38 protein-coding genes are annotated in these 45,029 nt (G+C 43.7%); 17 read left to right on the top strand and 21 right to left on the bottom strand.

The features are described 5' to 3' along the window. The 4 genes from B6N13_RS21900 to B6N13_RS21885 all read left to right on the top strand — a co-directional run. Positions 1–491: group II intron maturase-specific domain-containing protein (locus B6N13_RS21900; protein ID WP_282434095.1), on the top strand; the 491-nt coding region annotated here is incomplete at its 5' end. 206 nt (positions 492–697) lie between these two features. Beyond that, on the top strand, positions 698–991 hold the full coding sequence (locus B6N13_RS21895; protein WP_169460619.1) for a DUF6172 family protein: 294 nt from the start codon (positions 698–700) through the stop codon (positions 989–991). A gap of 177 nt (positions 992–1,168) precedes the next feature. After that, positions 1,169–2,119, top strand: a complete 951-nt coding sequence (gene thiL, locus B6N13_RS21890) for a thiamine-phosphate kinase (protein WP_169460618.1) — start codon at positions 1,169–1,171, stop codon at positions 2,117–2,119. A 65-nt stretch (positions 2,120–2,184) separates the two neighbouring features. Beyond that, a complete protein-coding gene (locus tag B6N13_RS21885) occupies positions 2,185–2,667 on the top strand; it encodes a phosphatidylglycerophosphatase A (protein ID WP_012071707.1) in 483 nt (160 codons plus the stop codon). A 79-nt stretch (positions 2,668–2,746) separates the two neighbouring features. On the opposite strand, the gene B6N13_RS21880 is transcribed toward B6N13_RS21885, so the two are convergent. The 4 genes from B6N13_RS21880 to B6N13_RS21865 form a co-directional block, all read right to left on the bottom strand. Further along, a complete protein-coding gene (locus tag B6N13_RS21880; protein WP_169460617.1) occupies positions 2,747–3,661 on the bottom strand; it encodes a LysR substrate-binding domain-containing protein in 915 nt (304 codons plus the stop codon). Positions 3,662–3,858: 197 nt separating this feature from the next. Continuing rightward, on the bottom strand, positions 3,859–5,355 hold the full coding sequence (locus B6N13_RS21875; protein ID WP_169460616.1) for a CoA-acylating methylmalonate-semialdehyde dehydrogenase: 1,497 nt from the start codon (positions 5,353–5,355) through the stop codon (positions 3,859–3,861). An 81-nt stretch (positions 5,356–5,436) separates the two neighbouring features. Further along, a complete protein-coding gene (locus B6N13_RS21870) occupies positions 5,437–6,597 on the bottom strand; it encodes an iron-containing alcohol dehydrogenase (protein ID WP_012071704.1) in 1,161 nt (386 codons plus the stop codon). Positions 6,598–6,677: 80 nt separating this feature from the next. Continuing rightward, positions 6,678–8,258 carry a BCCT family transporter gene (locus B6N13_RS21865; protein WP_169460615.1) on the bottom strand — a complete coding sequence of 527 codons (1,581 nt, stop codon included), beginning with the start codon at positions 8,256–8,258 and terminating at the stop codon, positions 6,678–6,680. A gap of 513 nt (positions 8,259–8,771) precedes the next feature. Between B6N13_RS21865 and B6N13_RS21860 the strand changes: the two genes are divergently transcribed. Then, on the top strand, positions 8,772–11,285 hold the full coding sequence (locus B6N13_RS21860) for a CoA transferase (protein WP_169460614.1): 2,514 nt from the start codon (positions 8,772–8,774) through the stop codon (positions 11,283–11,285). Positions 11,286–11,368: 83 nt separating this feature from the next. Here B6N13_RS21860 and B6N13_RS21855 read toward each other — a convergent pair whose 3' ends face one another. Together B6N13_RS21855 and B6N13_RS21850 are read right to left on the bottom strand one after the other, a co-directional pair. Next, positions 11,369–12,175 (bottom strand): amino acid ABC transporter permease, encoded by an 807-nt coding sequence (locus tag B6N13_RS21855; RefSeq protein ID WP_169460613.1) that lies wholly within the window; start codon positions 12,173–12,175, stop codon positions 11,369–11,371. 110 nt (positions 12,176–12,285) lie between these two features. Further along, a complete protein-coding gene (locus B6N13_RS21850) occupies positions 12,286–13,074 on the bottom strand; it encodes a transporter substrate-binding domain-containing protein (protein WP_169460612.1) in 789 nt (262 codons plus the stop codon). Positions 13,075–13,254: 180 nt separating this feature from the next. Here B6N13_RS21850 and B6N13_RS21845 point away from each other — a divergent pair, with 180 nt between their 5' ends. The 6 genes from B6N13_RS21845 to greA all read left to right on the top strand — a co-directional run bounded on the left by B6N13_RS21845 (position 13,255) and on the right by greA (position 20,317). Then, on the top strand, positions 13,255–14,082 hold the full coding sequence (locus B6N13_RS21845) for a hypothetical protein (protein ID WP_169460611.1): 828 nt from the start codon (positions 13,255–13,257) through the stop codon (positions 14,080–14,082). 32 nt (positions 14,083–14,114) lie between these two features. Further along, complete coding sequence (locus B6N13_RS21840; RefSeq protein ID WP_169460610.1) at positions 14,115–14,618, top strand: GNAT family N-acetyltransferase; 504 nt, start codon at positions 14,115–14,117, stop codon at positions 14,616–14,618. A gap of 39 nt (positions 14,619–14,657) precedes the next feature. Continuing rightward, positions 14,658–15,209 (top strand): DJ-1 family glyoxalase III, encoded by a 552-nt coding sequence (locus B6N13_RS21835; RefSeq protein WP_169460609.1) that lies wholly within the window; start codon positions 14,658–14,660, stop codon positions 15,207–15,209. A 262-nt stretch (positions 15,210–15,471) separates the two neighbouring features. Then, the gene (gene carA / locus B6N13_RS21830) at positions 15,472–16,602 is read left to right on the top strand and encodes a glutamine-hydrolyzing carbamoyl-phosphate synthase small subunit (RefSeq protein ID WP_048814146.1); all 1,131 of its coding nucleotides are present in this window, start codon (positions 15,472–15,474) and stop codon (positions 16,600–16,602) included. A gap of 23 nt (positions 16,603–16,625) precedes the next feature. Continuing rightward, the gene (gene carB, locus B6N13_RS21825; RefSeq protein ID WP_012071695.1) at positions 16,626–19,841 is read left to right on the top strand and encodes a carbamoyl-phosphate synthase large subunit; all 3,216 of its coding nucleotides are present in this window, start codon (positions 16,626–16,628) and stop codon (positions 19,839–19,841) included. Then, positions 19,841–20,317: a transcription elongation factor GreA gene (gene greA / locus B6N13_RS21820; protein WP_169460608.1), complete on the top strand. Its 477-nt coding sequence runs from the start codon at positions 19,841–19,843 to the stop codon at positions 20,315–20,317. The genes carB and greA overlap by 1 nt, the downstream gene beginning before the upstream one ends. Before the next feature lie 115 nt (positions 20,318–20,432). Here the strand turns inward: greA and feaR are convergent, their stop codons facing one another. The 3 genes from feaR to B6N13_RS21805 form a co-directional block, all read right to left on the bottom strand. Next, complete coding sequence (feaR, locus tag B6N13_RS21815; RefSeq protein ID WP_012071693.1) at positions 20,433–21,332, bottom strand: transcriptional regulator FeaR; 900 nt, start codon at positions 21,330–21,332, stop codon at positions 20,433–20,435. Between the two features lie 163 nt (positions 21,333–21,495). Next, positions 21,496–22,977 carry an NAD-dependent phenylacetaldehyde dehydrogenase gene (locus B6N13_RS21810; protein ID WP_169460607.1) on the bottom strand — a complete coding sequence of 494 codons (1,482 nt, stop codon included), beginning with the start codon at positions 22,975–22,977 and terminating at the stop codon, positions 21,496–21,498. Between the two features lie 14 nt (positions 22,978–22,991). Next, positions 22,992–24,596: a GMC family oxidoreductase N-terminal domain-containing protein gene (locus tag B6N13_RS21805; protein ID WP_169460606.1), complete on the bottom strand. Its 1,605-nt coding sequence runs from the start codon at positions 24,594–24,596 to the stop codon at positions 22,992–22,994. A 475-nt stretch (positions 24,597–25,071) separates the two neighbouring features. On the opposite strand from B6N13_RS21805, the gene B6N13_RS21800 reads away from it, so the two are divergent. Next, entirely contained in the window at positions 25,072–26,964 is a 1,893-nt protein-coding gene (locus B6N13_RS21800) for a methyl-accepting chemotaxis protein (RefSeq protein ID WP_169460605.1), read from the top strand. Between the two features lie 228 nt (positions 26,965–27,192). After that, the gene (locus tag B6N13_RS21795; protein WP_169460604.1) at positions 27,193–28,206 is read left to right on the top strand and encodes a lipoate--protein ligase A; all 1,014 of its coding nucleotides are present in this window, start codon (positions 27,193–27,195) and stop codon (positions 28,204–28,206) included. A gap of 105 nt (positions 28,207–28,311) precedes the next feature. On the opposite strand, the gene B6N13_RS21790 is transcribed toward B6N13_RS21795, so the two are convergent. Beyond that, the gene (locus B6N13_RS21790) at positions 28,312–28,575 is read right to left on the bottom strand and encodes a hypothetical protein (RefSeq protein WP_012071688.1); all 264 of its coding nucleotides are present in this window, start codon (positions 28,573–28,575) and stop codon (positions 28,312–28,314) included. A 99-nt stretch (positions 28,576–28,674) separates the two neighbouring features. Here B6N13_RS21790 and B6N13_RS21785 point away from each other — a divergent pair, with 99 nt between their 5' ends. Next, positions 28,675–29,469 (top strand): helix-turn-helix transcriptional regulator, encoded by a 795-nt coding sequence (locus B6N13_RS21785; protein ID WP_157036013.1) that lies wholly within the window; start codon positions 28,675–28,677, stop codon positions 29,467–29,469. 12 nt (positions 29,470–29,481) lie between these two features. On the opposite strand, the gene B6N13_RS21780 is transcribed toward B6N13_RS21785, so the two are convergent. Next, positions 29,482–30,117: a DUF1349 domain-containing protein gene (locus tag B6N13_RS21780; protein WP_169460603.1), complete on the bottom strand. Its 636-nt coding sequence runs from the start codon at positions 30,115–30,117 to the stop codon at positions 29,482–29,484. Positions 30,118–30,352: 235 nt separating this feature from the next. Here B6N13_RS21780 and B6N13_RS21775 point away from each other — a divergent pair, with 235 nt between their 5' ends. Next, positions 30,353–30,523 carry a hypothetical protein gene (locus B6N13_RS21775; protein ID WP_169460602.1) on the top strand — a complete coding sequence of 57 codons (171 nt, stop codon included), beginning with the start codon at positions 30,353–30,355 and terminating at the stop codon, positions 30,521–30,523. A gap of 143 nt (positions 30,524–30,666) precedes the next feature. On the opposite strand, the gene pgi is transcribed toward B6N13_RS21775, so the two are convergent. The 8 genes from pgi to dksA form a co-directional block, all read right to left on the bottom strand. Beyond that, on the bottom strand, positions 30,667–32,313 hold the full coding sequence (gene pgi / locus B6N13_RS21770) for a glucose-6-phosphate isomerase (RefSeq protein WP_169460601.1): 1,647 nt from the start codon (positions 32,311–32,313) through the stop codon (positions 30,667–30,669). A 23-nt stretch (positions 32,314–32,336) separates the two neighbouring features. Next, positions 32,337–33,185, bottom strand: a complete 849-nt coding sequence (gene panC / locus B6N13_RS21765; protein WP_012071678.1) for a pantoate--beta-alanine ligase — start codon at positions 33,183–33,185, stop codon at positions 32,337–32,339. After that, a complete protein-coding gene (panB, locus tag B6N13_RS21760) occupies positions 33,182–34,009 on the bottom strand; it encodes a 3-methyl-2-oxobutanoate hydroxymethyltransferase (RefSeq protein ID WP_169460600.1) in 828 nt (275 codons plus the stop codon). The genes panC and panB overlap by 4 nt, the downstream gene beginning before the upstream one ends. 3 nt (positions 34,010–34,012) lie before the next feature. Then, entirely contained in the window at positions 34,013–34,495 is a 483-nt protein-coding gene (gene folK, locus B6N13_RS21755; protein WP_211172976.1) for a 2-amino-4-hydroxy-6-hydroxymethyldihydropteridine diphosphokinase, read from the bottom strand. A 14-nt stretch (positions 34,496–34,509) separates the two neighbouring features. Beyond that, entirely contained in the window at positions 34,510–35,964 is a 1,455-nt protein-coding gene (gene pcnB, locus B6N13_RS21750; protein ID WP_012071675.1) for a polynucleotide adenylyltransferase PcnB, read from the bottom strand. Between the two features lie 560 nt (positions 35,965–36,524). After that, positions 36,525–37,928 (bottom strand): sigma-54 dependent transcriptional regulator, encoded by a 1,404-nt coding sequence (locus tag B6N13_RS21745; protein ID WP_012071674.1) that lies wholly within the window; start codon positions 37,926–37,928, stop codon positions 36,525–36,527. A 125-nt stretch (positions 37,929–38,053) separates the two neighbouring features. Further along, positions 38,054–38,953 carry a tRNA glutamyl-Q(34) synthetase GluQRS gene (gene gluQRS / locus B6N13_RS21740; protein WP_169460598.1) on the bottom strand — a complete coding sequence of 300 codons (900 nt, stop codon included), beginning with the start codon at positions 38,951–38,953 and terminating at the stop codon, positions 38,054–38,056. A 32-nt stretch (positions 38,954–38,985) separates the two neighbouring features. Next, positions 38,986–39,426: an RNA polymerase-binding protein DksA gene (gene dksA, locus B6N13_RS21735; protein WP_198135032.1), complete on the bottom strand. Its 441-nt coding sequence runs from the start codon at positions 39,424–39,426 to the stop codon at positions 38,986–38,988. A gap of 162 nt (positions 39,427–39,588) precedes the next feature. On the opposite strand from dksA, the gene B6N13_RS21730 reads away from it, so the two are divergent. Further along, positions 39,589–40,755 (top strand): aminotransferase class I/II-fold pyridoxal phosphate-dependent enzyme, encoded by a 1,167-nt coding sequence (locus tag B6N13_RS21730; RefSeq protein WP_169460597.1) that lies wholly within the window; start codon positions 39,589–39,591, stop codon positions 40,753–40,755. A gap of 59 nt (positions 40,756–40,814) precedes the next feature. On the opposite strand, the gene lptG is transcribed toward B6N13_RS21730, so the two are convergent. Further along, positions 40,815–41,876, bottom strand: coding sequence for an LPS export ABC transporter permease LptG (gene lptG / locus B6N13_RS21725; RefSeq protein ID WP_169460596.1), 1,062 nt, complete (start codon positions 41,874–41,876; stop codon positions 40,815–40,817). A 5-nt stretch (positions 41,877–41,881) separates the two neighbouring features. Further along, positions 41,882–42,991, bottom strand: a complete 1,110-nt coding sequence (gene lptF, locus B6N13_RS21720) for an LPS export ABC transporter permease LptF (RefSeq protein WP_048814142.1) — start codon at positions 42,989–42,991, stop codon at positions 41,882–41,884. A gap of 262 nt (positions 42,992–43,253) precedes the next feature. Between lptF and B6N13_RS21715 the strand changes: the two genes are divergently transcribed. Continuing rightward, a complete protein-coding gene (locus tag B6N13_RS21715; protein ID WP_169460595.1) occupies positions 43,254–44,714 on the top strand; it encodes a leucyl aminopeptidase in 1,461 nt (486 codons plus the stop codon). The last annotated feature ends 315 nt before the right edge of the window (positions 44,715–45,029 follow it).

Genomic DNA, 45,029 nt, shown 5'->3' with positions numbered 1-45,029 from the left:
ACCTTACGCMCAGTCGTGAGGGAGTGAAGTTTTTAGGCGTGGAGATCGGAAGTCGATATACCCGAATCCAAACCAAGAAACTGGACTTGTTCAAACAACGGCTTAAGCAGATGACGAAACGAAACGGCGGTAAACCGTTGAGTGATGTGATCAAACAGCTGAATCCGCTATTAAGAGGGTTCAGACAGTACTTCAGGATTGCCAATGCGAGTGGTGAATTCAAGAAAATCGCCCAATGGTTAAGGAGACGGCTTCGCAGTGCTCAACTAAAATTATGGAAGAAACCTAAACGGCTGCATCGAAGGCTCAAGCAACTGGGCTACAAGCCGCCGTTTAAGTACATCTCGATGACCAGTTGGAGAAATGCAGCGAGTCCATTAGCCAGCCACGCGATGCCAAACAAATGGTTCGATGAGCAAGGTTTGGTGAATCTTGAAGAAGTGAGAACGGGGTATGTGTTCAGTGTTTATACTGAATGGAAGTTTGCATGAGCCGTATACGAGGTCCGTACGTACGGTTCTGTGAGAGGGATGAGGCGGCAACGCCTCACCCTACTCGATATGTCTTCTGGTAGCCTTGGCTAGAGTATAAAAATAATGATTTGTTTATTTATATTGATAGCCGCTTTATTGGGAACCCGTTATCATGCGCGGTATTAAGGTGGCTATGTAAGCTCACCAATATTTCTAGGATCATAATGAAAAAGAACTTTGTTTTATCTCACCCCAAAAAACCATACCAGCGCCTGATTGAAGAAGCGAAAAACGAAGTAAAGCAGTACATCAAGGCTGAGCGTAATAAAGCCTTGCCTGAAGGTGCGGATTTCTGGGGGTTTAACTGCAAGTTTGGTCAAACGGCAGATAAAGCAAGAACGATCCATGAAGGCGATATCAACATGAATATTAGCTCGGCGCAAAGCCAGCACTGGAAAACCTTCTATCTAGAAGTGATCCCTACACCGAAAACACGCGCGAAACGCTTAGAAGATTAAGCCGAACTATTTGGCCAAATCTAATGTCAAAGGGCAGGTTGTATTAGGCAATCTGCCCTTTTTGCTTCTGACATCCAGTCAGCAATGCGGTATCCTCTTTGCTATTTAGTAGGCTGACCTTTATTTACTGGGCGAATGCCTTTGGTTGATCTTTAATCGAGACTAAAAGGATCTTTTTTGAAAGAATTCGAGTTGATACAAAACATCTTTCAAGCGTCTGTGATGGCAAGTACACAAGGACGTGGCGATCTTTTGTTGGGCATTGGTGATGATTGTGCTCAGGTGCAAGTTCCGCAAGGTCAGAGCTTGGTGTTTTCCATGGATACCTTGGTCGAAGGGCGACATTTTCCTTTCGATGCCGATCCTGTAGATATCGGTTATCGCGCGGTGGCAAGCTGTGTGAGCGATTTAGCGGCAATGGGCGCAAAACCAGCGTTTTTTACCTTGGGACTGACGATTCCAGAATCCGATCCGCAATGGTTAGCGGGTCTAGCGCAAGGTATGGCTGAACTGGCTGAACCAATTGGTTTGGCGTTAGTCGGTGGTGATACCACCAAAGGGCCGTTAACCATTACATTGCAAGTGCATGGTTATGTTGAGCCTGATATGGCCGTTAAGCGCAGCGGGGCAAAGCTCGGTGATGATATTTATGTCACAGGGTTGCTTGGCGACGCCGCTGCCGCTGTGCCAATTGTCACGGGTGAGTTACAAGTATCGAGTGAGCGTTTTGATTACTTCTATGATCGTTATTGGCGACCACAACCAAGGTTGATTGTCGGCATGGCGCTGAAACGAGTGGTTCATGCCATGATGGATATTTCTGATGGTCTTGCCCAAGATATCCAACATATACTGAAAGCGTCTGGCGTTGGGGCAAATATCAACGCCAGTCGTATGCCAATTTCTGCTGAGTTATTGCGATGGCAACCTGAATCTGCCGTGGCTCTGGCCTTAACCGGTGGCGATGATTACGAGTTGTGTTTTACTGCCCCGAAAGACCAAGCCGCCGAAATTGCCTTGATCACGCAAACCCTAAGCTTGCCTTGTACCAAGGTAGGTGAGATTGTCGCGGAAGGCTTTGTTATTCAGGGCTATGATGGTGAAATAACGGGTTGGCAACATTTTTAGGGGCGATTGCTGCGCTCATAAAGAATTTTTAGTTTTTAATTTAATGAATAATAGGTGATGGCTTCATGGCAAACTCTGCCCCTGCGTCAGTATGGCGTAATCCGATACATTTTTTGGCGTTTGGTCTTGGCTCTGGTGCCGCGCCAAAAGCGCCGGGAACTTTTGGAACATTGGCTGCTGTGCCTTTGTTTATTTGGTTCCTGCAAGATTTAAGCGCGATGGCGTATCTTGCTGTGCTGGTGGTGACGTCATTGGTCGGGATTTATCTTTGTGGTAAAACCTCAAAAGATATGGGAGTGCACGATCATGCTGGTATCGTCTGGGACGAATTTGTTGGTTTCTGGATCACCATGTGGCTAGCACCAGCTGGTTGGTTTTATATCGTGCTGGGCTTCGTATTGTTTCGCCTGTTTGATATTTTGAAGCCTTGGCCGATTTCTTGGGTTGATAAAAATGTTCACGGTGGCTTTGGCATCATGCTGGATGATATTTTGGCCGGTGTGATGTCGTTTATTGTGCTGCAAGCCTTGGTCGAATTTGTGTTTTAAAGGATTTTTTGATCTTTGATCATCTAGGCTATGACAAACAGTGAACTGGGCGAATTTTGTCATAGCCAATTGGGTTTTGTTATTGAGTTGAGATGGCTAAGGACCGCTGTTGTTGCGCCATTTCTATAATCCATTGTTTGAATGTTTCTGCATTTGGATGCAAAAATTGCTGCGCTTTATGGGTTAAGAAAAAGGCTTCTGATGTTTCTACTTTTTGTTCAAAGGGGGCTATGAGGCTACCTTCTTTCAACATTTCTGATACCAAAGAGGTTCGGCCAATTGCAAAGCCTTGTCCCAGTTTTGCCATTTCTAATGCGGAAATTAAGGTATCGAATTGGATGCCTAAACCATTGTCGGTATGTTCGGTTCCAGTTTGATTTAACCAATATCCCCAGCCTTCTTCATACCCTAAGACATGCAGCAGTCTATGCTCTGACAGAATGTCTGTGTGTGGTTGTTCTGCACAACTTTGTATTAAGCTGGGGCTGCAAACAGGAAAAAGCTCATCCCACGTTAGTCGTACCGCATCTACATCAGACCATGTGCCACGACCATAACGAATGTTTAAGTCAGTTTCGCGCTCTTTTTCTGCTCCTTCCCAAATATTGCTAGTAAAGCAAATGCGAATATCTGGGTGTTGCTCATAAAATAACGGCAGTTTTGGTGCTAGCCAAGTAGTAAAAAAGACTAAGCTGACTCTGATGGTTACTTGTTTGCTTTGCCCTTGACCAAATAGTTCTTCTGTCACGGCTGTTAAGCGGTTGATGGATTCGTGAATAGCAGGAACATAAGCTAACCCCGCGTCGGTTAGTGCCAAGCCTCGTGGTAAGCGTTTAAAAAGTAATGCGCCTAATTGAGATTCTAGGCTTTTAACTTGTTGGCTAATGGCCGCTTGGGTGAGGTTGAGCTCATTGGCCGCTTGAGTGAAGTTTAAGTGACGAGCCGACGCTTCAAAAGAGCGAAGCCAGTTGAGTGGGGGGAGTCTTTTTTTCATGTTTGTTATCTCAACATAAGAGCCAACACTGACTATCTCTCTATCAAAATAAAGACGAAATATTTTGAACAGAGCATATAGATTTGTTGGTGATACCGCTTATTGTATTTATTGAGTATCAAAATAACGGTTTTCTATAAAAATGCCATACATAAAAAGAGGATAAGCAAGTTATCCTCTTTTTGATCTCTTTAATGCTACTTCATAGTTGGCATAGAAAACTCAACGCCTTCTCGAACGCCTGCAGAAGGCCAGCGTTGAGTTACTGTTTTACGTTTGGTGTAAAAACGAACCGCATCAGGACCATAAGCGTGTAGGTCACCGAAAAGTGAACGCTTCCAGCCGCCGAAACTGTGGTAAGCCACTGGAACAGGAAGAGGAACGTTAATGCCGACCATGCCCACTTGGATGTTATCAGAGAAGTAACGCGCTGCTTCGCCATCACGAGTGAAGATACAAGTACCGTTACCGTACTCGTGAGCATCAATCAGATCCATGGCTTCTTGCATTGTTTTCACTCGAACGATTTGCAGAACAGGTCCAAAAATCTCTTCTTGGTAGCTAACCATATCAGAGCGAACATTGTCGATTAGCGTTGCGCCAACAAAGAAGCCATTTTCATGTCCTTTGATTTTTACGTTACGTCCATCAACGACAATTTTTGCACCTTGTTGTTCTGCGCTATTAATGTAGCCAATAACTTTTTCTTGATGTGCTTTAGTGATAACAGGGCCAAAGTCATTGTTCGCGTCAGAGTAAGGACCCACATTTAGCGATTGCATAGCGGCTTGCATCTTCTCGGCAAGTGCATCACCAGCGGCATCGCCAACGGTCACGGCTACAGAAAGTGCCATACAGCGTTCGCCAGAGGAACCAAATGCCGCGCCAACTAATTGATTGACTGCATTATCCATATCCGCATCAGGCATTACGATTGCGTGGTTTTTTGCTCCGCCTAGGGCTTGGCAACGCTTACCATTGGCGTTCGCAGTGGTGTAAATGTATTCCGCAATTGGCGTGGAACCTACAAAGCTAACAGCTTTAATTCGGTCATCATTCAATAGTGTATCAACGGCTTCTTTGTCACCGTTTACTACATTCATTACGCCGTCTGGAAGTCCTGCTTCTTTTAATAGTTGCGCAATGAACAAAGTAGAGCTTGGGTCACGCTCAGAAGGTTTAAGAATAAAGCAGTTGCCACATACCAAGGCCATTGGGAACATCCATAGAGGCACCATAGCAGGGAAGTTAAATGGCGTGATGCCTGCAACAACACCTAGAGGCTGGAATTCACTCCAAGAGTCGATATTCGGACCAACATTTTTACTGTGCTCGCCTTTTAGCAGTTCTGGCGCACCACATGCGTATTCTACGTTTTCAATACCACGTTGTAGTTCACCCGCAGCATCATGACTAATTTTACCGTGTTCTTCACCAATCATTTTGCAGATGGTGTCAGCGTGTTTTTCTAACAGCGTTTTGAAGTTAAACATGATGCGAGCACGTTTAATCGCTGGAGTATTACGCCATGCTGGATAGGCTGCTTGGGCAACGGCAATAGCTTCTTCAACGGTTTTTTTAGACGCCAAATCAACTTGTTTACTTACTTCGCCAGTAGATGGATTGAAGATGTCTTGCTGACGTGTACCTTCAATAATGATTTCACCATTAATTAACTGTCCAACTGTGCTCATTTTTATTTTCCTATGATTAATGTTTTAAATACTAATGTTCTTTAAATGGGTAGAACTGACTTTTGATTTATGAATGGCGTATCAGTCCCATAGCTTTTTATAGAGTTCAATCACTTCACTGGCACTTGGAACTCGTGGGTTGTTATTCGGCGAACCGGACGCTAAGGCTTGTTCTGCCATTGTGTTTAGAAGTCCCATGTAGTGATCTTTTTTGATACCGAATTCTTCAGGAGTCGGTACTTTTAATTCTTCATTAAGCGCTTTTAATTCTGCAATTAGCTTGGTGTTGGCGCTGTCGTCACTGTCTTGTTCAGATGCAATTCCCATTGCTCGGGCACAATCTGCATAACGTTTAGGTGCCGCTGGAATAGAGTATTCGGTGACGGTTGGTAGCAACATGGCGTTAGATAAACCATGTGGAACATGGAAAGCAGCACCGATCGGTCGGCTCATGCCATGCACTAAGGCTACAGACGCGTTGGAAAAAGCGATACCTGCCAAGGTTGAACCCAACATCATGGACTCACGAGCCGCTTCATCTGCGCCGTTGTGATAGACACGACGAAGATTTGGAGCGATAAGGCGCATAGCTCCTAATGCTTGCGTGTCACTATAAAGGCTAGCTTTTTTACTCACGTAGGCTTCCATTGCGTGAGTTAACGCATCGATTCCAGTATCTGCTGTAGTTCGAGCTGGTAGAGATAAGGTTAGGTTGAAATCAACCAAAGCCGCAATTGGCATAAAGCCAACGCCCATACAGAGCATTTTTTCGTCTGTGGTTTCATCGGTAATAATGGTGACTTTTGTGACCTCTGAACCGGTTCCCGCTGTGGTTGGAATAGCAATGATCGGCAAACCAGATTCGGTAACAACGCGAGGAAATTTGTAATCACGCATTTCGCCGCCAAATTTGCCCAAAATACTAATGGCTTTGGCGCTGTCTATAGGACTACCGCCACCTAAAGCGATAATGCTGTCGTAATTACCTTGTTGTATTTTCTCAACTCCTGCTTGAATCGATGCGACAGTAGGTTCAGGTAGGGTGTCGTCAAAGATATCGGCCTGGATGCCTTTTTCAGCAAGAACGGCCTGAATTTTGTCTGCATAACCCAGTTTCACCATCATTTTGTCAGTAATGATGAGTGGGCTGCGGCAGTCCAGACTCTCAAGGATCGAAGGTGTAGCATGACTGGCATCTTTGCCGACTTGCAGCATACGTGGAAGAATAATCTGAGTAGACATGTAGTCTCCTAGTGTTAAGTGTGTTAACAAAATTGATTGAGTCTGTTATTGGTTTAAAATCGCTATTCTTGAGTTGTCAATTAGGCTCTTTCAGTTGAAGGTTTGAGTTTTTTGAATGGCTTGTCTTGGAATTCTTCCCTTAGGGATTTAATCAGGCCATACGTGGCCATGATAACGATGAAAGAGAAAGGAAAAGCGGCGACAATGGAGGCTGTTTGTAGGGCCTTTAATCCGCCTGCATAAAGAAGCACGGCGGCAACCATTCCAATGGCAACGCCCCAAAATACTCGGAATTTTGCTGGTGGATGCTCATCACCAAAAGACACAATGGTACAAATTACTAGGGTTGCTGAATCTGCTGAGGTTACAAAGTAAGTCACCAACATCAAAGTACATAGACTCGAAATGATAATAGTAACAATGTCACCAGCATTCATACTTTCAATGGTTGTGAACAACGCCATAGTGGTGTCGGCATTGACGGCTTCTGTGATACCACCTGGACCAAACAATTCCACGAACATTGCAGTGTTACCGAAGATGGAAATCCAGAATGCAGCCAACAATGTTGGAGCGATTAGCACACCGCAGACGAATTCGCGAATGGTACGGCCTTTAGAGATTCGTGCGATGAAGATGCCGCAGAAAGGAGCCCAAGCAATCCACCAACCCCAGTAGAAAATAGTCCACCAGCTTTGCCATTGACGTTCAGGATCTGGATCAACCCAAAAGCCTAATCCAACTACGTTGGTAATATAATCGCCAAGGTTAGTCACAAAGGCGCCAAGCACATAAACCGTTGGACCAAAAACAATGAAGAGCAAAAGGATCACGATGGTTAAGTGCATATTCCATTCACTTAAAATCTTGATACCTTTATTTAGGCCAGTTAAAACGGATCCTGTTGCAATCACAGACAAGATGGCGATGAGGATGATTTGGTTAGTTGTTGAAATCTCGAAACCAAATAAATAAGACAGCCCCGCGTTCATCTGTTGGGCGCCCAATCCTAAAGACGTCGCAATACCAAATACGGTACCGAATACTGCGAGTAAATCTGCAGCGTGACCGATTGGTCCATAGATGCGGTCGCCAAAAATGGGATGCAAGCTAGATCGGATAGAAAGCGGGAGTCCTTTTCTATAAGAAAAATAAGCCAAGGCTAAACCAATTACGGCAAATAATGCCCAGCCATGAAGACCCCAATGGAAGATGGCCACCCGCATTGCAACTTGCGCGGCGGCAACTGTGCCCGCTTGAGCGTCAGTAATAAATGGGTTGCCTTGGAGGTAATAAATAGGCTCAGCGATACTCCAAAAAAGAATACCAATACCAATGCCTGCACTAAACAGCATGGAGAACCAAGCATAGTTACTGAATTCTGGCCGATCAGAGTCTTTTCCTAAGCGAATATCGCCGTATTTACTCAAGCTCATCCAGACAGCAAAAAAGAGAAAGAAGCTCATCAAGCCAATGTAGTACCAATCTAAATTTGACGAGATGAAGTTATTAGCTGAGCTATAGAGTGTGTTTGCAGAGGTTGGATCCAAAACGGTAAACAACACGAATGCCATCACTAGAAGGGCGGAGCCGACAGCTAGAATAGGGTGAGTGCCGGAAAACAATCCTTTTTTTGGGAGAACATAAGATTTGTCATTCATCGTGTAGACCTCATCGTAGCGTTATTGCTCTTGGATCCCATTAAATTCATTTCTGCTTGAATGGGAGGATCTAAACGAGTGATGAAACTATGAGTCTTTATATTATTCATATTGCCATTCTCACTATTATTTTTATTTTATTGTTAAGACATTTTCAGCCAGTCTTACTTATTTTTTTCTCGGAAAAACATTGTTATGAATCTTTCCAAAAGAGAGAAGCAATAAAAAATCTATCTAAGACCCTAAAAAATTTATGACTCTTGGGTTTTTATCTTCTTAGCAATAAAAAAAACAACCTCTCAGGGTGTTTTTATTTTGCTGGTTCGTTATTTGATTCGCTCCTAATATTCAGCTTTCGACAAATCATTAATTTGGAAGCTTTTAAAAATTACCAATTATGTTGTCTAAATATTTAAAACAGCCGGGGCTCCGGTATAAAAGTAAATAACACCAGACTACAAAAGTTTTTTAAATAAAGTGGCTTTTGAGCAGGTGCATTAGGGTGAAGCAGATATGAATAAACAGAATCAATTACCGTTAGTAGGTGTTCGTGTTGCTGATTTTGGACAGCAAATTGCAGGTCCTGCTGTTGCTATGGTGCTGGCCGATTTAGGGGCAACGGTTGTACATATAGATCCGCCTGGTGGACCAAGTTGGAAGCATCCTGCTAACGCTATATTGAATCGCAATAAAGCGTCTCTTTGTATCGATCTCAAGACTCAAGCCGGTTTAGATCAAGCTTTAGAATTAATTGAAAATGTAGATATTGTTATTGAAAGCTTTCGTCCCGGTGTAATGAAGAGGTTGGGAATTGATTTCGTAGCGCTGCGTGAGTCGCGCCCTGAGTTAATCACATTATCTATGCCTGGTTTTGCGAGTAATGATGAACTTCGCCGTGATTGGAAAGCCACTGAAGCCATAGTTGCTGCAACGTCTGGTACTTTTACCGATATGGGTTTTAACCGTGTGCTAATGGGATTAAATCCAAGCTTTTCTCCTTTACCATTGGGTTCATCTTATGCCATTTCTCTAGCGGCAAGTTCCATTGCACTTGCCTTGTTTGAAAGAGAAAAAACGGGGCGTGGTGACAATATTGAAGTACCTATTGCTGCGGCGCTCATGGAAGGTCTTTCTTATAACTCTTATGTTGTTGATCAGCTGCCTGAACGCTACAAAACCATGCGTGAGCTAGAGATAGAACATCGTAAATCCAACAACATTAAAATGGATGTGAGTTACGCGCAGCTACAAGAATACCTAGATCCATTTTACCGAACTTATGTCTGTGCAGATGGACGTCAGTTTTATTGTGTTTGCCCTTCCCATCGCAATCATGCCGAAAGAGCACTGAAAGTATTGGGGATTTATGACGAACTAGTGGCAGAAGGCTTGCCAGAAGTGAAAGATTTGCACGTTCCAATTAGTGAATGGGACGGCGAAACATCGATTGGTGTGTATCCACTACCGAAAAAATGGGCAGATCTTATTTCTGAGAAGATGAAAAAAGCCTTCTTGCAAAAAACCTCCGATGAATGGGGTGTCATTTTTGGCGAAGGACAAATTCCTGGTGCGCCTCATCGCTCTACAGAAGAGTGGGTCAACAGTGAGCATTGCAATGCTTCGGGTTTGATTGTTGAAGTGGAAGGAACTGAATTTGGTACCATGAAACAGCCTGGACCAATTGTTTGGTTTGAAAATGAATCGGAAGCCATGCTAAAACCAAAACCTCAAGAGCATGTTAGCTTTGAGCAGGCTTTGGCTCGATTACAAAGCGTAGCAAAAATTGAAAAAATCTCTCGTCCTACAGGCCAAGATATTCAGCCAGCAAGCGGTAAAGGTTGGTTGGATGGAGTGAAAATTCTAGATTTAACCAACGTTATTGCAGGGCCTCATTCTACGGCGTTTATGTCTCGCTTTGGTGCTGAAATCACGAAATTAGACCCGGTCACACCTTTGTACGACCCTTTGATTGGTATTCTGTTTACTTTCCAAACCGGTGTCGGCAAGCAAAGTGCGCTGGTCAATATTATGACCAAAGAAGGTCGTGAAGTGTTTGAACGCCTGGTGAGAAGTGTGGATATCGTGGTTATTAACGCGCCAGATCGCCAAATGAAACCTTTGGGCTTGGATCAAGACAGTTTGAGTGCAATCAATCCAGATGTGCTTTTCTGTCGCCTTGATTGTTTTGGTGGTCCTCGTACCGGTAGCAAAACGAACTACATTGGTTATGACGATATTATTCAGGCAAACAGCGGAATCATGAGTCGTTTTGGGAAACCAGAAACACCAGAAGAACACGCACATTTGGGTACGCTAGACGTGAACTGCGGTTTTGCTGCGGCGCTAGGTATGGTGATTGCTCTGTATCAGAAACGCAAAACCGGTAAAGTGTGCAGAGTGAGAACGTCTCTGTCTGCGGTAACCAATATTGCGCAAATCCCCTTTGCTTTCGATTATGAAGGAAGAGCGCCATTTAACGAGGCATCTGGACGAGAAGCGATGGGTAATCATGCCTTGTCACACTTTTATCGTACCAATAGCGGCTGGGTGTTTTTAGATTCGCATTCAGGTGAGTTGGCTAAATTGGATGCTATTAAAGGATTGAATGGTATTCAGCAGAGCCAAGATATGGGGCAATTCTTGCGTGATCAACTGGTGAAAGAATCTTCCGCATATTGGTTAAAAGAATTTGCCGCCGCCGATATTGCTTGTGCTGAACCTTTCTCCATTGAATATTTGCGTGAGCATAATAGCCGAGTTGCGGATCAGAAAGTGGGCACTGATTTGGGCAGTTATGCTTTTTCAATTTTCCCTGATCATCCAAGTGGTCATTGCATTACTCAGGTTGATCCATACTCGATTCGTCCGCGAGAAGCCAAGATTCGAGCCGTTACGCCAACGGAGAAATTTGGTCATTCGACAATCAAGGTATTGCAAGGCTTAGGATACAGCGAGAGTGATATCAATGACATGTTAGAGAAAAAGATAGCGGCAACCGGTTGGGGACGCGAGTTCCTACCAAGCTAAGTGATCTACTACTGTTAGTTTAGTGACAAGCCCTTCGATGTTTGGATAAAACCTGCTCGAGGGGCTTTTTTATGCTGGTGAATTTAATGATGATCATTGCGCCGTAAATGCGCTTCAAATGCTCGTATCATCAGCGATAAGCTGAGTGTAAGGACAAGGTACATGAAGGCGACGACGTTGTAGGTTTCGAAGAATTGAAAGGTAGAGGAGCTGAAGACTTTGCCGAGTTGGGTGATGTCTTGCACGCCTAAAACAGACACTAATGCGGAGTCTTTGATCATGGCGACCAGGTCGTTGCCAAGGGGCGGTAAGATTTTGCGCATGGCTTGGGGTAGGGTGATAAGGCGGAATCTATGCCAGTTGGATAACCCTAGTGCTTTTGCGGCTTCTATTTGTCCTTTGCCTACTTCTTGAATGCCTGCACGAAAGACTTCAGCAATGAAGGCGCTATAACTAATGGCAAGGGCAATAATGGCGCGCCACAGTAAGGTAAAATCGCGTGTGCGAGCCTCTTCTATCCAGCCTGCTTCAATGGGGATTTGCAGTGCCCAGTTATAGAGTTTCACCATTTCTGGTGCGCCGACAAACGCGATATAGAACAGTAGAACAAGAACGGGGATACCGCGAAATACTTCTACATAAAAGCGTGCGAATTCACGAAGAATGCGATGACGAGAAAACCCTGCCAGTGCGATTAATAACCCAAGAAAACTTGCCAGTATAAAAGCGGTGAAGGTTACGCCGATTGTCGTCAGTAACCCTTCGCTTAGAGCGCCAGCAATGCGTTGGTAGCTTTCGTCTGCTACCATGTTCCATAGCAGAACCAGAGCAATAATAATGATGGTGACGAGCCACCAAGGCGTGCGTTCTAGGGATTTTTTAAAGGGCATAATACATTCATAGCAAGACCGTTCCGTGGTGGTTAACAATAAAAAAACGGATCGCTATACAAGTAGAAGATCCGTTGCTGTGCGTTTGTTGTTTCTATATTACCGTTTTTTTAGCGGTTATAGTCGAAGAACCATTTTTTGTTCAGGGCTTCTAATGTGCCGTCTTTTTCCATGCTTTCGATAGCAGCATTGATCGGCTTAACAAGGTCTGAGCCTTTAGCCAGAATGAATCCAAAATCTTCAGATCCTAATGGACCGCCAACGATTTTGAATGCACCTGGATTAGCACCGATATAACCACGAGCCGATGCCGCATCCATTAAAACGCTATCAACATCGCCAGATTTTAATGCTTGGACGGAAGCGCCAAAGGTTTCTAGTAAGGTAATGCGAGGATTGTTTTCATCGCCATCAAGGACATCGTATACGGCTACATAAAAGTTAGTGGTTCCTGCTTGTGCGCCAAATTGTAGATCTGGGTCGGCGGCAAAGGATTTTGCATCGTTAAATCGATCTTCATCAGCGCGCACTAACATGAACTGTTGAGATGTCATATAAGGAATGGTGAAATCAATTTGCTCAGCACGCTCTTCATTGATCGTAATGCCATCCATACCAACATCGTACTGACCTTGTTTAATAGCTTGGATCATGGTGTCCCAGCTGCTTATATGCCACTCGATTTTGGCATTTAAGCGTTTGCCAATTTCGTTCATGGCATCGTATTCCCAACCAATACCTTCACCTGTTGCTGGATCGACAAAGTTCAGTGGTGTGTAGGCATTTTCGGTGACGGCTAAAATAGTGCGACCTTTTAAGTCTGGTAAGCTATCGGCGAAACTTAAACTGCTTATCGAAACGGCTGCGATAACCAATAAGCGAGATAACAAGGAAGCCATGGATTAAATACCTTTTATTTAGTTGTTCAAAAATTGGTTGCGATTATACACAGCCATAGTGCAAAGATCTCTAGCAAGCTTTGAGCCATCAAGTGGCATCTGGTGGCGTAAGCGAGTATATTTGCTTACCAATATTCAATTAGATGAATGTGCACTTTTACGACTGCGATTAAGGTTACTATGTCCCGCGAATTACCACCTCAACAGGCTTTTCAAACCCATTGCTTAGCGCAAATGGGCGTGGTGTCTTGGTTGTCTGCTTCGGATAATGTAACGGGGACGGTTTTTATGCCGCCTCAGCCTTGGCCTATTGATATGGACGCGCCGTCAAGCTCTTCCTTTGCAGACTCTTATAGCGATCAGTCTTCGGCCGGATTTAGATCCGCTGAACCTGTGCTCGCTCCAGTGCCTAAATTATCGCCAGAAGAAAAAGAGCCTTTAGTTCACAACCTTCGTGCGCAGTTAAATGCAGGGCCGGAAATTATCGTTGAAGATTTGCAGCCAATCGAAGAGTTAGCAGTCGATATTGTCATTGAGCCAGATCCTGCGCTGACTACTCAAATTACGCGATTGAATATTCATGCTTACGCCTTGTCTAATAAGCTGTTGATATTAAGTGATGTGCCTCTGGTGTTTTCTCAAGCAGAAGATATTGAACGTTTGGCGTTAAAAATGGGGCAAGCGCTTTTAAAACAGCCTATTAGTGAATGGCAAAGCAGTGCGTTTACTTGGCCGGGGCAATTGCGAAATCCGTACTTTTTGAATCGTACCGATTGGTTGTTTGGCGCGTTAGAAAGCTATGTGGGCCGTTTGGTAAAAGACTTCCCTGAAACACCATGGTTAGTGCTGGCTGGAGCGCAGATTACTCAGTTGGTGGAAGATTTACCGCCTGAAAGTCTGTTGAAACAATATCCTACCGCCAACATCGTAAGTTTGTCTGAGTTGTATCGTATTCCTGAACTGCGCAAAGAAGCGTGGCAGGTGATGCAATCAAGCTTTTTTCGTTAACCTTTTTGCTTCTTACTGAGTCCTTCTATTTTATGATTCCTTCTATTTCTATTCGTCCGGCAACAGAGTCAGATCTGCCATTTATTATCCAACTTGACGCCTTATCTAATCCTTATCCTTGGGGGGAAAGTTTGATCGCTGATGCGTTACAAATGCGTAAAAACTGGGTGGTTGAATTAGGTGATGCGACGCAAAAATCCATTGTTGGTTGGTTAACTGCATCGATAGTGCTTGATCAGTCCGAATTAGAATTAATTGTGATTGATTCTTCTGTCCGTAGACAGGGGCTAGCCAGACAGTTGATCATGGTTTGGTCAAAAACGGTTACGCAGCTTAATGTCAGTGAATTATTGCTGGAGGTGCGTGAATCGAATTTAGGTGCCATTTCCTTGTACGAATCGTTAGGGTTCGAACAGGTCGGTCGCCGAAAAAATTACTATCAAATAGAAAAAAAAGGACAAACAGAACAGGGCCGCGAAGCGGCCTGTTTGTTTACGCTAAAAATAGAAAAGTTTTTAAACGCAGTAGTCGCATGAAAGCTTTTATGAATTTAATGTATTTGAAAGAGGTAAAGTATGAGCAAGGTATTGGTTCCTATTGCTAACGGCAATGAAGATATTGAAGCTATTACGATTATCGATGTGCTGCGACGTGGTGGTGTAGAGGTCACTGTGGCGAGTATCCATGAGTCAAAACAGATTGTTATGGCACACGGCACTAAGCTAGAAGCTGATGTTTTATTGACCGAGGTTGGCGAGCAAATCTTTGACGCTGTGGTGTTGGCTGGTGGTATGCCAGGTGCTGAGTATTTGCGTGACTGCGAGTTGCTAATTGATATATTGGAAAAACATGACATCCAAGATGCTTTGTTGGCTGCTATTTGTGCATCGCCAGCGGTTGTGTTTGGTACTCACGGTTTTGTGGTGGATAAACAGGCGACATGTTACCCGGGCTTTGAAGATGGGTTGATTGGTGCTGAGTACATTGCCAATGAACCTGTAGTAATGGACGGTAACATTTTGACAGGCAAGGGGCCTGCCGCAGCGATGGTTTTTTCATTGACAGTATTAGGTAACTTAAATGGTTATGACGCTGCCAAAAATGTAGCTGATGGATTGTTGTGCTAAGAGGTTATTTTGCTCCATTTCTATTCTTGACTAAGAAGTCAAGAAAAAATGCGTTCAAATTCCGTGTTTTTGCCTGTTTTCTCGGCAATTCGGTGGACGCAAAAGGCGTATCAGAGTAGAATTAGGCAGATTTTTTGAACGCGAGATCCATTGGTTATCCATCATTGGAAGAACGGCAAAAACGCAATTTCTTAAAAGCGAGATGAGCCGCCGGTTTATCTCGCTTTTTTGCAACCTGATAGTCTCTAAATGGGAGGTTCCTTTGGCAACATCAGCGATTCTGGCTCTGGAAGACGGCACTATTTTTAAAGGGGTGTCGATCGGAGCAGATGGCTCCTCAACGGCCGAGGTAGTATTTAACACCTCGATGACCGGTTATCAAGAAATTCTTACTGATCCTTCCTATGCTCGACAAATGGTCACCTTGACCTATCCCCACATCGGGAATACTGGCGTTAACTCTGAAGATGAAGAATCCGATAAAGTGTGGTGTGAAGGCTTGATCATTCGTGATCTTCCTTTGGTTGCAAGCAGCTGGCGCTCACAAGAATCGTTAGATTCTTACTTGAAGCGCAAAGGCGTGGTTGGTATCGCCGACATCGATACTCGTAAATTGACACGTATTCTACGAGAAAAAGGTGCGCTAGCAGGTTGCATCATAGCGGGTGAAAATCTAGATGAAGCGGCTGCGGTTGCTGCTGCTAAAGCCTTCCCTGGCTTGAAAGGCATGGATCTAGCGAAAGAAGTAACGGTTGAGAAAGCATACGAGTGGACTGAATCCACTTGGGATCTTGTGAAAGGTCACACGACGCCAGAATCTTTTGATTTCCACGTGGTTGCTTATGACTACGGTGTGAAACGTAACATTCTCCGTATGTTGGTTGAGCGTGGTTGCCGTATCACGGTCGTGCCAGCGAAAACACCAGCAAGTGACGTTTTGGCGATGAATCCCGATGGCGTATTCTTATCCAATGGACCTGGTGACCCAGAGCCATGTGATTACGCGATTCAAGCCATTAAAGAGATCCTAGAAACAGATATTCCTGTGTTTGGTATCTGTCTTGGTCATCAGCTTTTAGCTTTGGCTTCTGGTGCGAAAACCAAGAAAATGAAGTTTGGTCACCACGGAGCAAACCATCCGGTACAAGCTATTGAAAAGGGCACAGTGATGATCACCAGCCAAAACCACGGTTTTGCGGTAGACGAAGACACTTTGCCAGCTAACCTTGTGATGACTCACAAATCTTTGTTCGATGGCTCTTTGCAAGGCATAGCGCGAACAGATAAGAGTGCATTCAGCTTCCAAGGTCACCCTGAAGCGAGCCCGGGGCCACACGATGTTGCGCCGTTGTTCGATCAGTTCATTGAAAACATCAAAGCAACTAAAGCCTAAAAGTAGGAGCGGAGCGAAATATTATGCCAAAACGTACTGACATAAAAAGCGTCTTAATTTTAGGTGCAGGCCCTATTGTTATCGGTCAGGCTTGTGAGTTTGACTATTCTGGAGCGCAAGCGTGTAAAGCGCTTCGTGAAGAAGGCATTCGCGTTATTCTGGTGAACTCAAACCCAGCGACCATCATGACAGACCCAGTTATGGCGGATGCGACTTACATCGAGCCAGTTGAATGGAAAACCGTAGAAAAAATCATTGAAAAAGAGCGCCCAGATGCGGTTTTACCGACCATGGGTGGTCAAACGGCATTGAACTGTGCGTTGGATCTTGAGCGTCACGGCGTGCTAGAAAAATACAATGTTGAGATGATCGGTGCGACAGCTGACGCGATCGACAAAGCGGAAGATCGTAGCCGTTTTGATAAGGCAATGCGTGCGATTGGTCTTGAGTGTCCGCGTGCGGGTATTGCTCACAACATGGAAGAAGCGCTTAAAGTTCAAGCTGAAGTAGGCTTCCCTTGTATTATTCGTCCTTCTTTCACTATGGGTGGTACCGGTGGTGGTATCGCGTACAACATGGAAGAGTTTGACGAAATCTGTACTCGTGGTTTGGACTTGTCTCCAACCAATGAATTGCTAATCGATGAATCTTTGATCGGTTGGAAAGAGTACGAGATGGAAGTTGTCCGTGATAAAAAAGACAACTGCATCATTGTTTGTGCGATTGAGAACTTCGACGCCATGGGGGTTCACACAGGTGACTCTATTACAGTGGCGCCAGCACAAACACTGACTGATAAAGAATATCAAATCATGCGTAACGCTTCTTTGGCGGTATTGCGTGAGATCGGCGTAGAAACCGGTGGTTCCAACGTACAGTTCGGTATGGATCCAAAAACAGGTCGTCTTGTTGTTATCGAGATGAACCCTCGTGTATCTCGTTCATCTGCTTTGGCATCGAAAGCGACTGGTTTTCCAATCGCAAAAATCGCGGCGAAATTGGCGATTGGCTACACGCTTGATGAGTTGCAAAACGATATCACTGGCGGCCAAACACCAGCGAGCTTCGAGCCAGCAATCGACTACGTTGTGACTAAGATTCCTCGTTTCACGTTCGAAAAATTCCCAACAGCGAATGATCGTCTAACTACGCAAATGAAGTCGGTTGGTGAAGTTATGGCGATTGGCCGTACTTTCCAAGAGTCTTTGCAAAAAGCATTGCGCGGCTTGGAAGTTGGTTCTGATGGCTTCAATCCTCAGTTGGATTTTGCTGAAGAAAACAGCAAAGAGAAATTGGCTTACGAGCTTCAATCTCCTGGTTCTGACCGTATTTGGTACATCGGTGATGCCTTCCGTTCTGGTATGACTGTCGATGAAGTGTACGAAGCAACAGGTGTTGATCATTGGTTCTTGGTACAAATCGAAGACTTGATCAAAGAAGAAGCTGCATTGGCAGACAAGGGTCTGATCGATATGACTTACGACGTGATTCGTCGTTTGAAGCGTAAAGGTTTCTCTGATGCGCGTCTTGCTAGCTTGTTAAGCGTGACTGAAAAGTCTATGCGTGAGCGTCGTTATTTGATGAACGTTCATCCAGTTTACAAGCGTGTTGATACTTGTGCGGCAGAGTTTGCCACTAACACAGCGTACATGTACTCAACGTATGAAGATGAATGTGAAGCTGCACCAACTGATCGTGAAAAAATCATCATCCTTGGGGGTGGTCCAAACCGTATCGGCCAAGGTATCGAGTTCGACTACTGCTGTGTACACGCAGCTCTAGGCCTACGTGAAGACGGTTACGAAACCATTATGGTGAACTGTAACCCTGAAACGGTATCAACTGATTACGACACTTCTGACCGTTTGTACTTCGAGCCAGTAACGCTTGAGGACGTGTTAGAAATCGTTCGCAAAGAAAAGCCAAAAGGCGTAATTGTTCAATTCGGTGGTCAAACCCCGCTGAAAATCGCTCGTGCATTGCAAAACGAAGGCGTGCCAATCATAGGTACAACGCCTGAGTCTATCGACCGTGCAGAAGATCGTGAACGTTTCCAAAGCATGATCCAGCGTTTAGGTTACAAACAGCCTCATAACGCGACAGTGCGTAGCGTTGATCAAGCAGCAGCGAAAGCTGCACTTATCGGCTACCCACTTGTGGTACGTCCATCCTATGTATTGGGTGGCCGTGCGATGGAAATCGTTTATAACGAAAAAGAATTGATGCGTTACATGACCAGCGCGGTGAAAGTGTCTAACGACAGCCCTGTTCTGCTAGACCACTTCTTGAATGCAGCGATTGAAATTGATATTGACTGTATCAGTGATGGTCATCAAGTGGTTATTGGCGGCATCATGCAACATATCGAACAAGCGGGTGTTCACTCAGGTGACTCAGCATGTTCTTTGCCACCATATTCTTTGTCGAAAGAAGTGCAAGACGACATTCGTGAGATGATCAAAAACATGGCGCTAGAACTTGGCGTTGTCGGTTTGATGAACACTCAGCTTGCGATTCAGGATGGCGAAATTTATGTGATCGAGGTGAATCCTCGTGCATCACGTACTGTGCCTTTCGTTTCCAAGTGTATCGGTCGCTCTTTAGCACAAGTTGCCGCTTTGATAATGGCAGGTAAAACACTGGAAGAGCTTGGTTTCACCAAAGAAATCATTCCTTCTTACTACAGTGTGAAAGAAGCTGTTTTCCCATTCAACAAGTTCCAAGGTGTCGATCCGATTCTAGGGCCTGAAATGAAGTCTACGGGCGAAGTGATGGGCGTGGGCGATACTTTCGCTGAGGCTTTTGGTAAGGCGGTTCTTGGTGGTGGTACTGAATTGCCAACCTCAGGTCGTGCTTTCATCAGTGTTCGCGATATGGACAAAGAAGGTGCAGTAGAAGTCGCTCGTCGCTTGGCTGAATTAGGATTCGACCTTGTCGGAACCGAAGGTACAGCTAAATACCTAACTGAGCGTGGCGTTGAAGTTCGTAAAGTGAATAAGGTAAATGAAGGTCGCCCGCATATTGTTGATATGATGAAAAATGGCGAAATTGATTACATCATCAACACCACGTCCGGTACGCAAGCGATTGCAGATTCTTCTGTTATTCGTCGTACAGCTTTACAGCGCAAGGTTTGTTACACTACGACATTGGCTGGTGCTGAAGCAACGAGTATGGCGATTAGCCTAACGGGTGAAACGAAAGTTAGAAGACTGCAAGATTTGCACTTGGGGAAATAATGAAAAAAGTACCAATGACAGTAGAAGGTGAAGCTCGTCTTAGAGAAGAGTTAAATCACTTGAAAACTGTCGTCCGTCCTCGCGTGATTGCGGATATCGCAACCGCGCGTGAGCATGGCGACTTAAAAGAGAACGCAGAGTATCACGCCGCTCGTGAAGAACAGGGATTTGCTGAAGGTCGAATTAAAGAGATCGAAGGTAAACTTGCTGATTCACAAGTGATTGACGTTAAAGCTTTGCCTGCATCATCTAAAGTGATTTTCGGCACGACAGTAACGCTGTTTAATGTGGATACCGAAGAAACAGTTACTTATAAGATTGTCGGTGATGATGAAGCGGATGTGAAAGAGAAGAAAATTTCTTACGCTTCACCTATCGCGAAAGCCATTATTGGGAAAGAAGAAGGCGATGAAGTTGTCATTCAAGTTCCTAGTGGTGAAGTTGTATACGAAATCGAGAAAGTTGAATACCTATAATAGGTATTAGGGATTTTCTTCTAAAAACCACGGTGTGAAAGCATCGTGGTTTTTTTATGTCTAGAATATACGTTTTAGTTGTTATCACTGATAAATAGGCAGTTAGATGTGATCACTAAGATAGGCTTTGTCGCCACTGACTTGGAGAGATGCCTTTTATTCGCTTAAAGGCACGTGAGAATTGCGATGCATCTGAGAATCCCCAGCGATAGGCAACTTCAGTGATTGATAAGGGTCGTTTCGCTGCGTCTGCTGAAAGCATGTCTGTACAGCATTTTTCGATGCGCATCTGTAAAATAAAGTGAGCGACGCTGAGATTGTCTTCTGAAAAAAGCCGATACAGTGACCGTTTAGATATGTTCATTTCTTTTGCAATATGACCTGGACTAAGGTTCTCTTCGTTTAAAAGACGCAATATGTGCTGTTTAGCGCGTTCTTTCATAGAAAAAGCTGAATCATGATTCATATTTTCAAGAGAAGGTTTGATTAATGCGCTAATAGCGCATTTCAATGCATCGCCATCTTCTTGAAAATAGGGATTTTGGCAATCTGTATTCGCCAGTTGATGCAACATAATGAGTAGCATTTGACTGCTGGAACGGCTCTGAGCAATTTTGGTGATTCGGTGTTGTGCATGAGAGGGGAATAAACTATCAATATAGGCTCTTGGCAAATGCACCGACATTTGTTGTATTAAGCCTTGAGGGTGCATGTCGTAAGGTAGAGAAGAATCAATCAGGGCGATTTCACCGGGCAGCAGTAGATCTTTGTTATCTGACCAAGAGAAACCCATAACGCCTTTCTTTTGTAGAATGACAAAATAATGTTTATCGTCTTGGGAAGTAGACTTTGAACGGACTATTTTTTCAGCATTGGTTTCAATATGAGCTACGCCTAAACCGTTATGATCGTCTAATCTCATATTGCCGATAAAGGGAATATTAGGATGCGGATGAGTGTCAAAATTGCCGCAAATAGAATGGACTGAGTGTACCCAATGATCTAAGTCGAGCATTGCTTTCTCCCATGGTGCAAGGCTCTTAGGATCTCGACTTGTTAAATATAAGAGCCTTGAGAGTCATGCAAATTTAGTTGAAATGTAAACTTTTTAGCAAGTATTGTTCCAACTAAATTCACCTAATGTCAAGTTCTAATCTTTTGCTGATATTTCCTGAGTTTTAGTAGCACATGATGACGGATTTGACTTCTGTGTAGTCATTGATGAACTCACGACCAAACTCTCGGCCAACACCAGATTGTTTTGTGCCCCCAAATGGAACAGAAGGATCAAGAATAGAGTGCATGTTGACCCAAACTGTACCAGATTCAATTTTGGGAATCATACGCATGGCTTGAGATAAGTTATTCGTCCAAATACTGCTGCTTAAGCCAAATGGCGTGTTATTGATTAAATCAATAAGCTCTTCTTCGTCCTCATAAGGCATAAAGCTGATGATTGGACCAAATGTCTCTTCTTGCATGAGTGTTTCATCGACACTGGATGCTTGCACTATCGTTGGTTCAACAAAGAAACCTTTACCAGAAATGGCTTTACCACCATGTAATACACGGCTTTCTTTGTGGGCAATTTCTAGATATTCGCAAACCTTGTTGAATTGCGGTTCGTTAGAGAGCGGACCGAAATAAACACTTTCATCAAGTGGAGAGCCAATTTGGGCCTCACTCAACTTTTGTGCGAGTTTTGTGGTTAATTCATCAATGCGAGAGGAGTGCACATAAACGCGTTCTGGAGCGGCACAGACTTGACCTTGATGGATGTAACCCAATTGAAAAAGTCCGCCCACAACACGATCAATATCCGCATCTTTTAAGATAGCAGCGGTGTTTTTACCACCTAATTCTAATGTGCAGCGAGTTAAGTCAGCGGAAGCGGCTGCACTAATTTTCTTGCCTGTTGCGACTGAGCCGGTAAATGAGACTTTACGTACTTTAGGGTGTTGAATGAGCTGACCGCCTACATCGCCTTTGCCATTGACTATGTTTAGAACACCGTCTGGGACGCCAGCTTCTTTTGCTAGCTCAGCAATACGCAAAATAGTCAGCGGCGTGAATTCACTTGGTTTAAGAACAATGGTACAACCCGTACAAAGTGCCGCACCGATCTTCCAGCAGGCAATCATCACCGAGAAATTCCAAGGTAAAATACCAGCAACAACGCCAATGGCTTCTCTGCGAGTGAAAGCACTGTATTCTTCACCTTGCATAGAAGGGAATGAAGGCGTCATGGTTTCACCATTTATTTTGGTGCTCCAGCCAGCGAAGTAGCGTAAAAACATCGCACTTTGTTGTACTTCAAACATGCGTGAAAGGTGAATAGATTTGCCGCTACACAAGGTTTCTAGTTGTGCAATTTCTTCTCCATTTTGCTCGATTAAATCGGCCAGCTTATTGAGGGCAACGCCACGAATATAAGGTGACGTTTTCCCCCAAGCGCCTTTAAACACTTGATAAGAGGATTCAATGGCGGCATCGACTTCTTGAGTGGTTGCGCTGTGAATTTTAGCAATAACGGCTTCTGTAGAAGGGTTAATAACATCGAAGGTGCTATCGCCAGATACTTTTGTTTGACCATTAATGAATTGGCCATGGTCTTGTTGCAAAAAGCGTTGTGTTGAATCTAATAATGGAATGTCGGACATAATCTTATCGCTCCTTAATTTGAAGAATTTAGTGTGAAGTGTGCGCCACGTTCACCAATCATCATGGCAACTGCGTTGGTGTTACCACTTGGTACTTGTGGACAAATAGAAAGGTCCACCACGCGAAGGTTTTTAGTGCCGTGAACCTTGAGTTCTAAATCAATGACCGAGTCACTGCGAGACAAGCCTAGCTTGCAGGTTCCGCCAGGGTGATAGACTGTTTTAATGTTTTGACGCACAAAGGTTTCCAGAGCGTCTATGTCATCGATAGCAATATTATTTGGCTCGACCACTTTTTTGATAATGCGTTTTAGAGCCGGTTGTTCCATGGCTTTTAGACCCATTTGAACGGCACGAATTTGGTTTTTTACATCATCTGGGTGAGACAAAACTTGAGCATCAATCTCAACTAAGTCTTTTGGATTATTCGATTTTAGGCGAACTTCGCCACGGGATTTAGAGCGTAGATGACCTACCTTGATCGAAACACCATGACCTTCTGCTTCAGGCTTTTCGCCAGGGGTGTTGTCAAAATTATCAAGCAGAGGAAGGAAGTGGAATTGAATGTCAGGGCGACCCACATTCTCGCTATCAATAAAGGCACCGCCTTCCAGAATATTGCTGGTGAGTAAGCCTGAGCGAGTGGTCATCCATTGCATCATGTGTTTCACGGCCGATAAGCCTTTGTCTTCATTGAAAATACTGATGTCTTCTTTGGTCGTAGCGTTGATCGACATATGTTGGTGATCGTGGAAGTTCTTGCCAACTGGAAGATCTATCTTCGGCTCAATGCCCATCGCTTTAAGGTGTTCTACAGGACCAATGCCAGACAGCATAAGAATTTTCGGACTACCAAAAGCACCAGAACTAATGATGACTTCTTTACGCGCTTTTGCGGTTATCGCTTCACCACCTTTTATTGAATAGACAACGCCAGTGGCAACATCCCCTTCCATATTCACTTTATGAACAAGGGCGTCTGTCATAACCGTGAGGTTCGGATTATTAATGACGGATTTGAGGTAGGTTTGCGAAGTGCTGGCACGTTCGCCATTTTTTGTGGTGGTTTGATAAAAACCTGTGCCTTCTTGAGATGCGCCATTAAAGTCATTGGTGTAGGGCAAGCCCATTTGCTGGCAGGCACGAATACAGGTTTGTGTTAATGGGTGACGATATCTGTTTTCACTGACTGGAACGGCACCGTTCTCACCATGATACCTGTCACCTAGGCTTTCATTGGCTTCAGCTCGTTTGAAAAACGGTAATACATCCTCATAGCCCCAACCTTCGCATCCCCAGATATTTTTCCAGTCATCGTAATCTTCTTTTTGACCACGAATATAAATCATGCCATTCACAGAGCTGCCACCACCTAAGACTTTACCTTGTGCGATAAGCATTTCACGGTTATCACACTCAGTTTGCGGCAGTGTCATGTAGGGCCAAGATTTTTGTTGAAAAACCTTAACAACAGTGGCGGGTATTTTGTGAAATAAACTGTTGTCTTTTTCGCCAGCTTCGAGCAGAAGGACAGATCCTGCGTTTGCTTCGATAAGACGCGCTGCAACCACACAGCCTGCCGAACCTGCACCAGCGATTATGTAATCAAACTCTTTCATGGCTTTGTTCCTCTCTATAATCTTTTATTATGATTACTCATTAAACGCATTAGCCCTGATTTATTGCATGGCAATTAGTGCCAAAAAAAAGACATTTTTTGCCAACTTTTATAATGTCAGAGAAAGGTTGCTTGTTAGCGCAAGGAAATAATATTTACTGTCTAAAAGGACTAGTTCTAGGGGAAATATTAGGGCTTGATGTGATAGGGGGAGGAACTGTTTTTAGATATTTTCTTAAGGATTAAGGTGGTACTCATGTATGAAACTATTTTTCAGAACCCATCTATAGTTTCTAATAATTAACGAAGTTATTTTGACTTATATTGATTTTCTAACCTATGATTCATAACAGTAGCTATTAACCAATGGAACTCATTAGTAGTTTACCTAAGATTAATTTAAATCTTCTTAAAAATTAAAATAAATGTAATTGGTGCATGTGTAAGCATGTCGTTTAGATCGATGGATTGGCATTATGACAAATTTTTCGTTACGCAAAAAAATTCTAATCATTACTGTTATTTGTTTCTTTGTATTTTTTGTTGCTTTAGTTATTCAGAGTGTTACTACATTACAAAAGAATATTGAGTCAGCACTGGAGCAGGAAGTTGATCTAGTATCTGAAGTATTTAGTGATAACGTTGGAAATTGGCTGAAAGATAGACAAAATTCGGTAAGCAAGCTTGCCTATACAATTTCAGAGTACCCCGACATTCAACCCTATATATTGTTAGACCAAGTTAGAGAGGGCTTAGGCTTCTCGATTACTTACTATGGTAATGAAAAGGGGGAAATGTACCGTAATGACCCTAACTTAAACCCACCCAATTATGACCCAAGAGTACGGAGTTGGTACAAAGGTGCAAAAGAGGCTAATGGTCGATTCTTGGCTTCGCCATTTGTTTCCGCTAGTACTAATGAATACGTTGTTACATTATCTGAAGCAGTAAAAAAAGATGGCCAGTTTATCGGTGCCATTGGCGCCAACCTTACCTTGGAACAACTCACTGTATTTGTTAATAAACTCAAAGTGCCTGGTGACGGTTATGCCATAGTGGTTGATAAAAGCGACCAAATAGTTGCGCATCCGGATTCAAAACTACAAAGTAAAAAAGCCTCAGAACTAAATGAAAATTTTGCAGGTACTCTTTTAGAAAAAATTGTTGCTAAACGTACGCTTCAAGATATGTCATTAGACGGACGTGATCGTCTTATTTATGCGACGGCAATCCCTAATTCAAATTGGTCTCTTATTTTAGTCATGGATAAAGAGACATTATTTGCCCCTGTACGTAGTCAGCTTATAAGCCAAGTTATCATTAGTTTTATCATCTTGACTGTTATTTTGATTATCATGTCTTTGTTATTGAAAATGATGTTAAAAAACCTCAGCGCTATTACTAAAAACTTAGATGAAATTGCTAATGGTAATGGCGATTTAACTATTCGATTAGAGGCCAAAAGTAGCGACGAAATTGGTCAATTAGCAACGAGTTTTAATCGGTTTGTTGAACAACTGCATGGCATCATTAGCCGATTGAGTGATACGTCTAAGGACTTGTTGTCTGAAGCAGGTGGTGTGTCGAAAGTTTCAGATCAGCAAAACGATAGATTGCAGCGCCATCAAAGTGAAATTCACATGGTAGCGACTGCTGTGACTGAAATGGCGGCAGCTACCCAAGAAATATCGTCTAATGCAGAGCAAACTGCTTATTCGGCAAGAAATTGTGTCACCGTAAGTGAAAAAGGCCGAAAAGAAGTTGAGAAAAGCCAGCGTTCGACAGAAACCTTAGCCGAAGAAGTAGGTCGAGCAAGCCAAATAATTGGCGATTTAAACAAACATGTACAGAGTATCAATTCTATTCTATCAACCATTAGCGGTATATCTGAACAAACCAATCTACTTGCACTAAACGCAGCAATTGAAGCCGCTCGAGCGGGTGAACAAGGTCGTGGTTTTGCTGTTGTGGCTGATGAGGTAAGGGTTTTATCGCAACGTACTCATAGTTCAACTCAAGAAATTCAAGGCATGATAGAGTCTTTGCAGGCCGCTGCAGAGAGTGCTGTTAAAGCAACTGACAAAGGTAAAGAGATGGCTAACCAGAGTGTTTCTGATGCAGAAGAAGCAAACTTAAGTTTAGGTCAGATTCTTGAGTCCATTAATCAAATCAATGATATGGCAGCACAAATAGCAACTGCTGCTGAAGAGCAATCTTCCGTTACACTCGAAATTAGCCGCAATACCGAAACCATTCGAGGTGTTGGTGATGAGATGTCGGAAGCAAGTAAACTTGCCGCCGAACAAGCTAAAAAACTGCATGACTTGGGACGACAAATAAACCAAGAGGTGGCTAAATTTAGGCTTTAAAAGCACTTAATTCTAAATACTTATTTAGGGCAAGACACGTTAATAATAAAGGGGAAATCGCTGTGGGTGATTTCCCCTTTTATGTTTCTATTTTAACTAATCACTTATTCAACGAATAAGTCTTTATCCTTAGCTTTGTTGTCTTTGTTGCTAACTATCGTTGTAAGTAAGAACGGATGTTATTAACATCGAAGATACTTATTTACTGATATTTAAAGAGAAAGCGTCATGGCCAGCCGAATTCTTCTGTCTCATTCCAATAACCCTCATTTTAACCTAGCTGTGGAAGATTGTATTTTTCGCTCCATGCCTGCAGATCAGCGAGTGTTGTTTCTATGGCGTAATGCCGACACTGTGGTGATTGGCCGCTCTCAGAACCCTTGGAAAGAATGTAATATCAACAAGATGGAGCAGGATAAAATTCATCTTGCTCGTCGCCAAAGTGGTGGCGGAGCGGTTTTTCATGATTTGGGTAATACTAACTTTACCTTTATGGCGGGCAAGCCTGAATACAACAAAGAAGTGTCTACTGATATTGTTTTGCAAGGTTTGAAGAAGCTTGGCATCGAAGGTTACGCTAATGGCCGAAATGACTTAGTGGTGGGGGAAGGTGAGGAGATGCGTAAGTTTTCAGGCTCCGCCTACAAAGAAACCAAAGATCGTGGCTTTCATCATGGTACCTTATTGCTGCACGCAGATTTAAGTCGTCTAGCTAATTATCTAAATCCTGATGTAAAAAAGCTCCAGTCGAAAGGCATTACTTCCGTACGTTCACGAGTCACCAACTTGAATAGCCTGTATCCGACGATTGACCATCAGCTAGTGTGTGACGCTATTGTTGAAGCATTTTGTGAATACTTTGATGAAGTACCAGTCATAGAGGAAATATCTCCTGAAGCCTTGCCTGATCTGCCTGGATTTGTGGAAAAATTCGCCCAGCAACAAAGCTGGGATTGGAACTTTGGAAAATCACCGCAATTTACCCACACACTAGACGAACGCTTTAAATGGGGTGGCGTAGAAATTCACCTCGACCTGAGTAACGCGCAAATTACCGCCGCGCAAACTTTCACCGACAGCCTGTTCCCTGATCCAATCGAACAGCTTGCAGAAAAACTTATAGGAGTGACCTACCGGCCAGATGCCATTGCGGCATGTATCGACTCGGTTATTGAGAATTTTCCAGACCATAAAAACGACTTAGAAGAGCTGAAAGCGTGGTTGGTTAAGGCGGTTTCTTAGCTAATTATTCGATTGGCCAGTAGTTAGGTCTTTGATGATTAGAGGCGATAGCAACGATTAGTAACAAGGTCGCCTCTAATTTGATAATTAAGCTAAAACGATAATCTATAGCTCTTCAATCAAAGCTCGAAGCGTCTTATTTTGAAACTGAAACACCTCAAACATGCCTAATAGTTGCAGAGCGGGAAGTGTCTCTTTGATGGCCTCGAAGAGTTTTGTTTTTTCTTCCTTGGCGGTGTTGGGGTCTTGCCAGAGTTTAGCATTTTGCAAAAATGCGGCTACTGTCCCTTTGCGAATGTGAATGCCGTCAAGATTTGCTTGGTTAACATCTTCGGGCAAAATGTCTTCTGGTTTGGTAATGGATGTCATGGGAAAGCCTCTTATGCTAATAAATGAGTGTTCAGTATAGTGCGAGGATTTTGGCTATACTCCATTAATTAAGACAACTAATACTGAGAAATGGCCAAAATGAAAAAATCCCTGCTGCTTGCAGATATTATTGATCAATCTGATGTTGACTTAATTTTGTCAGTAGAGTTAATCGAAAATCAAATAAGAGAAACAGAACTGCATCGACATGCATTTGGTCAGTTGGTTGGCAGCTTGGAAGGGCTTTTGTCGGTGCAAACAGAATCCGGTTGGTGGGTCGTTCCTGCAACCCATACCGTATGGATTCCACCAAATACATTGCATGGCGCGAAATCCCATGGCCCTTTTAGAGGTTGGAGTGTTTACCTTGACCCAAAAAGAAGCCAATTACTTGATAGCTCACCAAAAACCTTCCAAACAACACCATTACTAAAAGAGCTAGTGCATCGAGCAGCCAGCTGGTCTGACGATACGTCTCAAGCTGTGAAAAGTCGCTTATCCGAAGTGTTGTTTGATGAAATCGTGAACTTGCCAGAAACCTTGTTTGGTTTGCTTCAACCTGGATTACCATCCCTGAAAAAGATGACAGATGGGCTACTATCTAACCTTGCAGATAATCGAAGTCTAGAGGAATGGGCTAGATCCATTGGCTTATCTTCGAGAACCTTAGCGCGACGCTTTAACGAGCAAACAGGGTTAGGTTTTTCTGAATGGCGGCAACGAGCAAGGGTGTTGAGTGCTATCGAAATGTTGGCCGACAACGTACCCGTAACCAATATTGCGTTCACCTTGGGCTATGAAAATGTCAGCGCCTTTATTGCCATGTTTCGTCGTGTAATGGGGGTAACACCGGGGCAATATATTCAGCGCCATAACAAGGAATCTATCAGCTGAATCTGGTTGAGTTTAGGCTAAGTCTAAGTGAGCTAGCCACTTACAAGGTTCTAAATTCATATCGGTGAATTTAGCGGTAAAAGATGAGTTCTGAGGACTGCACGCATATACGCCAAATTGTACCGATTTCTCAGCGGGTTGTGGCGGGTTGCATTTGCCCATATCGGCAGTGGTTTCACCAAGTTGATGTAAATGAAATATGCGCATTTGATTGAAAACAATACCATCAAATGACGACTCAATTAGGAAGTCAGCTCCTCGACGGCTTAAGCGATACCAGATTTCTTTTGGTAAGGGGATATCTGAAGTGGCCCAGTCAGAATAGCCAAAATTCGTTACAACACTTCCTAATCTTGAAAACTCTTGGTTTTCGTATTCAATTGAGGCTTTGAACCAATTCTCACTATCGAGATAGATGATAAGACCACATTGATCAAATTGAGTTTGGTAAGTGAAACTGGCTTTTGCGGTAAAGGTGAAATTTTCCTCAGATTCGATCTGTAATGCGGGAGCATTGTCATTTCGGAAACCATAGTAACTGCGTTGCCAGAGATCCGTGTTTGGCTTAGTTGTTATAGAGACTGAGTCTGTACACACTTCACTTAATTTTGGCTCAAAAATCCATTTACCATTGGTGAAATCGACCATTTTAATTCTCTATGCTCCTTTTTGAATTTGTTTGTTGCCCTGGTGGTTTTTGTATCTCTTCTAAAGCTTTTTGTCCAATCGATTAAGTGAAAAAATAGCATTGGAAAGTCAGGTGTTGTGTCTTGATGATTTCCGCTGGTAACTAAATAAAAACCTTGAGCCGAATAATTCACTTAATCGGCTCATATTATGAAATACAGCTGGCAATACCCTGATTGGCCAAACTTCACCTTTGATGAAACGCAATGCCGAAATGGCATTGGCTCAAGACCTTAACCGATCGCCATTACTCAGCTTATCGACGATTATTGAGAAAGACAAAAACGCCTATTACAATGGACTAAATAAAGCCAGCCAACTCAATTCGGACATTACTGACTGGGTAAAATGGTCTGTGCCGGGCTGAATCCGCGACTTACATGAAAGCTTCGCTTTCTTCGGCACATTACGTTGTCGCTTATGATGCCCTACGATTTGTTCTGTTTCTAAGGTAAATAAAAACACCAGCCGAGGCTGGTGTTTTTAGTTCAACGGCAGAAAGTTTAGCTGTTAAGCCTGAGCTTTCTTGAACGCTTTGATCAGTGCTTGGGTGGAGGCATCCAGTGCGCTGTTGTCGCTGTCGCTCACAAGGCGGTTGTAGATGTCTGTGCCCAATACTTTGCCTAGTTCTACGCCCCATTGGTCGAATGAGTTGATGCCCCAGATAGTGCCTTGTACAAAAGTACGGTGCTCGTAAAGGGCGATCAAGGCACCAACAGTGGCTGGTGTCATTTTATCGGTCAGTAGGGTGTTGCTTGGACGATTGCCCTTGATCACTTTGTGAGGAGCAATGGCTTCTACTTGATCTGGGCTAGCGCCAGCATCACGAAGTTCTTGCTGCGCTTGCTCAAGTGTTTTACCAACCATCAAAGCTTGTGACTGGCTTAAACAGTTAGCAAACAATTGTGCGTGGTGCTCGCCAATTGGGTTGTGAGACGCCAATGGGACGATAAAGTCCACAGGTACGAGGCGTGTACCTTGATGCAATAACTGGTGGTAAGCATGTTGACCGTTGGTGCCAGCGCCGCCCCAGATAATTGGACCTGTATCGGTTTCTACACCATCGCCATTCAATAGTGTCGATTTACCGTTACTTTCCATGTCTAACTGCTGGATGTGGGCAGGCATGGCGCGTAGGTAATGGTCGTAAGGAATCAATGCATGAGTTTGTGCGTTATGGAAGTTGATGTACCATACGCCAAGGGTGCCCATGATAACCGGCAAGTTTTCTTCGAATGGTGTAGTGCGGAAATGCTCGTCCATTTGGTGAGCGCCGTCTAATAATTCGTAGAAGTTGTCCATGCCAACGGCAATAGCAACAGGCAAGCCAATAGCAGACCACAGTGAATAGCGTCCACCAACCCAATCCCACATAGGGAAGATATTTTCTTCCGCCATGCCGAAGTCGACGGTTTTTTTGACATTGGAGCTCACGGCTGCAAAGTGTTTGCTGACATCGCTTTGTGAGCCGCCATTGCTTAGGAACCAATCGCGCGCAGCGTTAGCGTTAGATAAGGTTTCTAAGGTGCCGAAGGTTTTAGACGAGATCACAAAGACGGTGGTTTCAGGGTTCACTAGCTTTAGTTTGCCAGTGATATCTGAACCATCGATGTTCGCCACAAAATGGACTTTAATGCCGTCTTTTTTGTATGGCGTTAAGGCTTCTGCAACAACTTTTGGCCCAAGGTAAGAGCCGCCTATGCCGATTGAGATTACATCGGTAATGCGTTTGCCTGTGTAGCCTTTCCATTCGCCGTTGTGTAGTTGAGTAACAAAGGCTTCCATTTGTTTTAGTGTCGCGCGTACTTCGGCTAAAACATTAACGCCATCCACCATGAGTGTTTCTTGAGCTTGGCTGGCGCGTAAAGCGATATGTAATACCGAGCGATCTTCGGTGTTGTTGATGTGCGCACCGCTGAACATGCCTTTAATGGCGCTTTCTAAACCGGCCTCTTTTGCTAGGTCGGTCAGTAGCGATAGGGTTTTTTCATTGGCACGGTTTTTTGCGTAATCCAATGTCCAACCTGCCGCTTGTGTGGTGTATTTTTCAGCACGTTTTGGGTCTGCTTCAAACAAGCTTTTCATGCTAACAGATGCCATTTCTTGTTTGTGCTCTGTTAGTTTTTGCCAAGCAGTTAATTTTGTGGGTGAGCTCATTACAATCTCCCTAGAAATCAAAGTTATAGCTCTACACGCAAGTTATCAATTAAGCGTGCTTTACCTAGATATGCCGCCGTCAATATGACGAGGCGCTTCTCTTCTTCTGATGGTGTTTGTAAATTTTCTTGTGCGCGGATTTCGAAATAATCACGACGGAAACCAGCTGCTTCAAGCTTCTGCTGAGCTTGTTCGCAAATGTCCTCGTGACTCGCACGGTTTTCAAGTAGTGCTTCTTTTGCCCATAACAAGGTTTGATAAATTGTTGGGGCAATGCGTCTCTCTTCTTCTGTTAAGTAACCATTGCGCGAACTCATGGCAAGGCCATCTTCGTTGCGTGCGGTATCAACACCTATGATACGTACGTTAGAGCTTAGGTCGCGTACCATGTCTTGAATGACTTTTAGCTGTTGAAAGTCCTTGTTGCCGAAAATTGCTGTGTCTGGTTGAACAATATTAAATAATTTTGTCACCACTGTAGAAACGCCAACAAAATGCCCTGGGCGAGAAGCGCCACAAAGAATGTCAGAAATGCCGACCACTTCGATTTGTGTTTGACTGCGTTTTCCGTCTGGGTACATTTCAAGTGCATCTGGTGCGAACAGATAGTTGCAGCCATTTGCTTCAAGTACGCGTTTATCTTCTTCTAAGGTCTTTGGGTAGCGTTCTAAATCGCTTTGATCTGAAAACTGCATTGGGTTGACGAAGATTGAAGAAACAATGATATCACCTTCTTCTTTTGCTTTTCGAATCAGTGACATGTGGCCGTCATGTAAGTTGCCCATGGTGGGTACAAACACAATTTTTTTGTCTTTCAAGCGTTCTATTTTAAGTGCGGTACGAAGCTCTGCCACGGTGTGGAATGTTTTCATGATTTGAATCCGTGCTCAGGTCCTGGGAATGTCATGTCTTTAACTTCTTTAACATAAGCTTCAAAGGCTTCTGTGACGTTACGACCTTCGGTTAAAAAGTTTTTAACGAATTTGGGTGTGTGGCCTAAGTTGATGCCAAGCATGTCGTGCATGACGAGTACTTGACCGTCGGTGTGGTGTCCTGCACCGATACCAATAGTCGGTACAGGAACCGCATCGGTTAACGTTTTGCCAAGTTCTGTCGGGATGCATTCATACAAAAGAATATCCGCGCCAGCGGCAACAAGGTCTAGAGACTCTTGCAATAGTAAGTCGGCAGCGTCTTGGCTTTTGCCTTGTACCTTGTAGCCACCAAACTTATGTACAGATTGAGGAGTAAGGCCTAAATGAGCGCAAACCGGAATACCGCGTTGGCTAAGAAGTTTTATCGTGTCTGCTAACCAGCTTCCGCCTTCGAGCTTGACCATATTTGCGCCAGCTTGCATTAATTTTGCGGCGTTATCTAGTGCTTGTTCAGGCTTGCTGTAACTCATAAAAGACATATCTGCGAGGATGAAGGCATTGGTGTTGCCTCGTTTTACTGCAGCAGTGTGGTAGCACATATCTTCGATGGTAACGGGCAATGTACTGTCTTGGCCTTGTATGACCATGCCTAGAGAATCCCCGACCAATATTGTTTCAACTCCTGCGACATTCATGACATTGGTGAAAGACGCGTCATAGCTTGTCAGGCAGGTAATTTTTTCTTTATCTGCTTTCATTTTTTTGAGAGTGGATAAAGTCACAGGCTTGGTGAGTTTTCTTTGAGAGTTATCTGAATACATAATTTATTCTTCTTTGATAAAGACCAAATCGTTGGTATCAAGTTGCTGTAATTGCTCGGTAACAGTTTTTCCATTCGCTAAGAGCATATCAGGCGCTAGGTCGCTAAGCGGCTTTATTACAAACCCTCGTTCTAGCATGAAGGGGTGTGGCACGGTTAGCCTTGGTGACAGTATTGTTTCTTGTCCGTACAATAACAGATCTAAGTCTAGGGTGCGTGGTCCCCAATGGCGTTCTCTTACTCGACGTTGTGATTGTTCGATACTTTGCAATAAATCAAGAAGGTCGATAGGGGAGAGGTTGGTTTCGAATGTCGCGACGGCATTAATATAGTCTGGTTGATCTTGTGGACCAACGGGCTTGCTGCCATAAATAGAAGAAACACGAAGGTTTTTTAAATCGTCGTGTTTCTTTAGAGTGTCAATGGCGCGATCAAGTTGCGCCACTGGGTTTTCAAGATTACTGCCGAGGCCAATATAAGCGTGCATCAAAACGCCTCCTCTTACTCGTCAAAAGTGCCACTTTGTGAAGCTGTGCTAGTGGCGTTGCTATTGCTTTTTCTGCGACGACGAGGACGGCGTTTCTTCGGACCTTCGTTGTCTTTAGTAAATAAGTCTATGCTTTTGATTAGCTCTCTTTGCTGGCTTTCTGTGCCATGTTGGAATTTTTCCCACCAATCGCCTAGCCCATCTAGGTTTGCACCACTTAACTCACGAATAAGTAAGAAGTCGAAACCAGCACGGAAGCGAGGATGTTCAAGCAATAAAAAAGCACGTTTGCCATAGCGTTTTGGTAGTCGGTATTGCATGTCCCAGATTTCACGCATTGGTGTTGAGAATCGGCGTGGGATAGCGGTTGATGCGACTTGGTTGTCTAATACCATGTTAGCGGCTTGATGCAATGCTGGCGTTGCAGGCATGCCTTGCGCTTGGAACTCTTCATGGCGAAGAGCCACACTTGGCCACAGTAAAACTGCGTATAAGAAATATGGCGCTGTCGTTTTACCGCTTTGGATGCGATCGTCGGTGTTTTTTAGACCTTGAAGTATGAAAGCTTCTGGGTCGATGTCATTACGTTTCCAGCCGCTTTGTAGTAGGGCGTCAGTGTCTGGAAATAAATAACGGAACAAACCATATTGGCGCAGTAAGTGAAATGTTTCAATACCGTTGCCACTACCAAGTAGTTTTAATACTTCTTCAAATAGACGTGCTGGTGGAATGTGGTCCAGCAGATGCGCCATTTCTTTAATAGGTGCAGCCGTTTCAGCTTCTAGTTCAAACCCTAGCTTGCCAGCAAAGCGAATCGCGCGCAGCATGCGAACAGGGTCTTCTTGATAGCGCTGACGAGCGTCACCAATAATTCGAATTTGTTTATTTTCAATGTCTTTTAGGCCGCCACAGTAATCGTGAATACTGAAGTCCTTAACATTGTAATACAAAGCGTTAAAAGTGAAATCGCGGCGTTCGGCGTCTTCTTCAATATTGCCGTAGACATTATCACGCAACACGATACCGTGGGCGGATCGTGCAGAGTCTTTGCCTTTTAAAGAAGAGTTTTGTGTGTCGTCATCGTCACTGTCGTCTTGAGCTGAATTTGCTCTGAATGTTGAGACTTCAATGATTTCGCGCCCAAACGTCACATGGACCAATTTGAATCTTCGTCCAATGAGCCTTGAGTTTGAGAAAATGGTGTGAACTTCTTCGGGAGTGGCATTAGTAACAACGTCAAAATCTTTTGGCTTAATGCCAATAAGATGATCTCGAACGCAGCCACCAACAAGAAAAGCATCAAAGCCTGCTTTATTTAGGCGATACAATACTTTTACGGCATTTGGGCTTAAATCTTGTCGAGATAAGCTATGGTCGCTGCGAGATATAATAATAGGGTAAGTCTGTGCCTTTGGAGAGGCAAACAGTGAGGTAGCTTTACGTACCAGAGATTTTAATCCTGTAAGCATTAGACAACAAATTTTAAAGTTAACGAAAAGGGCATTCTACACGTGATGAAGTAAAGTTACACGGATAATGGTATTGTTTGAGCAAAATGGGTATGTCGATATAGAAGAGATAACAGAAGCGATTGAATATTTACTAATCAGTAAATAAAATAATCGCTTTGGATACATGAAGATACTAGTTCCGAAAACAAAGTGGGTGCTGCTTCTGCAGTTCTACTCAGGTTTTATTTTTATTTTTGCATTGTTTTCATTGCCCGAAGGCTTGTATATCTAAAAAAATCAATTATCCAAAGCGATTTTCCATCCATAGCCTCAAATTTTTATTTTTATTTGAAGAGGCTACGGTGTTCCTATTTGTTATTGTTGTTTTTAAGAACCTACATACGACGATTAACTTATTTTTATTCTTGGTCAATCTTCTTATCGTTGTGCCATATATAAGGCATTTGTTGTGCCAAAAACAATAAAGTGCTGATTTTGTTGGTTTTTAGCGTATTTTTGTACACTTTCTTTACAAATTTGTGTTTATTTTTTGGGCATTTTGGTAGCAAGTGTTACTTTTAGTTTGTTACTTTTTTGGGGATTGCCAATTTTTGTCGTCTTTCCCATAAGCTTTTTCTTGATATGCCCAAGGAATGTGCAAGCTGCGTCTCGGTCATCTGGTGTTGGTGCGTAAGAACAAAATGTTTGAAATAGTCGTCCAGTGTTGTTCCTGGCATGGTGTCATGCTCTGTTGACCATGAAATGTTCGTTGCTTTCGATTGTTTCTGCTGGCTGGCAAGTTTTAAATTGGCTGCTTCGACTCTTTCCGGAGGGCTTAGAATAACGGCTCGTTCTATGGCATTTTCTAGCTCTCGTACGTTTCCGGGCCAGTTGTGCGCGCGGATGGCTTTGTCGAAAGCTTGATTGTATTTGTACGTTGGCTTGTTGTGCTTCTGACAGGCTTTTTCAAGAAGAATCTGTGCCAACATGGAAATGTCATCACCTCTTTCTCTCAGTGGCGGTAGAAGCAATTCCATCACGTAAAGACGATAGTATAGATCCTCTCGGAAGAGACCCTGTTTAACCATCTCTATCAGGTTTCTATGTGTTGCGGTGATAAGTCGGATATTTACCTTGGTTGACTGTGTTGCGCCAACTTTTCGTATTTCGCCTTCTTGTAAGACTCGTAATAGTCTTGCTTGTGCTTCTAGCGGCAGTTCACCAATTTCATCCAAAAATAATGTGCCTTTGTCGGCAGCGAAAATCAGGCCATCATGAGATGAGTTTGCTCCGGTAAATGCGCCTTTTTCATGGCCGAATAGTTCTGATTCTATTAGGTTTTCTGGAATTGCTGCGCAGTTTACGCTGATGATTGGGTGGTTATGGCGCTGGCTTAGGTTATGCAACGCTTTGGCAACTAGTTCTTTACCTGTTCCTGATTCACCTCGGATAAGAACGGTAACATGGGTCCCTGCAATTTTATGTATGTCACTGAAGAGTTCTTGCATTGGTGGGCATTGACCGATAATACCGCTGCCAGCTGAACCTAGGGCAATGGATTCTTTCTTGGCCTCTTCAGCTGTGTTAGCGAAAAGTACCTGGGTTGTCTGTTTTGATGGCTGCGCTGGTTGTTTGTTCTGTTCTAGCGCGTTTACTACGTGTTTAAGTAGGGTTTCTGAGTCAGTTGGTAGGGGGAGGTAATAAAGCGCCCCTTGCGCCATGCTACTAACGCCTGTGCTTAAACTTGCTTTTGCATCAAGTACGATGCGATGTGGCAAGCTAGGGAGTTTGGTGTTGCTTTCGCCAAGGTGACTAATGGCTTCTTGGTCAATCAGTAATAGATGGAATTCAGATAGCTCATAGTATCGGTTAGCTTGCTCAAATGTGTTGCTGGTATTTACCTGAAAACCATATCGCGAGAGCCATTTTTCTGATTCTTTAAGCGGTGAGTTGTCTGGGCAAATGATCATAATGCTGTGCATAAATTGTCACCTCTTGTAACTAGTGTAACGATTATACACGCGCAATTTTTTTGGTCGAGAGTCCTTCTCGGGGAATCAATCTGAATTTAATTGTTGTTAAGTTAAGTGGATAGTGGGGGATGGGGTTAGATGAAATGCAGGTCTTGTGCTTCGAGAGGGAGGTATTTAGTTCCTTTTAGTTTGCTTGGATCCCATGCTTCGATAGCCTGCCATAGTGCATCAGTGATGGAGGAAGGCGATGCAAGATCAATTTTCAGATAGTGAAGTGCGCGTATTAGTGTTGGAAGATGATGGTTTTCAATTGCCTTGGCGTGGTTTTGTTTGCTGATTTTATCGCCATAATGATTGGTAATGAGCGGGATGTGGCAAATATTTGGCGGCGTCCAGCCAAATAAATCGTAAAGGTAAAGTTGTTGAGCTGTGGTTTCTATTAAGTCTGCACCTCTCACAAGGTGGCTGATTTGTTGCAAGTGGTCGTCGACCACAACGGCAAGTTGGTAAGAAAAAAAGCCGTCTTTTCTTTTTAAAACCGGACAATTGTTTTTGAGGTCATCTGTAAACAGTAAAGTGCCTTGAATGCTATCTTGGCATTGATAGACAGCCGAGCTGGTTCTTAGTCTCCATGAATGAGGTTTGTTAATCGAGCTTTGGCATTCAAAGGGGTGGTTTCCATTATATTGAGCGAGTGATTGGCGAGTGCAGTTGCAAGGAAAAACAAAACTTTGTTTTTTTAACTCGTGTAGCTTTTGTTCATAAAGAGCGTTGTGTTGGCTTTGGGTGCGAATGGGTTCGTCGGAAAAAAGCTGATAGCTGTTGAGTGTCTCGATGATTTGTTGGGCGTAGCTAGATTTGCAGCGTGTTCCATCCACATCTTCAATGCGAATGATCCAGCTGCCTTGCTGTTTTTTTGCATCCAAATAGCTCGCTAATGCGCTGACTAGCGAGCCAAAATGGAGTGGGCCGGTTGGCGAAGGCGCAAAACGGCCACGATAGATATTTGAAATAAAGCTTTCGTGGTTAGACACTGTTTTTAAGCACTGTTCTTAAACTCACAGTGTTAGCCGCCGATTTGTCTCTCTTTGATTTCAGCTAGTGTTTTGCAATCAATACACATTGTTGCTGTTGGGCGAGCTTCTAAGCGGCGAATGCCGATTTCAATGCCACATTCTTCGCAAAAGCCATAATCATCAGCATCGATAAGTTCGATAGTTTGAGAGATTTTTTTAACCAGTTTACGTTCGCGATCTCGAGCGCGAAGTTCTAGGCTAAACTCTTCCTCTTGGCTAGCACGGTCGTTTGGATCGGCATAGTTCACAGCTTCTTCTTTAAGATGATGAACAGTACGATCAACTTCTTCCATAAGATTTTGCTTCCAGTTGAGTAGGATGCTTTTAAAGTGCGCCAACTGGTTCTCGTTCATGTATTCTTCGCCATCCTTAGCAACATAAGGAGTGAAGTCTTTCATTAATGACTCAGGGTTCATATTTGGCATACGCATTGCCTCACTTCGCAGGTTTCCATTGTGGTAGCCTGTAACCAATAAAATTAGGTGATTTATTTTCGGGCGGAAACTTACCAGATAATGTGTTCGTTAACCACATTTTTTGCGCAAAATGTCGCGATATTTTTAAAACAGGTTGATAAAGGTAGAGAAAACGGGATGGAAAAGCATAAGTTAGCAACAAGAGTTGGGCAAATTTCGCCGTTTCAGGTGATGGAAGTATTGGCTCGGGCCAAACAGCTACAACTTCAAGGTGAAGATGTTATTCACCTTGAAGTTGGTGAGCCAGACTTTGTTGCTGTGGAGGCTGTTGCTAACGCTGGTATGGAGGCGATTCAGCAGGGTAAAACAGGCTATACCTCGGCAACTGGTTTGCCTGAACTTAAACGTGCTATTAGTGATGATTACCTTAGTCGCTATCAGGTTGCGGTCTCACCAGAGCGAATTATTGTTACACCCGGAGCTTCAGGAGCTTTGTTACTAATGGCATCGCTGATGGTGAATCCCGGCGAAGAAGTGGTGATGCCTGATCCATGCTATCCATGTAATCGACACTTTTTGATTCAGGCTGGTGCGCAAGCAAAATTGATCGAAACAAAACCTGAAGAAGGTTTTGAAATGGATTTGAGTGCTTTAGCTAATCATTGGGGTGAAAATACGGCAGGGCTTTGGCTTGCTTCGCCCTCTAATCCGACCGGTGCGGTACTCAGTAAGTCTTATATATCGGATGCTTGGGAAAAGGTGAGTGAGCTAGGTGGCCATTTATTGGTGGATGAGATCTATCAAGGCTTAGTTTATGAGGGAGATGATTTTTCTGCATTATCTATTGCCGACGATATTTTTGTGATTAACAGCTTCTCGAAGTATTTTGCTATGACTGGTTGGCGATTAGGTTGGTTGGTTGTGCCCGAATGGGCTATTGAAGGTGCGACAAAGTTGGCGCAAAACTTATTTATTGCCGCGCCAAGTGTCTCTCAATATGCAGCAGTGCGAGCGTTTTCTCCAGATGTGTTAGCTGAGTGCGAAGTACGTCGACAAACATTGAATGCTCGCCGATTGGTTTTGCTGGAAGGCTTAGAGGCGATAGGTTTACCGGTAGTTGCGCCGGCGCATGGGGCTTTTTATATCTATGTTGATGTGTCGAGCGTGACGCAGGATGCTATGGCTTGGTGTTTGGCGTTACTTGAGCAAGAAAAAGTGGCACTTACGCCAGGGGCTGATTTTGGTATCAAGGATGCACATAAATACGTGCGCTTTGCATACACTTGTGATGAGGCTAGATTGCAAGAAGCACTAGTGAGAATTGCTCGTTTCATGGCTTCTTAGTTACAGATACGACGGTTTGATTTGGGATTGTTTTTTTATTTAAGAGTAAGGCTCAGAGTTTAACCTCTGCGCCTTACTAATATAATCCCTGCTAGTAAACAGATAATAATTGGAATACTAACGCCTATGATTGGCGGGAAGTTAATGGCAACACTCATACGACCAAATAGGTTGAGCGCATTTTGAAATGCTAAGCCAATGATGACCCCTGTGAATATTCGACCACCCATTGTGGAAGATCTAAGTGGTCCGAAGACGCTCGATAGTGCAACGAGCACGAGAGCTAACGAGGCGATTGGCCGTAATGCCGTAATCCAAAACTCCAACTCATATTGAGCGCCATCGAGTTTTTGCTGCTTTAAGTAAGTTTGATAGTTTTTAAGCTGGCTTAGAGATAAAGCGTCGGGTTCTTGTGAGGCCAAAAACAAGTGTTCAGGGGTGATGCTGACGTTCCAATTTGCGTGTTCCAGGCTTTTTTTCTCTACATGATCAGGTGCGAAGATAGTTTCTGTCACGTTATTTAATTGCCATTGGGAGCCTTCTGTATGTTGTGCACTAGTTGCTGTAATGATGTGTTTCAGCTGCTGACCATCAGGTGAGAAAATCTGTATGCCATACAGCGTCCCTACTGCGTCGGCAGCATCAATATAAACAAAATCATTGTCGGCTTTTAGCCAAACGCCTCCTGTTAGTGAGAAGGCTCCGCTTTCCTGACCCTTAAATTTTTCTATTAGGTTCGCTTTTTGCTCTGCTACAGGGGCGACAAATTCTGAAACTCCCATTCCTAGTAGAGAGACTAGTAATATTGGTTGGCATGCTGCAAAACCAATACGCCAAATCGGCATCCCTGCGGCGCGCATCACGGTTAATTCAGATGTTGCAGCTAGTGTACCTAATCCCATTAAAGTGCCAATTAATGAGGCAATCGGAATATATTCAGCTAATTTTCCTGGTAGGCGAAATAGGATGACCTGTAGTAACGATTGTATGGTGTAGTTGTCGTTTACCTTTTTGATTTGCTCTATAAAAGTTAGTGCAAAATCCAACCCAAGTAGTACCACAGCGACAATTAAAAAGGCCCATAAAACGCTGCTAGCGATGTATTTATCTATTTTAGTCATATTGGTTACTCGCTTGAGTTTGCAGCATTGGATTGTCGGGTCTTGCGGCGTTCAAATACTTGATTGTACTGCGCAAAAAGTAAGGCGGCGATGAGTATGAATATGCCATGAATCCACCATAAACCAAGTTGGATAGGGAGTTTGCCTTTTTCCAGTGATGTTCGTCCCCAAATAAGAAGGGCGATATACAATATCATTAAAAGAATCGCAGGTAGCATTTTGAAAAAGCGGCCTTGCCTTGGATTTACTTGGCTTAGTGAGAGGCCAATGATGGCTAGAATAGGAATAATGAGAACCAACGAAATACGCCATTGGAGCTCGACTTTTTCTAAGAGTTTATCGCTATTAATTAAGCTGAGAGTGTTTTGGGTGTAAGGGTCATCAATGATGCTTTCATCTTTGCTTTCCATGCGTATTGCGTAGGTATCAAACTGCGTAATTCGATAATTTGCTGTGCCTGGTTTGCCCTCGTAGCGAGTGCCGTTTTTGAATACAAGGTAGTTTTGATTGTCTTCAGAGCTAATGCGGATTTGTTCTGCATTGGCTGCAAATGTTTGTATTGGAATGTTTGTGTCTTTTTTGCGAACCACATCAGAAAGGAATATTTGATTCATCCAGCCTTCTTTGGTGAAGCTATCTATATAAGTTGTACGTTGGCCACTGCCTTCAAAGCGGCCAGGGATTAGAAAATCAAAGGCTGATAGTTGGTTTTGGGCTTGCGACGCTTCAGCTGCTTTGTACTCACTGTATGGTGCGAGCCAAAAATTGATGGAGGCACTGACTAAACCGACAAGAAAAGCGATACCAAGAGTATAGCCTGCAAGTTTTACTTTGCTGATGCCGCTGGAAAAAAGTACCGACATTTCATTTTCTATATAAAGGCGCCCAAAAGAAAGTAATAACGCCAAGAAAAAAGCTAATGGCAGGATCATCTGGACGAAACTGGGAACATGATAGCCTAGAATCACGAATAGAAACTCGAAGGTCATTTTTCCGTCGGCGATACGGCCCAAATAAAAGGAAAATCGACCACTTAGAATGACGAGTAGTAAAATTAGCGTAACGCCAGCTGTTGACACCAGCACTTCTTTCGCTAAGTATCTGAATAGTCTCAAAGTCACCTCTGGATGGATTCTGCTTTTTAAGCGTAGAGTTGATTACACATCTAAAGCCCCCATTATCTCGTGGTAAGAAGGTTATTATCCAGTTTTTTTTAAAATGAGACTTTTGCACGACAACGCTACTTGTAATATAGAGCGTTAAAAATGGTCTTAAAGTGTCGATTTATAGCTAATAAATCGTATTTTTTGCCTTGTCTTTGCTTAACTGGTGACCTTGTGTAAATGTCTTGAAGTTATTTTATTGAGGGTTTTTTTCATGAATATGGCGTTATTTGATCGCTTATCCGCAGTGCAAGCAGACTTGCTTGTTGCATTTGTTCCAAGTGAAGGTGACTTTTCAGAGTCAACTGCTTGGGTTGATGAGAATGCCAATGGGCAAGTTTCTCAATTGCGTGAAACTGGTGTATTTAAAGGTAGTGTGGCGCAAACACTCTTATTGCCTGGTATGTCACAAGATTTCGCTCAAGCAGTATTGTTAGTTGGTGTTGGTAAAGATGCTCAGTTGAGTGATATGCAAGCTCGTAAAGTCATCGCAGCCGTAGCAGCTCAAATTAAAGGTTTGCCATTTGCTTCAGTTGCGGTTGCAAGTGCTGGATTGGTGTTGAAAAATCGTTCTCAGGCTGATGTGCTAGCTTTGGTTGCTCAGTGGTTGAATGAAGGTTTTTATAACTTCCTTGGCTTCAAAAAAGATGATGCTGAAAAAGCGACAAAAGTGACATCTTTGTTGTTAGAGGGTACAGATGAGGCTGCTTTGGCAATAGGCACGGCGACAGCGAAAGGTTCTGCCTTTGCACGCCAGCTAGGAAACCTGCCTGGTAATGTTTGTACACCAAGTTATTTGGCGTCTAAAGCGCAGCAGTTAGGTGAAGAATACAGTATTGGTGTTGAGCTGTTGGACGAAACGAAAATGGACGAGTTAGGCATGCATTGCTTACTGTCTGTTGGCCGTGGCAGTGATCAGCCGAGCTATTTAATTGTTATGAACTACCGCGGTGGTGAAGAAGGTGAAGCGCCTCACGTTCTTCTAGGTAAAGGTATTACTTTTGATACAGGCGGTATTTCCTTAAAACCTGGTCCGAAAATGGACGAGATGAAATACGATATGTGCGGTGCTGCTAGTGTTTTCGGTACGATGAAGGCTATTTGTGAGCTTAAGCCAAAACTTAACTTCACAGCAGTGATTGCAGCGGCAGAGAATATGCCAAGTGGTCGTGCCACAAAGCCTGGTGATATTGTTAAGACTATGTCAGGTCAGACGGTAGAGATTTTGAATACCGATGCCGAAGGTCGTTTAGTGCTTTGTGATGCATTGACTTACATTGAGCGTTTCAAACCGCAGTCGGTTGTTGATATTGCCACTTTGACTGGCGCTTGTGTTGTTGCTTTGGGTAGCGTTAACTCTGGTATGTACGCGAACAATGATGATATTGCGTCTGAATTGAAAACAGCAAGCCAAGTATCTGCTGATAAAATTTGGCAAATGCCGCTTGATGAGGAATACCAGCAGCAACTAGATAGTAACTTCGCTGATATTGCTAATATTGGTGGTCCTGAAGCGGGTTCAGTGACAGCAGCGTGTTTCTTATCGCGCTTTACTGAATCTTATCCTTGGGCACATTTGGATATCGCCGGTACAGCATGGGCTGGTGGTGCAACGAAAGGTGCAAGTGGTCGTCCTGTTGCGTTATTGACTCGCTATTTGCTTGCTAAAGCTTAATCGGCTCTTTTTAACACTTACATCGTGTTTTTTTAAAAGCAGTAACCATTTTGGTTGCTGCTTTTTTGTTTGCCCAGCGAAGCTGGCAAACCCGTCAGGTTGTAAGAAACCTGTCTCACCCCGACTGGGGGGAAGAGAATCCGAATCGCAAGGGCGTTGCTGGCCAACGGCAGGGTCTGAAGGAAGCGATAGGAAGTTAACAGTACACAACGCAAGTGAACCTGCTTCGGCAGTTTAGGTGGGTAAGCGTGCAAAATAGCGCAAAGCCCGATACTCAGTCAGACCTAGGCTGTGTTTGAGGGTGGCATTGTTAAC

The sequence above is a fragment of the Marinomonas sp. UCMA 3892 genome (genome assembly GCF_012726345.1).
GTDB lineage: Bacteria > Pseudomonadota > Gammaproteobacteria > Pseudomonadales > Marinomonadaceae > Marinomonas.
The sequence above is the reverse complement of the archived record's forward strand: the minus strand, read 5'-3'. Positions and strand labels throughout refer to the sequence as shown.

Coding starts and splice junctions, on each gene's coding strand:
- B6N13_RS21895 (WP_169460619.1), top strand. CDS start 698: ATGAAAAAGAACTTTGTTTTATCTCACCCCAAAAAACCATACCAGCGC.
- B6N13_RS21885 (WP_012071707.1), top strand. CDS start 2,185: ATGGCAAACTCTGCCCCTGCGTCAGTATGGCGTAATCCGATACATTTT.
- B6N13_RS21880 (WP_169460617.1), bottom strand. CDS start 3,661: ATGAAAAAAAGACTCCCCCCACTCAACTGGCTTCGCTCTTTTGAAGCG.
- B6N13_RS21875 (WP_169460616.1), bottom strand. CDS start 5,355: ATGAGCACAGTTGGACAGTTAATTAATGGTGAAATCATTATTGAAGGT.
- B6N13_RS21870 (WP_012071704.1), bottom strand. CDS start 6,597: ATGTCTACTCAGATTATTCTTCCACGTATGCTGCAAGTCGGCAAAGAT.
- B6N13_RS21865 (WP_169460615.1), bottom strand. CDS start 8,258: ATGAATGACAAATCTTATGTTCTCCCAAAAAAAGGATTGTTTTCCGGC.
- B6N13_RS21860 (WP_169460614.1), top strand. CDS start 8,772: ATGAATAAACAGAATCAATTACCGTTAGTAGGTGTTCGTGTTGCTGAT.
- B6N13_RS21855 (WP_169460613.1), bottom strand. CDS start 12,175: ATGCCCTTTAAAAAATCCCTAGAACGCACGCCTTGGTGGCTCGTCACC.
- B6N13_RS21850 (WP_169460612.1), bottom strand. CDS start 13,074: ATGGCTTCCTTGTTATCTCGCTTATTGGTTATCGCAGCCGTTTCGATA.
- B6N13_RS21845 (WP_169460611.1), top strand. CDS start 13,255: ATGTCCCGCGAATTACCACCTCAACAGGCTTTTCAAACCCATTGCTTA.
- B6N13_RS21840 (WP_169460610.1), top strand. CDS start 14,115: ATGATTCCTTCTATTTCTATTCGTCCGGCAACAGAGTCAGATCTGCCA.
- B6N13_RS21835 (WP_169460609.1), top strand. CDS start 14,658: ATGAGCAAGGTATTGGTTCCTATTGCTAACGGCAATGAAGATATTGAA.
- carB (WP_012071695.1), top strand. CDS start 16,626: ATGCCAAAACGTACTGACATAAAAAGCGTCTTAATTTTAGGTGCAGGC.
- greA (WP_169460608.1), top strand. CDS start 19,841: ATGAAAAAAGTACCAATGACAGTAGAAGGTGAAGCTCGTCTTAGAGAA.
- feaR (WP_012071693.1), bottom strand. CDS start 21,332: ATGCTCGACTTAGATCATTGGGTACACTCAGTCCATTCTATTTGCGGC.
- B6N13_RS21810 (WP_169460607.1), bottom strand. CDS start 22,977: ATGTCCGACATTCCATTATTAGATTCAACACAACGCTTTTTGCAACAA.
- B6N13_RS21805 (WP_169460606.1), bottom strand. CDS start 24,596: ATGAAAGAGTTTGATTACATAATCGCTGGTGCAGGTTCGGCAGGCTGT.
- B6N13_RS21800 (WP_169460605.1), top strand. CDS start 25,072: ATGACAAATTTTTCGTTACGCAAAAAAATTCTAATCATTACTGTTATT.
- B6N13_RS21795 (WP_169460604.1), top strand. CDS start 27,193: ATGGCCAGCCGAATTCTTCTGTCTCATTCCAATAACCCTCATTTTAAC.
- B6N13_RS21790 (WP_012071688.1), bottom strand. CDS start 28,575: ATGACATCCATTACCAAACCAGAAGACATTTTGCCCGAAGATGTTAAC.
- B6N13_RS21785 (WP_157036013.1), top strand. CDS start 28,675: ATGAAAAAATCCCTGCTGCTTGCAGATATTATTGATCAATCTGATGTT.
- B6N13_RS21780 (WP_169460603.1), bottom strand. CDS start 30,117: ATGGTCGATTTCACCAATGGTAAATGGATTTTTGAGCCAAAATTAAGT.
- B6N13_RS21775 (WP_169460602.1), top strand. CDS start 30,353: ATGAAACGCAATGCCGAAATGGCATTGGCTCAAGACCTTAACCGATCG.
- pgi (WP_169460601.1), bottom strand. CDS start 32,313: ATGAGCTCACCCACAAAATTAACTGCTTGGCAAAAACTAACAGAGCAC.
- panC (WP_012071678.1), bottom strand. CDS start 33,185: ATGAAAACATTCCACACCGTGGCAGAGCTTCGTACCGCACTTAAAATA.
- panB (WP_169460600.1), bottom strand. CDS start 34,009: ATGTATTCAGATAACTCTCAAAGAAAACTCACCAAGCCTGTGACTTTA.
- folK (WP_211172976.1), bottom strand. CDS start 34,495: ATGCACGCTTATATTGGCCTCGGCAGTAATCTTGAAAACCCAGTGGCG.
- pcnB (WP_012071675.1), bottom strand. CDS start 35,964: ATGCTTACAGGATTAAAATCTCTGGTACGTAAAGCTACCTCACTGTTT.
- B6N13_RS21745 (WP_012071674.1), bottom strand. CDS start 37,928: ATGCACAGCATTATGATCATTTGCCCAGACAACTCACCGCTTAAAGAA.
- dksA (WP_198135032.1), bottom strand. CDS start 39,426: ATGCGTATGCCAAATATGAACCCTGAGTCATTAATGAAAGACTTCACT.
- B6N13_RS21730 (WP_169460597.1), top strand. CDS start 39,589: ATGGAAAAGCATAAGTTAGCAACAAGAGTTGGGCAAATTTCGCCGTTT.
- lptG (WP_169460596.1), bottom strand. CDS start 41,876: ATGACTAAAATAGATAAATACATCGCTAGCAGCGTTTTATGGGCCTTT.
- B6N13_RS21715 (WP_169460595.1), top strand. CDS start 43,254: ATGAATATGGCGTTATTTGATCGCTTATCCGCAGTGCAAGCAGACTTG.